Genomic DNA, 57,671 nt, shown 5'->3' on the forward strand with positions numbered 1-57,671 from the left:
CTACCAGGCCCGTTACCGTAGGCATGGACCAAGTTAAAGCGGTAATGGAATCTGGATTTGGAGCACTTTTGGATGTCCCAGGATTAAACTACAGGGTACACCTCTATGAAGAAGCTTATGAAAAGTTCCCCCAAGGATTTATTTTAGGTTCGGAGACTGCTTCCACAGTGAGTTCAAGAGGCATTTACAAGTTCCCAGTAGAAATTGCCAGCATGAAACAATATGATGACTTTCAATCCTCCTCTTACGATCTAGAATATTGCAGTTGGTCTAATTTACCAGACGAGGATTTCATTTTACAGGATGATAAACCTTGGGTTATTGGCGAATTTGTTTGGACTGGATTCGACTATCTTGGCGAACCAACCCCATATGATGAAGTCTGGCCATCACGAAGCTCCTATTTCGGCATCAATGATTTAGCAGGTCTACCTAAAGATCGTTATTACCTATACAGAAGTCGCTGGAACACCCAAGATGAAACTTTACACATTTTACCTCACTGGAACTGGGAAGGGCGTGAAGGCGAGACCACCCCTGTTTTTGTTTACACCAGTTTTGACCAAGCTGAATTGTTTTTGAATGGAAAAAGTTTAGGAATACAAAAGAAAAATGACAAAACACCTCAGAACCGATATCGTCTCATGTGGATGGATGTCAAATATGAACCCGGAACCTTAAAAGTTGTTGCACTGGATCAAAATGGCAAAGCGGTTGCGGAAAAAGAAATCACAACTGCTGGCGAACCCCATCAAATTGTTTTGGAACCGGATTCCAAAACCATAAAAGCCAATGGTGAAGACCTAGCATTTGTTACTGTTTCAGTAGTTGATAAAAATGGAAATCCCTGTCCAACAGCCGCCAACCAATTAGAGTTCGAGGTCACCGGAAATGGTTCCTATAGAGCCGCCTGTAATGGGGATGCCACATCTTTAGAATTGTTTCATGAACCAACTATGAAGCTGTTTAGTGGCAAACTGGTAGTTTTAATGAAGTCAACCAACACAGCAGGAAGCATGGAACTGACGGTAAAAGGAAAAAAATTGAAATCGGCATCCATCATCATAAAAACGGAAAAGTAAATATCTATAAATAGAGAAAAGCAATAGCTTTCGGTTAATAGCATGAGCAGATTATCATTATTTTTGCATGATATTTAACCATGAAAGCATCACAAACGATTTCCACTGAGCTTCGGCTTCTGTTCACCTTTAGGAAAAATTCCAGAAAATGGCATTTGGCTCTTTTGGCTGCTATTTGCGTGGGAACGCCTTTGCTTTTGGGCATCTATTTTAATAATTTGCAACAAGCCCTTTTGGCTAGTTTAAGTGCTTTGGTGATCCTTTACCTTCCAGGTAGCGGCTCTAAAACCCATAGGATTCTTACACTATTGATTTGTTCGTTTGGATTTATGGTATCCTTTTCCTTCGGACTTATTTTTAGTTTTCATCCATTGGTTGCGATTTTCAGCTTTGGCATATTTTCTTTCTTGGCTCACTGGGTAGCTTTATACTACAAGGCCTCCCCACCAAGAAGTTTCTTTTTTATCATGGTAGCCTCCATGGCCATTTGTATGCCTTTTGACCTATCATCCATTCCCATAAAAATAGGAATGGTTAGTCTAGGAACTATATTTTCTTGTATTCTCGGACTCATCTATATTTTCTTGTTTCCGTCAACTCAAACGAATAAATCAGAATCTGAGGCAGCTAATAAGGATTTCAGAAAATATGCCGATTACTGGGAAGCAATTATTACCGGCTGCTTTATGTGTGTGGCTTTGGCTTTAGGTCACCTCATGAAATTAGATAATCCCTATTGGATTCCCATATCCTGTGCCGCCGTTATGCAAGGAGCCTCTTTGTACCATATTTGGCAACGATCCTTCTACAGAATAACGGGAACCTTTATTGGCCTTGGACTGTGTTGGTTTATTCTAGGAATTGTAGAATCTCCTTTTAGCATAGCTATTACCATTATTATCTTGCAATTTATTATAGAAATTCTGGTTGTAAGACACTATGCATGGGCAGTGGTTTTTATCACTCCATTAACCATTTTACTCTCTGAAGCGGCCCATCCCCTATTTCATAAACCCGATGAATTGATTACCCTAAGATTTACTGAAATCTGCATAGGTAGTATTTTGGGAGCCTTTGGCGGCTGGACATTACACAAAGAAAAACTAAGATTTCATAGTATCAAAGGACTCACTTTAATTGGTAATAAGATGAAAAAGACCAGGTCTTAAAAAAGCGATGAAACAAAAAAGCAAAACACTCTTCAATCGGCATCCCTAATCAAGGGTGACACATATCAAAACAGGCTTCTGTCGTCATTCAAATTGTCCCTATTAATTGCCCAACCGAACTCTCCTCTTCCCTTTAAGGTCACCATTGACCAAAATTTAAAGCAATTACTACTTTTTAAAATGCAAAAACATCAGAATCTTATGAAATACTGTAATAATTTGCCTTAAATTTCGCGCAGAAAGTATCAATCTCTTAGAGATTTCTAACTAAAACAACTTAAAGCATGAGGAAAATATTTAGTATTCTAATTTTAACATTAAGTATTACAACAGGTTTCGGTCAAAATGAATTAACAGAAAAAGCCGATAAACTTTATGATGGTTATCAGTATGTGGATGCCATTGAAGCCTATTTGGAACTTGTTAATGACCGAAAGGCCAACGGCTATGTTTATAAACAATTAGGTGATAGTTATTATAATATTTACAATACCAAAGAAGCCTCAAAATGGTACGCCAAAGCTGTAAAAAGTAAACAAGACGCCGAAACCTACTACCGATATGCCCAAATTCTTAAGTCTGAAGGGAATTATGAGGCATCCAAAAAGCAAATGGATAAGTTTTCTGAGTTAAAACCTGATGATCAAAGAGCAAAAGCCTATTTAGCAAATCCAGATTACGTTCCCCAACTGGCAGATAAAGACAAATCATTTACGGTAGAAAAATGCAAAATCAGTGATTCTAAAGAAAGTGATTTTGGTGCCGTTTTATCAAACGACAATATCCTTTATTTTGTAAGTACAAGAAAAGAGACTAGCAAAGAAGACAAGGGAACAAAAACCCCTTATTTAGACATTTTTAGTTCTAAAAGAAATGACAATGGCTCCCAATCTAGACCTCAAGAAGTTAAAGAACTGAATACAGCTTATCACGATGGCCCAATAACCATTAGTTCGGATGGTAAAACAATGTATTTTTCAAGAGATGGTCACAGCGAGAAATCATATAAAAAAATTAAGAAGAATAGTGTCAAATTAGCGCAACAAGGTATCTACAAGGCTACTTTAGTGAATGGTCGATGGGAAAATATCGAGGCACTACCTATCAATAGTACAGAATATACCGTGACTCATCCTAGTATTAGCCACGATGGTAAAACACTATACTTTGCCTCAAATATGCCTGGTGGGATTGGTGATACTGACATTTGGAAAATAAGTGTTAATGGTAACAGTTATGGACAACCAGAAAACATGGGACCTAAAGTTAATTCAGCTGGTAAGGAAGGATTCCCATTTAGCAGCAAGAACAATATTCTTTACTTTTCCTCAAATGGAAAACAAGGTTATGGAGGATTGGACGTTTTCAAGTTGGACCTAAACGCCGATAATGAAGCAGAAAACTTAGGAAATGGTATCAATACAAATCATGATGATTTTTCTTTTAGTATGAATGACACCAAAAAAGTAGGTTATTTCTCTTCCAACCGAGATGGGGCAGATAACCTTTTCATTGCTACTCCTATTTGCAAATTAGACATCACAACCTTAGTTACTGATAGTAAAACCAATAACATTATTCCTGGAGCCGAAGTAATCCTTTCAGATGCTCAAAACAATAAAATAGCTACACAAACATCTGACGTTAAAGGACAAACTGCTTTTCAAGTAGGTTGTGAAGTTGATTATTTCATCACAGTTTCCAAAGAGGGCTATGACAGCAAAAGCATTCCTGTTTCAGCTTCCCAAAAAACCGAGATTAGTATAAGTGCTGCCCTAAGTCCACTTGATGAAATAATTACAGAAACCGAAGTAAAACTGAATAACATTTACTTTGAATTCAACAAAAGCAACATTACCCCACAGGGTGCTTTAGAACTTGATAAACTAGTTTCCATCATGAACACGCATGCCACAATGGAAATCTTGGTAAGATCACATACAGACACACAAGGAAGTCAGGACTATAACCTAAAACTTTCTGAAAGAAGAGCACAAGCCACCATGCAATATCTGATTTCTAAAGGCATTAGCAAAGACAGACTAACTGCAAAAGGCATGGGAAGTTCAGAGCCCAAAATTGATTGTAAATCCAATTGCACCGAGGAAGAAGATGCCAAAAATAGACGTTCAGAATTTTTGATCGTTAAAAAATAGGTTTTCCAATAGAACTCCATATAAAACTTTAGTCCACAAAAAAACCTTCAAGGAACTCTTGGAGGTTTTTTTTGTTCGAACAAAGATATTCTTTCCGGCTACGCTCAGCATAAACTTCTCGTCTCCCATTATTTCCAATAATCTAAAATTCTTTAAATAAAAAAAGCCTCTTGTTTCCAAGAAGCTTTACTTTTCGTGCGGGCGGAGAGACTCGAACTCTCACACCTCGCGGCACTAGATCCTAAGTCTAGCGTGTCTACCAATTCCACCACGCCCGCAATCATTAAACTCCGATAAATATCGGGATGCAAATATACACATTCCTTTTAAATTCCAAGCATTCCAAATAAAAATTTAATCATCCCCTTTTTCGTACCTTTGAAGAAATATAAAAACACCCATGAAAGACATTTCAAATTATATAGAAACCCATCAAAACAGATTTATTTCCGAATTGGTTGATTTGCTTAAAATGCCTTCTATCAGTGCTGATTCAGCCTATAAAAAAGATGTTTTAAACACGGCTGAAGCCGTTAAGAAAAGCTTATTGGATGCTGGTTGTGATCTTGCAGAAATATGTGAAACGCCTGGAAACCCAATTGTCTATGGCGAGAAAATAATTGACAAAAATTTACCGACAGTTTTGGTTTATGGACACTATGATGTGCAACCCGCCGACCCTATTGATTTATGGACGTCGCCCCCATTTGACCCGGTTATCAAAAAAACGGATTTACATCCCGAAGGCGCCATTTTTGCCAGAGGCGCTTGTGATGACAAAGGACAAATGTATATGCATGTAAAAGCTTTGGAATTCATGACCAAAACTGACCAACTACCATGCAATGTGAAATTTATGATTGAAGGTGAAGAAGAAGTTGGATCTGAAAATTTGGCTTGGTTTGTACCCAGAAACTTGGAAAAATTGGCCAATGATGTGATTCTTATTTCTGATACGGGAATGATTGCTAAAGATGTGCCTTCCATCACTACAGGTTTAAGAGGTTTGAGTTATGTGGAAGTGGAAGTTACTGGTCCTAATAGGGATTTACATTCTGGACTGTATGGTGGGGCTGTGGCAAATCCCATCAATGTTTTATCCAAAATGATTGCGTCCCTTCATGACGAAAACAACCACATTACCATCCCAGGATTTTATGATAAGGTCGAAGAATTAAGTACTGAAGAACGTGCCGAAATGGCCAAGGCACCTTTTTCTTTGGAGGCCTACAAAAAATCTATTGATATTGATGCAGTGTATGGTGAAGAAGGTTTCACTACGAATGAGAGAAACTCTATCAGACCCACTTTGGATGTGAATGGTATTTGGGGCGGTTACATCGGTGAAGGTGCCAAAACTGTATTACCAAGTAAGGCGTACGCAAAAATTTCCATGAGATTGGTACCTCATCAAGACTGGCATGAGATTACCGACTTATTCACCAAACATTTCGAGAGCATTGCTCCACAAGGGGTGAGAGTAAAAGTAAAACCCCATCACGGTGGTCAAGGCTATGTGACACCAATAGACAGTATGGGCTATCAGGCAGCGAGCAAAGCATACCATGAGACTTTTGGAAAAACCCCAATTCCGCAACGAAGCGGCGGAAGTATCCCTATTGTTGCTTTGTTTGAAGAACAATTAAAGAGCAAGACCATTTTAATGGGCTTTGGTTTGGACAGTGATGACATACACTCCCCCAATGAACATTTTGGAGTTTGGAACTACTTAAAAGGTATTGAAACCATTCCTTGGTTTTATAAGTATTTTAGGGAGTTGTCTGAATAAAATTTGAATCCGCTTGTTGTAAAGCGGATTTTTTTTTTGAATTGTTAAATGATCCTGTTAACCTACACCAATTATGGTAAGTAGTTAAAGAATGTTATGGTATGTACTGCATATCGAAGCGACCGTTGGTAATATTTATTACATTAGAACATTCGTCTGAGTAGCCTTCAAACTGAAAGTCTCCTGAAATGATAAAGTTCACCTCATCAAAATGAGTGATAGTTAACGTGCCCAAAGAGCCATTAGTGGTATTGTAATCACAGCTCTCAATTTGGTTTTCGAATTTTCCACTATTTGTAGTTGAATTGAATAAATCATATACTCCATTTTCTACAATTACATTATCATTGTTCAAAAAAATAGATATGTTTTCATCTCTATCATCTGCATCGATTTCGCCCGATATAAAAAGAGAGCCTTGTTGAAAAATAGCGACTATATTCGCCGAATTTTCTATTGCAAAAGGCTCACCATTAACTAAACAACCAAACGTATTCTCACCAGTTTGTGTGGCAGGAGGTAATTGGTTTATTGGGTTTTGTGGCGTATTGTCATCATCTTTGTTGCAGTTTGTTAGGGAAATAAACAGGAGGCAGTAGGCTAATAGGGTGAAATGTTTTTTCATAGTAATTTTAAAGACTCTAATATAGGTTGTAAACTTTTAAAATAAAATAGGTAGAACTACGTAATTTTGGTCATATTCCTAAACCATTTTTAATGGTTGTCTCATATCTATGTAGTTCCATTTTAATGGGCTTCGGTCTGGATAGCGATGCCATCCACTCCCCCAATGAACCTTTTGGGGTTTGGAACTGTCTTAAAGGGATTGAGACCATTCCATGGTTCTACCAATATATCACCGAATTATCCTAATAAATCCATAGCCGCTTCTTGAAAGCGGCTTTTTTTTATCAAAATAATTTACTTCTATACTTGTAGAATTAAATATTTATTCTACATTTGTAGAGTTAACTCTAATCTTGTAGAAATGCAGCTATCAAATTCAGAAGAAGAACTTATGAATCATTTATGGAAACTGGAAAAGGCCTTCATGAAAGATTTGTTGGATTCTTATGACGATCCCAAGCCAGCTCCAACCACTTTGGCTACGCTTTTAAAGCGTATTAAGGACAAAGGGTTTATAGATTACAAAGTTTATGGGAAGTCCAGAGAATATTATCCACTTGTAAAAAAGAAAGACTATTTCTCTAAACAAGTCAACGGACTCATTAAAAACTTTTTTAACGACAGCGCCAGTCAGTTTGCCTCCTTTTTCACCAAAGAAACCAATTTGACCAAGGAGGAATTAGAAGATTTAAAAGCGCTTATCGATAACGAGATAAAAAAGAAATAAGATGCTGATCTATTTATTGAAATCATCCGGTTGCTTATTGGTATTGATGCTATTTTACAAGCTGATTTTAGAACGTGAAAGCATCCACCAATTCAAACGTTTTTACCTATTGGGCAGTTTAGTAGCGGCTTTCCTAATTCCGTTAGTTACCTGGACCACTTATGTGGAAATCCCTTTAGAACCAGAAGGTGTTCCATTTGATCCCACACTTCTTCCCATGGAAGACATGCCTACAGACGAACCATTCAATTGGGCTTTTTACTTAGGAGTTATATACGGTGCTGGGGTTTTGTTCTTCGGACTACGTTTTATCAATAATCTTTGGAGTCTGCATTTAAAAATTAAACGGAATCAGAAAATTCCCCGCGAAGCATACATTCAGGTTTTAATACTTGAAAGCATTGTTCCCCATACCTTTTTAAAATATGTTTTTGTTGAAAAAAGCCAATTTGACTCCAAAAACATTCCAGACGAAATACTGCTCCATGAACAGATCCATGTGGAGCAAAAGCATACGTTAGACATCCTACTTATAGAAGTGATGCAAATCCTGCTTTGGTTTCATCCGCTGATTTATTTAATCAAAAAGGACATCAAACTGAATCATGAGTTTTTGGCAGACCAAGCGGTATTGTCACATGGCTTTGAAACCAAAAACTATCAAAACATACTGTTGGACTATTCCATTTCATCATCACACAACCAACTGGTATCATCCATCAATTATTCATTAATCAAAAAACGACTTAAAGTTATGAAAACACACACATCAAAACAGGTCAAATGGCTCAAAAGTTTGGTATTACTGCCATTACTAGCCCTATTGATTTATAGTTTTAGCAGCAGAAAAGAAGTATTCCATTCCAATCTCATTCAAAATCAACTAACAATTGAAAATAAAAAAAGTGATATTGAATTACAAGTTGATGAAACGGGTAAACTGTATTATCAATCTAAAGAAATCACTATTGAAGAACTATCCCAAATCACTAACATTGAAGACCATATACAAATCAAACTTGTGTTCCCTGAAAGCCGCCCAGAGAAAACTATAAAAAAGGTCAATAAACAGATAACGGACTTCATACGCTCTAAGGATGTTAAACATTTCAGTATTTGCTCTTCATTCATGGAGAATGATCAAAAAACTTCAAATACTGTGATAAGGAATTTAGACATTCCTGAACTACAAGTTGAACAAAATCCGACAAGGCTAATCTTAAATGGTAAGTCCACCAATTTTGACAAATTACTGGATGACTTTAAACAAATCACAAACAATCAAAAATCCGATTTATACATCAATACAAAGGGAGAAAATCTACGTTATGATGTTTTAATGCAAATTGCAAATTCGCTACGGAATCAATTTGGAGAAATCACTGTGTCTGATGGAGTCATTAGAGATCCTAATAACTCTTCATTAACAAAGAATCCCAACGGAAGCGTAAGCATTCATTCGCTGCAAGAAGGCGCCTCTAAAGCACAAATAGCCGAGTACAATAAGTTGGCCAAAAAGTATAATTCACAACCCAAAGAAGAGCAAAGGTTTTATAAAAAGGATGTAGAGCGTTTGGGGTACTTATACGGCTTGATGACAAAGGAACAAAAAGCCCATGCAGAGCCCTTTCCTAACATTCCACCGCCACCTCCTACTCCTCCAGTAGAAATGGGAACCATGTCTCCAGAGCTCCAAAAACTCTACAAGCATTACACAAAAGAAGCGGATGCCTATGTGAAAGCGGTAAGTGTTTACAGAAAAACCAAGAAGGGCACACAAGAAGATTTAAAGAATCAGTACAGTGATTTGATGAAACTTTATAAAACTTATTACGAACTGGCTTATAAAGAAAAATTAACCCCCGTACTACCGCCTCCGCCACCTCCTGCTCCAGAAGCACCAGAGGTTATTGAAGTGATTGAAGTGGAAGGATATTCTAAATCCAAAGTCAAGAAAGCCCCTAAAACAGCAGACCTTCAAGAAAAGGAAGTGATAGGTTATCCGAGTCCAGAAAGCCGCAAAAAGAGTGCGGCCATATATGCTAAAGAGAATCCTGAGAAGGTATCAAAACGCAAAACAAATTCAGGCGAGGTTATTGAAATAGTTGAAGTTCCTGTTAACAAGTTAGATACTAACACTCCTAAAACAGCTTACGATTTTGTGAAAAGCCATAAAAATGATGATATCACCTACTATTACAATGACAAGAAAGTAACTTATGACGAGATTTTAAAAATCGTTAAAAAGGAACCAAATATTAACATCAACACGAACATTAACGACCACAAAGGAACCGTCAAGTTCTGGTCAAAAAAATAAATGATAAAAAGCCTCGAACATATCGAGGCTTTTTATTTAAGGGTATTTGTTGTCAAAGCAGCCTCTTATTCAGCAATTTGCTTTAATAGTTTGGCCGTTTCCGGCTCGATATCCCCAATGTATTTTAAATCAGCTGCTTTTTTGTTTGTGAGCAATTGGTAAAAGATACAGGCATTTAAAAAGGCACCGTTCTTATTTGGATGAATATCATCATCATAAAGTTCTAATTCGGGAAATTGAGTGAGAACCTCAAAGTACTTTTCACCGTTGTTTGATTTTAATAAATCATTTTCCTGAGCTACCAACTCGTAGGATTTATCGATGGTTTTTATTTCTTGTTCAAAACTTTCCAGAATTGGGGAACAACATTTTTCTTTTTCAAGTCAAGCCAAGTTAAAGTTAAAAAATTTTGAATTAGGACGTTATGGGTTGTAGGTTAATGCTATTTGAACTTCGTTCCTTATAGTTTTTTCTCATTTAAAAAGCTTAAATATTGAACTAATAATTGAATCAAGTTAGTAAAAGGAGTCCGTGTTTTTTGAGAAATACTACAGAAATAAGAAACGAAACCTTGTGTTACGAAACTTTTTTAATCGTCACACCCTCCTGTAATAATAATGCTCTTGTCAATTTGAGTATAAGCTATTAGCTTTTCTGAACTATGTTCTATATTGTAAACATCTATGTGTTTTTTTTCTATAAAAAGTCCATTAGGTAATTTACTGTTTAACTTCCAATCTTCGTAGGCCGTTGGATGAGTTAACAAAGGCAAATGGAAACTTGTTGTATTGTCTATGATAAATAGACTTGTTACTGCCCCTTTTCGGATTCTTTTTTTCAGATTCAATATACTTTTAAATTCATATGCTTTATGAGATATATCTTTAACTATTGTGTCTTTCAGTAAAAAAAAATCATACCGTTCGACGGCACGTTTATTTTTGTTCTTCTCATACAATATTGACTCACAATTAATATTGATAAATTCTGCAATATTCAATTGTGATTTTGAAACCAATACCTTGGAGTATAGCTTATCATGATGCCTAAAGATCAATTTATAATGCAAACTATCATTTGAAGTGATTTGAGCAAAGTAGCTATTATTCTTCGAATTAGTTAAGTAGAGAACTTTCTTTTTAATAGAATCCTCTTTAAAATATGTCACTTCTGTTTCAATGGCATAATCAAATTTATACGCCTCTTGTGCTAATCCAAAAGTAGTTTTAAGAATAAGTGTCAGTAGAATTAATTTTTTCAATTTTGTTGTAACTATTTGTATTTCGTTTTGTGCATTAAAAATCCATAAGGGTTTCGGGTCATGACTCCAAGTTAATAAAATTGGGCGCATTTCCTTTAAAAATCCGAAGCAATAAAATTCAAAACTTGACTTTTGATTCTTCGAATTTTGCCAATGGTGGTCATTCCGTAAATATCAATCCAATCTTTATGAAGTAACACTCCAGTATCCATCCTAATAGGTTTTTATTCCCAATTTATATTAACACCCTCTCCTAATAGTGAGAAAACTTCGTCATTTGGGAAGTACAGTTCGACATAAATTCCATCAGCATGGTTTAATATTAGTGTGATAAGTGGTTTATTTTTATAACATCATGTAACAATTCCTTATTTTTTGCGTTCTAATACCCTATCAATCAACCACAAAACGAACAGTTATGATAAAACAATTTTTTATTCTCTGCAGTGGCGCAGATACAGACATTCTGGATCAATGCTCTAATGGCGAGCAGAACAAATATGCCGGTATAGGCGGCACGGTCTTTTTTACGGCATTAATGGCCTTTATTGCTTCTGGCTATGCTCTCTACACAGTTTTTGACAATCTCTTGGCAGCCATCTTTTTTGGATTTATTTGGGGACTGCTCATCTTTAATCTCGATAGGTTTATCGTTTCTACCATCAAAAAAAGAAATCAGGTGTTGGATGAAATCATTCAAGCTACCCCACGTATTATTCTGGCAGTTATCATTGCTGTGGTCATCTCAAAACCTTTGGAACTTAAAATCTTTGAAAAGGAAATAGACCAAGTGCTATTGGAACAAAAAAACGAGCTCACCTTGGCCAATCAAAACCAAATAGCCGAACAATACAATCCCGAGATAACAGCTTTAGAAAATGACCTCATCAGTATACAAAAGCAAATAGATGACAAGGAAACCGAGGTAAACACCCTTTACAATACCTACATCACTGAGGCCGAAGGTACCTCTGGCACCATGAAATTGGGAAAAGGCCCCGTGTATCAAGAAAAACGCGACAAACACGATGCTGCCCTTGCCGAACTGCAGCAATTAAAAACAGATAACAAACAAAAAATAGCAGAAACCGAGACACAAATCTCTCAGCTAAAGGCGCAATATGACCAGCAGGTTACCAATACCCAACCCATTATTGATGGTTTTGACGGTTTGATGGCTCGTGTCAATGCCCTGGATTCATTACCATGGCTACCCTCATTCTTTATATTTCTTTTATTTCTGGCCATTGAAACCTCTCCCATTATCGCTAAGTTGCTTTCTCCAAAAGGGGAATATGACTTTAAACTGGAAGATGCCGAAACAGCCGTAAAAACATGGGTAGAACAAAAAGTAAACGAACGCAAGGTGCTACTGGAAACCGACAGAACCCTAAACAACAAGATTTACAACGACATTGCAGACGAGGAGGAATTGTATGCCTACAAAAAGAAAAAGGCCCGAGAGCTTATGCAATTGCAGGCCGATGCCTTTTTTAAACATCAAAAGAAAGCGCTTTAAGCAATTATCATTACATTAGGTTTTATAAACACCACGTTATGAAGCCTATTTTTTTTGCATTAGCACTACTGCTTACCTGCCAACTGGGTTTGGCACAAACCACCACCTATAATTCAGACCAGGAAGCCATATTGGCGGTCATGAAAGAACAGGAAAAGGCTTGGAACCAGCACGATTTGGAAGGGTTTATGGAAGGCTATTGGAAAAGTGACTCCTTAAAATTCTTCGGGAGCCAGGGCATTGCCAGCGGGTGGCAAAAAACATTAGATAATTATAAAAAAGGATATCCCACCTCCAGAGAAAGTGGGACCCTTCATTTTGTCATCAAAAGCATATCACCCATAGAAAACGAAAGTTATTATGTTATGGGTGAGTTTCACCTAAAACGTGGCATAGGAAATGCCGATGGCGTGTTTTTGATCATCTTTAAAAAGATAGACGGCCAATGGCGCATCATAGCAGATCTTTCCTGCTAATTAAGCCACCAGTACATCCTCGGTTTGAAACTCTTCATAGAGTTCCTTACTACCGTAACCTATAATGGAAAATGCTTTTTCTTGCATTAAAGCATGGTTATGCAATCTAGCCAGAGCCATGACACCAAAGCGGTCAATACTTCTAAGGCCTTCAATGTTAACCTTTACTTCGGAATGCTTTTGAAAAATGTCTTGGAATCTCCTCTGAAAACGAGGCAGGTTTTGTCGGGTTAAAAACCCTGAAAGTTCAAAATGATTTTCTTTTTGCTTGATAATGAGGTTCATAATAACATAAATTTTAATTGCTTAATACTTTATGCCATTAATCAGGAAAAGGGACTGCTAAGATAGACTTTTTTTCTTTCGAACCTGAATTAATTCGATTAAAAACCAGCCATTTAGATTAAATTATTTGGATTACCAAATACTCCGACGACCTACTTTTTTATTAGTCTAAAACCTACACCTTTTTGACGTATTCGGTGACAATAACGATTTGTTGCCCGTCTACTTTACCCTCTATATATTGGGCATTTTCATGGTCCAGTCTAATATTTCTTACGGCGGTCCCTTGTTTGGCAACCATAGAAGATCCTTTTACTTTTAAGTCCTTAATCAATACCACAGAGTCACCGGTTTCCAATATTACACCGTTCACATCCCTATGGATTATTTTTTCACTCTCGTCTTTATCTTCACCTGTTGCCTTGGCTAAGGCTAAGGCCTCATCGTCTAAATACATCATATCTAGTAAGTCTTGTGGCCAACCTTCTTTCTTGATGCGATGCAACATGCGCCAAGCCATAATTTGAACAGGTACAAATTCACTCCACATACTATCATTTAAACAACGCCAATGATTGGAATCCATGTCTGAGGTTTCCTCAATCTGCCCCTTACAAGTATTACATACCAACAAACTATTATCTACAGTTTCATTAAGAGAAGGGGGAATCATATAGACTTCCAGCTTTTCTTTTGAACCACATAATTCACACGAATTTTGGCTTCTTTCTTCCAATGTTTGTCGAATACTCATAATCACATTTATTTGATGCAAAAATACCCTGAGATTTCGATTAGTGCAATAAAAAAAGGAGCTAAATTGCCCCCTTTTCGTTTAAATAAGAATTAGGTTTTAGTTAGTAATACCTCCTACGTACTTATAAATATAATCTCCGTGTTCACCCGTAAAATACTTACCGTACTTTTTACCCATGGATTCACGTTCAGACTCTGACCATTTTTCTTTAGCCAAGGCTTCGTTTCTTTCAAACATTTTTTCATAATCGGCCATTGAGCTTATAAAATAAGCCTCTATAAATTCACTTTTATCTGCCCCCCAGGCATGCATGTGCGGATAATAAGCCTTAACAAACTCGTTTTTATTGACAATATTATTGGCATGTAGCATGTGACCTTCCATGAACTCTTTTTCAGTACCATCTAAATAATTGGAAAGCTTATTTTTCCTTACATAGAGTATCATACCATCTGAAGGAGCTCCATCCATTAATTTAGCACCGTCTATAGGAACATAAATTTCGTCAGAATGCTCTAACATATAGTAATTGTTTCTCTTTTTAAAAAACTTCTCGATGGCCGCTTCACTACCCCAAGCGGTTTTTGCCAATTCGGCTTCACGCTCTGCAGATTTTTCAATGGCCTCCCAAGACGGATAGGTTTTTACAAAAAGGATTTCGGTGTTTGAAGGCGTAATGTAGTGGGTGTAGTAGCTCACACCGATAACATACTCGTTGTTCTTGATGACCTTATCGACATATTCCTTTTCTACAGCTTTCCATTCATCCATACTAAAGTCATCTGGATCCATGCCCATGTTCCAATGCATGGTTGTTACTGAAATAAATTTGGGTCTGGTATTTTCTTCTTGGGCTTGAGAAGTATTAGTGGCAAAAAATAGCATAACAGCCATTGCCATTAAAAAACGGTTGATTGTTTTCATAATAATAGAAATTTAGAGTTAGTATATTGGTTTATAATATTAACTACATTCTATTTGGGACAATCCTTGTTACTTTTGGGGAAGTGCGCTATGTAATTAGAATAGGGGGGTGAAAGAATTTCCTTATAAAGATACGAAAAAAAACATTGCTTTAACAATCAGCAACTTACAAGACCAAAAATAATTTCCATTAGGCTATGGAAGAACCAATAAACACTGTAAATTGACTATATTAAATCTTGCTGTTTCTTAGGAAGACTTTTTACAATCAAATCATATGAATGGTTGATTAAAGACTTTAAAAGTGCTATGGAAACCTCACCATTACCTAAATCAACTGAATTCCAATGGGTTTTATTAAGATGAAAAGCGCCTTGAATACCTGAGTACTGAGCTCTTAACTCTAGAGCGTAATCTGGATCACACTTCAGACTAATGGTGGGTTCACCAGCTTCCCACTTTTCTAGCGGAACAAAAGCAAAAATCTTCCCCAGCACCTTAAATACCAAAGTATGCTCATCAAAAGGAAAAGCTTCGGTTACCTGGGATTTACCCAGACAATAGGCTCTTAAATCTTCTATATTCATGATTGCTTATCGATTATGGCTTGGTCCTTCTTGTCAATTTTCAGCGTGGAATAATCCAGCTTCCATCCGATGGTCTGCACCATGGTTTCCATCATTAAAATAGCATCCAATGCTTCCTTTTGGGCAATGGCAAACAAACCACTCTCTGGAACTTTTTCCAGAATATGTTGTTTGGCGTCATTATGTAATCCTGTCAAATCGGAAGCGTCAAATTTATTAAACATACCATCCTTTTTATCATAGTAGTTGAGATTGGTCTCAATACTCAATACTTCAGGCTGGGGAAACTCTTGAAGAATGATTTTCTTATTATCCTCATCAGCCCGTAATTTTACTTTAGAAAAATCAAATCCTACATAAGCCTTAGCGTTAATAACTACTAATGCCTTTTTCCGACTTGAAATTAATTTCAGAAACTTTTCCTTAACGTCTTCATAATGGTAAATCTCAGCAAAGTCTCCTTCAACAGTAATAAACTTACAAACCTTTTGAATTTTATCCAGAAGGATAATGGATTGAGAATGTCTTACTTGTTTAGACTTCACGTGCTTGACCAGGGTCACCAAAGCCATGGTAACCAATATGCCAATTACAAGACCTAAAAACGCTTCCATATTTCTTATATTTCACCTAGGTGAGTAAACTTAAACCCTTGTTCATACTTCAAACCATATCCAAGCAACCTATCAAAAGATGCATGAGCAAATAAAATAATTCCAGCAAACTGTATGGTTTCGTTAGAACTATAAACACCCACCAAATACAACAAAAGGGCTAATCCCTTATGATGAAAAAGGTTGTAAAACCACGCACCTATTTTTTCATTTTTTAAATATCCCAACATTCCAATGTCTGGAGCCATTATAAAGGCCAAAAACCACCACCAACTAAAAGACAATTGACTAAAAAGAAATATTCCCAATAGGAACATGGCTAATTCTTCTAATTTCAAAATGGCTTTCATGATTCCAAAACTTGGTATAATATGGGTCTACTTGGTGACGCATCATTATCTATTGGGGCTACTTGTAAGTTCAAAAAATATTCACCATCCTTTACATCATTAGGCACATAAATCAACTCTGTAATCGTTGCTTCGTATCTAATTCTTCCACTAGTGTTCCAAAAGGCGTTATGAGACTCCAATCGGCCTTCATCTTTTTCCTTATCCACACTAGGCAAATCAATCAAAAGATGCTCTATCCCCTTTTCACGTAAATAAATCACTGCTTCTGCCAACAAATAAGGTGGATTGGAATTAGACCATTGTTGCGTCAATTTTTCTTTAGTATTGGGAATAGTCCTTATAATAATGGCATCCCGTTTTTTATTTCCTAAGGCAAATTGAATTTGTTTCTTGGAAATAACAAAATCGCCATTCATTTTTTCAGGAGCTACGGTAATTAACTCTGCCAAAAAGAAATATTTTTTTAAATGATGATTTACAGAATGTACCTCATCTGTGATATGCCCTACACATTCGGTATGCGTTCCATGAGCATGTGGGTTAAACCAAATATCATTAAAGTTTACTGCCGAACCTTGCTCTACACTACCAACCCACTCCCCCATCTTCACGGGAGAAATCTTGGGTTCCTCAACATACCAAGCATTTACGGTATCTTTTATTGCCTTAATAGGAATAGAGAGATCTACTGGTTTTGATAAATCTATTTGTAATTTTCTTGAATTGTATTGAATAGTTGTAATCATAATCTCAAAGATACTAAATCCAAAAAAGCTCAGATGCCAATCCGTCGGCTAAAAATTTCCCTTTTTCCGTTGTTTTTAAAATGGGAGCGCCTGAATCTGCATCCGTTAGAACCAACACCCCCTGCTTGATGAATTTCTCAGCATGTTTGAGTAAATAATTCTTAAAATCCAATCCAAAATCTTCTTCTACTTGGTTAATGGAAACACCCCAAATGGTGCGAAGTCCAGTCATTACATATTCATTATATTGGTCCTGAATGGTTAAATCCTCTATCTGCGATGGCAATTCCTTTTTCTGAATTCCTTGAATGTATTTGGTATTGTTAGGGATATTCCAACTGCGTTGTTGTCCATTAAAGGAATGTGCCGAAGGTCCAATGCCCAAATAGCGCTTCCCTTGCCAATAGGAGGTATTGTGTTTGGAGAAATACCCCTCCTTACCAAAGTTTGAAATTTCATACTGCACATAGCCTTGTCGACCGGTTTCCTCAATCAAAATATCAAAATGCTCTTTGGATAGATTTTCATCTACTGGCGGATATTTGCCTTGTTTAATAAAACTGGCCAATGCCGTTTTAGGCTCCACAGTAAGGGCATAACTGGAAATATGGGGAATTCCTAGTTCAAATACCGTCTGTAAATTGGCTTTCCATTTATCTATGGACATATTGGGTATACCGTAAATTAAATCGACGGTAATATTATCAAAATGTTTAACCGCCAATTCCAAACACTGTTTGGCCTCACTTGAGTTATGAGCTCGATTCATCGTCCTTAAATCATCTTCAAAAAAGGATTGCACCCCAATACTCAATCGGTTAATGGGTGAACAGGCCAATTGTTCTATTTTGACTGGGGTCAAATCATCTGGATTGGCTTCCAAAGTGATTTCAGGTGTATCAATCACCTCAAAATGCTTGTTGATGGTATTTAGAATATGCTCTAGCTCCTCAAGACTGAGAAGACTTGGAGTTCCGCCGCCAAAGTAAATGGTTTCAATAGCTTGGTTTTTTAATTCGTCCTTTCTTAAAACCAACTCTTCCATTAGAGCTTGTACAAGTTCATCTTTCTTTTTTAAAGAAGTTGAAAAATGAAAGTCACAATAATGACAGGCTTTTTTACAAAAAGGAATATGGATGTAGATTCCAGCCATGTTTCAATGTTCAATTAACAGTGAATAATTAACAATAAACAATCATTTATTTATACGTGTTGTTTTTAGAATTGAAAATAAAATCTTAGCTACTTCGTCTGATTGTTCATATAACGAATCAAATTCTATCTCTGAAATAAAATCAGAATCCTTTAAAAGATTTAACCAGTATTTAGTTTCCAAACATTCTTTATAAGCAATTGAAATTTTAGCTGAAAAATCGGCTTTAGAAATCGCACCATTAGCTTCCGCTACATTGGCGCCAATAGAAGTTCCTGCTCGCAATAATTGTTTTGACAAAACGTACTCCTTATGATTTTTAACTAAACGCTTGTAGGTGGCAACAATTTTTAATGCCAGAAGATAGGACTTATCAGTCAAAGGATTTCCCGTTTTTCCCTCCATGAAAACACCTGTTATTCTTTTTGAATTGATATCTGTTTATTGTTTATTGATCTTTGAAGCGTTTTGCTTGACAAAACTAGCCCATCCAGAATAACTTTTTCCTACCTCTACCCGACCTTCATTGTAAAAATGGCAAACCGCTGCGGCCAAACCATCGGTAGCATCCAAATTCTTAGGCAATTCTTTCAAGCCTAAGGTACTTTGGAGCATTTTGGCTACTTGTTCCTTGCTCGCATTACCGTTACCTGTGATGGCCATCTTAATTTTTTTGGGGGAGTATTCAGTGATAGGTACTTCTCTAGACAACCCAGCAGCCATGGCCACCCCTTGAGCCCGTCCTAATTTAAGCATACTCTGCACATTCTTACCAAAGAAAGGTGCTTCAATTGCAATTTCGTCTGGATGGTAGGTATCTATCAATTCTATGGTTCTTTCAAAAATCTTCTTCAGTTTCAGATAATGATCCGTGTATTTCTTCAGGTCGAGTTCATTAAGTTGTAAAAACTTCATGGATTTCCCTTCCACCTTTATCAAACCAAACCCCATAATCGTTGTTCCGGGATCAATACCCAATATGATTTTTTCTTTAGCCATTAATCACAATAATAACATCCACTTAATGATACAGAAACACCTACCGTAAAAGTCCATAAATTGCCATTGAAAGAGCCATAACCATCTGTAATAGGATCGAAATCTTTTGCAAACCCATAGATGAAGGACGTATCAGCAAATACTGATAGTGATCTGGTAATTCCATAATGCACTTCAATACCTGCCATGGCATTTAAATAAGAATTAGTGTTGTCTCTGTAAATTCCCAATGGTTTAATTATAGAATAACCTGGGCCTGCATGACCCACCAGTCCCATTCTATAAGAGATGGGTCTCATCCAAGAGGAGGCATCATATACGATTTGGGCATTGATTCTGGTATAGTTGGTTTTAAACTCCGGAGTATCATTTAAACTAGAAAACCGATTAAATCCAAAGTCCAATTTAGCTCCTAAGCGTTCTTTAAACATATGTTGAACCCCCAAGTTTACCGTTGGAAAATTGATGTCCTTTGCATAAAAGGGTCTAGGATAACCAGATCCGTCAGGGTGATTGATTCCTAATGACAGTTGCGCCTTCCATTTGGCTGCCTCCATTTGTGAAAAACCTTGAGTGCTCAAAATTAGAATACCAAGGATAAGTAGGGTTTTTGGAAAAGTAAATTTGGTGCTCATGTGTTATTCAATTTAATTTGTATTCGTTGACAGCTTAAAATGTGACTGAATCCAATCCATACAAAACTAAACAATTCTTTTTTGTGCTTGTAAAAATAGGGCTAGTTCTTGCGGCCTTCTATTTTATTTACTACAAGGTTTTCCTCAATTCGGACCTCAAAACCAAAGATCTCAATAGCTTTTTAAGCCAAACAAAACTATATTCTATAAAAAACATGGGGTTCTTAGTCCTTTTGAGTTTTCTCAATTGGTTCTTGGAAGTTTCAAAGTGGAAAACATTGGTCAAACCCCTAAGTAAGATCACCTTCTTGGAAGCCATTGAGCAATCCCTAGCGTCACTTACGGCTTCTATTTTTACACCCAATAAAATAGCAGAATACGGCGTTAAGGCCATGTATTTTGCGCCGAGTGAAAGAAAGAAAATAGTATTATTAAAATTACTGGGGAACCTATCACAATTGGGAGCAACCATTATTTTTGGAATCTTTGGACTTTTGATTTTCGTCAGACAATACAACCCTCAAAACACATTCCTTTTCTCGACCATCTTTATATTGGTTTGCTTGCTAGGGATCACATTTATTATAAAAAAGTTAAGTCAAAAGGATTTATATGTTAAGGGCTATGCCGTTAATAGCTTATTTAGATTCTACAAAGCTATTTCTATCAAGTTTTATGTAAAAATATGGACTCTTTCACTTTTAAGATACTTAGTTTTTTCCTTTCAATTTTTTGTTCTTCTTAATTTGGCAGGTGTCCAACTTTCATATTTTGATAGTATGATAATTGTAAGCAGTATGTATCTTTTAGCTTCTTTGGTACCAACGGTTTTTATTTTGGATTTAGCCATAAAAGGAAGCTTAGGGATTTACCTGTTCAGTTATGCAGGCGTCAACGAACTAACCATTCTTGGTGTCACCACCTCCATGTGGATACTCAATTGGGCCCTTCCGGCCATTTTAGGAAGTTATTTTGTTTTAAAATTTAAATTCCCAGACCCAGTTTCCGCATGATAATATTGGTTTTTTCCATCGTCACCATCGTGTATCTTATTGTCATAGGGCGGCTTATTGCTGGTTTTGAAAAAGTGGAAAAATTCCATTTAGAAGACATCAAAGAAACCACCTCATTTTCCATAATTATTCCCTTTAGGAACGAAGCAGAAAACTTACCCGTTCTTTTGGAATCCCTTTCTCAACTAGATTATCCAAAGCTTATGTTTGAAGTGCTTTTTGTAGACGATAAATCTACAGACACCTCGGTAATGGTTATAGAACATTTTAAGAAAACACATGCTTTTGAATATTCCATTCTAAAAAACAACAGAAAGTCACATTCCCCAAAAAAAGATGCCATCAATACAGCTATCGTCCAAGCCAAACATCCTTGGATCATTACTACCGATGCCGATTGTAAACTCCCTAAATATTGGCTGAGCAGTTTTGATGGGTTTATACAAAAAAACAAATCTGTTTTGGTTGCTGGCCCGGTCACCTACTTTAATAAACCTTCCTTTTTCCACAAATTTCAAACCTTGGACTTTTTAAGTTTAATTGGCACTACCATTGGCAGTTTTGGAATGAAGAAACCCTTTATGTGTAATGGAGCTAATTTGGCTTACAAAAAATCACTCTTTAAAAGTCTAAACGGTTTTGAAAACCATGATCATCTTGCAAGTGGAGATGATGTTTTTTTGCTTCAGCAAGCAGTTGAAAAATATCCAAACGAAGTTCATTTTTTAAAATCAGAACATGCCCTAGTGAAGACGCAACCAACGGCAAACTTTAAAGCCCTCAAAAACCAAAGGATTAGATGGGCTTCCAAAACTGGTCATTACGGAAGTGCACTTGGAAAAGGGCTTGCTCTACTAGTTTTCGCAACAAATATGGTTATGGTTACTGGTATTTTTCTTTCCATATTTGGTTTAATTCCCTTTGTCACTTTTATAAAATTATTCTTCTTAAAATCAGCTATTGACTTTTTATTTCTTTATAAGATGACCAGGTTCACTTCCCAAGAACATCTCTTAAAATCCTTTGTTTTTAGCACTTTGATTTATCCGTTTTATTGCTCAGCAATGGCTATCTTTTCCCTCAGAAAACAATATGTTTGGAAGGGTAGAGCCTTCAAAAATTAGGTCAATAGGAAATCTATCTTTTTTTATTAGATTTACCCTAGAAAAGTTTTCCTCATGAGACACCCTTTAATAGCCGCCCTACTCTTTTTCACCTGCTTTACATTTTTTGCTCAAACCGATTACCAAATTGACAATGAAACCCTTACACTTGAAACGGAAGTAGAAGGAAAATTGGACTTACTCTGGAATGTTTCAGACAAAAAATTCAGATATTTCATCAAGACGGAAAGCGGTGACATAGTAGAGCTTTTAAATACCAGAGGGGAAGACAAACGGTATCAAGAGCAATACAAATCTGTCTTGCAATCGTTGACTTCAGTCCCAATGAAAAAGGTAGATAAAGTTAACCTCACCCTTTTTGATTTGCGAGAATTTTTAAATGATTACAACAAAAGCGTGGATCCCAATTTTAATGCCAAGGAAAGAACTAAACTAGGGACTTCATTAGCCTTATTTGGAGGTATGACCAATCATCCATTTGTTGAAAATCCAACGGATGAAACCACGACATTTTTTGGTGCAGAAATAGAATTGTTCAACAAGAAAAAACTTCCGAGGCATTCAATCTTCTTTAACTTAAGATACGAGCCAGACACCAACGAATTTAAACATCAATTAACCCAACTATCCTTGGGATACAAATTCAAATTCTTGAATTTTAATGGCTTTGATATGTATGCCAATTTAAAAGCGGCCACCTTTAATTTTGCCCGTATCACCCAAATAGATGAAAACGGAATGGAATTTACAGAATCTTCATCTGGGCTTGACGCTCCTTTTATTTTAGGACTGGGGGCAGATATTAGACTATTCAAAAAAATATCATTGATTTTGGACTACCACCACATCTATGCCGTTTTAATAGACAATTACGCCGATTTCCCTATGGATTTTGCCGCTGGATTGAAAATGGAATTTTAATCTACCATAACCACCACAGGAAGTACAAATTCTGTAGTGACCTGTTGTCCGCGTTTTAGTGCCGGATAAACCTCAGGAAGAGAATCCAGGCCTACTCGAAGCAACCCATTTAAATTGGGAATTTCCTTATAAGTTAAAGAATCGGCTTCTACCGAAAGTAGATTGAGAAGGCCATCTTTTGAAATTTGGAATTTCAATAAAATGGTATCCCTTACATCTCTTGTTACCACTACATTTTCAGAAGTAAGTTTTCTGGTAATAAGCTTGGTCAAAGTGGTTTGAAAACACTCCTTACGCTGATTTTGATTTAAGGATTCGTCACATACAGAAAAAGAGGGATAGGCATCGACTTCGTTCCAATTAAATGTTTTTAGTTCTTCATTTAAAATGGCCTCAGAAGATGTCTTCTTTATCTTGAAATCGTCGCAAGAAAATAGCAACAAGCACCCTAAAACAACTGCTATACGTTTCATGAGATGTTATTACCTCGAAAAGTACAACTTTTTTATTATTCAAAGCCATCTTATCAAGAAACAAAAAAATCCGAAGAGAATCTTCGGATTTTAAATTCAACGAAAAGAAAATTTTGAGTCCTTACTGTTTATTGTTATTGACTAACTTGAAATTTAATAGGCAAATAATAGGGCACGGTTACTTTTTTACCTTGATGCTCGCCAGGGATAAAAGTAGGCAGCATTTTAACGACTCTTATAGCCTCTGCTTCAAGCTCAGGTTTCGGCGCTCTAGCCTTGACTTCAGTAATATTTCCATCTACACCTATTTTAAAAAATACAGAAATCTTTTGAACCCCTGTTAATCCAAGTTCACTTGCTAAATTGGTATTGAAGTTCATAGCAACGAAACGGCTTATCTCTTGGCTAAAGGCTTTCTTTTTTTCTTCTTCTGAATCAAAGGGACCACTATTTGGGAAGGCAGGAACTTGATCTAATACAGCAAAAGGAATTTCAATACGATCTTTGATTTCTTCATAGAATGGTCCATCTAAGCCTTCTTCAGAAACTAAGGTTAATAAAGTTTTTAAAGCTAGGTCTTCTTCAACAGTCATATCACCTTTAACCTGAATAGCTTCAAATAAATCAGTAATTCGTTGGTGTAATTCGCTTTTATTTGAGGCATTCATATAGGTCTGAACTTCTCCTATCAACTTTTCATTTGGACTCGTATCTAACGTTAACATTTTAAATAAAAGCTGAATGCCTTTCTCTCCATCCTCAGAAATGTTTCCTTCAATTTCGATTTGTTCCTTTACGGCATTTATTTTATGCAACAAATCAGCTGAAGTAGCTGATTCTCCATTAGGAAAATTCATATACATGGTATAAGCGCCTTCAGAAGAACTAACTTCTGTTTTAGAAAATCCTTCTGGAAGACTTTCATCCTTATGATGCACACTATAAGAAATTTGATCTTCATTGCCACTAATGACACCCCAAGCAACATAATCAGGATGTGATTTTAAAAAAGCTTCATAACGATCGTGAATGACCTTCTTGTCTCCCATAAGACTTTCACCCTTCTTCAAAGTATAAGAATACTGATCTAAATTCATTTCATTGTCAGCTACTGAGTTTGAATCGTCAGCACATGACGAGTAAATTAACATTCCCAAAACTACCGGAATTAAAAGGGCGTATTTAAATAATTGAACTTGACTTGATTTTGATTTTTGTAACATAACTAGTCGTTTTTTGATTAATGATTTTTTAAAAAAAGTGTTGATGAAGGACACGTTTTGAGTCTCAAAAACTTGTGACAACAGATTTTGATAATATTGTTTTTTATTTTGTTTGACCGCTTGTTGATCGGCGATAAATTCGTGCAAATCAGACATACGGCTTTGATACATATATATGAGGGGATTAAACCACAAAGGGATACGTAGTAACTCAAAAAAGATTAAATCCCAAGTATGCCGTTGTACCACATGTACCTTTTCATGATCAACTATTGCTCCTCGTTCGGTTTCATGAATATTGGCGCCTAAAAACACAAAATTGAAAAATGAAAATGCTGTAGTACTGTTAGGAATTTCCACAACATGATACACCGTCCCCTTATCCATTCTATGGGTCTTGATAAGTCGTGAAATCGTATAAATCCGATAAAGAAAATATAGAAGCGATAGAATACCTCCCAAAATCAAGATGGCATACAAATACCAAAGTGGATTAACATTATTGGTTGTTCCTTGCAATATCACTTCATCCAAGATGATAGGTCCTTGAGTATCAATATTCAATTTTGGAAGGGACCAAATATAAGTTTGGGGAACCACCTCTTTAAAGCTTTCGATTTTTATTAATGGGATTACAAATGATAAGGCAGAAGTGACCAATAAATAAACCCGATTCCAATTGAAAAAGGTTTCCTTCTTAAGAAATAAATCATAAACCAAAAGGAAAAGGAGTTGGTAGGCTAACAGTTGTATAAGATAGTGTATCATCATTTCTCTTCTTTATCGATTTCTTTTAAAACTGCTTCCAATTCATTTAAACTGATATCGTTTTTCTTCATAAAAAAAGAAACCATACTTTTAAAGGAACCCTGAAAGTAATTGTCCATTAAGGTCGTCAAGGATTGATTGCTATAATCCTGTTTCTTAATCAAAGGAAAATAGATATGCCCCTTCCCTTGCTTTTCGTAATCTACAAACCCCTTGCTTTCCAAAATTCGCACAATGGTTGACACGGTATTATAAGCCGGTTTTGGCTTGGGGAGTTCCGCTATAACTTGTTTTACATTGGCTTTTCCCAATTGCCAAAGAACTTGCATGATCTCTTCTTCTGCTTTAGTAAGGGGTTTCATTTTGTCACTCATAATCACCGTAAATTTATTCAACTAAGGTTTTAGTTCATTACAAATATAACTAAATTTTTAGTTTAAACTATTTTTTTAGTTATAAATGTAACAATGTTTCAATATCTTAGTCTAACAAATAAAATTTTATGGACATTCTCTTAGTTGTTTTTGGTTTCGTTTTTATGCTAGTTGGTATTTTAGGAAGCTTCCTCCCTGTTTTACCTGGCCCCCCTTTAAGCTGGATTGGTTTACTGCTTTTATATTTAACAAAAGCTGTGACTAATAATTGGTGGGTTTTGGGAGTCACCTTGGTCATTGCCTTAGTAATTGTAGTTTTAGACTACATCATACCGGTTATGGGAACTAAAAAATTTGGTGGAAGTAAAAAAGGTGTCATCGGTACTACGGTTGGCTTGGTGGTTGCTATATTCTTTCCCATTTTTGGAATCTTCGGTATTATCATTTGGCCCTTTTTGGGAGCATTTGTGGGAGAATTAATCAACAGGGCAGATCATCAAACAGCGGCAAAGGCAGCTTTTGGTTCCTTTCTGGGTTTTTTAACGGGAACTTTTATCAAGTTTCTCGTAGCCATGATTTATCTGGGCTTGTTTATAAAAATACTCATTCAGCACGGTTCAGAGATATTTTCGTTCTAATTGGCACATCAGTATTTTTAAAAATACTGAAGAGGAGGCAAAAAAGGTTTCGAAGTTATTGAGCTTTGAAGAAACCTTATGACCTTCTAAAAAAGGTCACAAGGTTAGTGTAAATGCTATTATCAACAAATCTTGTGAGGGATTAATTAAGTTGTTGTTGATATTCAAATATAAGTCTTCCTTTAAACAATGTGTTACGGTTTAACCACAAACTTGTTACGGTAAAAACCGTAAATAAAACAATAAAGAACTAAATAACAGCTATTTAACTAAACAAAACCTTTCTTTTTGGCCTCTTCCAAAAGGGCCTCATCATTTCCATCAACCACATCAAACAACTCTTTGAGATGTTTCTTTCTTTTCTCTATTGCACTCATGGACAGACTTATGTGCTCCACGAGACTTTTAGTCTTTACTCCTTGGGCTAATAAATGAAGTATTTTTCTATTGGTATCATCAATACCCAAGTCATTTGAAATCGACTTTCTTAAAATACTATTAACCGTACCACTATAGAATGGGGGATTGTTAATGATTGCCTGAAAAGCACTTGCCAATTCACTGGACGTTAAGTCACTTTTAATTAAAAATCCTTCAGGGTTTATGGTTTTAATAATGTTATGAACCCGATATGGTTCATTAAACATGGTGAGAATGACTAATTTTGATTGAGGCATGATTTTTCGGGCGTGACGAGCCAAATCCTCTCCTGAAGTGTATTTACCATCTTTTGAGGGTGGCAAACTAATATCCATAAACAAAACATCATAAGGTTTATTGGATTCATAAGCCTCGTTCATATATTTCAATGACTCATCACAACTATTGGCAATATCAATAATTAAAGTTTGATGTTCCTTTTTGGTTGCTTTAAGGGTCATTTGGTAACCTTCTATAATGATGGGATGGTCATCGGTCATTAAAATTCGAATGGTTACTTTTTCTTGCATAATTAAATTTAAATAGGGGTTAAAATGGTTAAGGTAGTGCCTGCTCCTGGCTGTGACTCTACATGAAACTCTCCATCTATTTCTTTAACTCGAGAGGTCATATTTTTAAGTCCAATTCCTTTTCTGGATTTTTCAACATCAAACCCTAAACCATCATCAGAAATTTCAAGACAAATTACATCTTTTTTAGCTTTAAAACTAATTTCAACCTTGGTTGCTTGGGCATGTTTATATATGTTTTGAAGGGATTCTTGCACAATTCTATATATATGTATTTTAGTCTTATTAGATACATCGTCCCAATCAATACTACTATCATTGTAAAGTTCAAACTTAAGACCATAGGCCTCTGTCTGAGTTTCAACTAGCGTTTTTATGATATCAAAATAACCCGAACCTGCCACAAAATCTGTGTTTAATTCATGGGACACTTTCCGGATATCCTCTTCTATTTCTTTTAAAGAATGAATATACTTCCCGCGTGTTTCTATCGCCTCTTCATTAGACATCATATTCAAACTATCTAGAGTCAATCTCGTTCCAAAGAGTCTTCCCAAAACGCCATCATGCAATTCCTGTGATATTCGTTTTTTTTCTAATACCCTGGCCTCATCTATTTTGTCTTGTTGGGAAAGCATCAAATTATAGATCTCTTCATTTGCCTTTTGCTGTTTTTGTACAAACTGGAGCTCCTTGTTTTTATTACGCTGATTGACAATTACATAAATAAGCAAAAATGTTAACATTAAAGCGCCCGAAAAAATAAGCAAATACATACGCTCTCTTGCAATTTGTTTATTACGCTCCTTTAGGTTATCCGTTTCATAAGCTATACGGGCAAACTTATTTCGAGTAGCCCGTTCCCTAACCTGCAAACTGTCACTTAAAGTAATGTAATCCCGAAGATAGGATTTAGCTTTATCTTCATCCTCTAGCTGTGATTTTAAAAGAAGGGATCTTAAAATAACATCATTTGAATTCGTTTCCTTACCTAAATTAAATGCTCGGTTGGCATAAATTAAGGCAGAATCCTTTTTATGTTCTTCCAGATAATATTCAGAAGCATACAAACTGACCCACATTATGGACAACCCTTCATTTAAACTATCAGCTAAATGATAAGCTTGACCAAAAAGAGAGCTGATATTTTCATTTTTATAGTTACCTGAATAATATTTTACAGCTGCAAATTCGCTTAATATTGTTGCATAATTTCCTGGATCTTCCATAAGTTCCTCCTTATTTTGCAACAACCTATCATAGATTTTTAAAGCTTCTTCATAGTTTTTTTGTTCCTTATAGATCAAAGCAATATTGCTGAATGAATGTAAATCATATAACAAATGATCTTCAATTTGAGAACTATAAGTCATCCCTTCTTCATAATATTCTATAGCTTGGTCATAAAGACCCTGTTGATCTGAAATAATTCCTAGCAAATTAAAAATAGACCAAAGGGTATCAAGATTGTTCTCTGTCCTTGGAAGAGACTGAATCAATCTTAAAGACTTGATAGCATTACTTTCAGCACCGAGATAATCCTTTTCATCAAATTGAATGTTAGCCATATTATAAAGAACCTCTCCTTCATTTCTTAAATCATTCAAGGAATTAAATAATTTGGATGCTTTATAATAATAAAAATAGGCGCTGTCGTTTGACATGGTAGCACGATGATAATACCCAAGATAATAACAGGTCATGGCTATGGAACTAGAATCATCCAGCTTCTCAGCCAATTTGAGGTTTGAATGATTCCAGATTCTAAGAGAATCATAGTCCCGTTTCAACAAATATAAATAGGCCAAATTCCTGCTTGTTTTAAGTTGAAGCGAATCAAAGCCTGTTTGGGAAGAAAATTTAACAGCCTTTTTGGATTGTTTTATTCTCTCGTTAAGACTTAGCGTTCTATCTTTTGATAATTCATGATAATACAGGGTACTATCCCTAATGATAGTTTGAGACAATATATTACCGCTGGCAAAAAGAAAAAGTATGAATAAAACTTTTTTAAGCAAAGAATCTAAATTTGATATATCTCAAATTTAAAATAATTAAGGTAAGATTCAATAAATAAAAAAGCCTTTCGTATTGAAAGGCTTTTTTTATAGTATTATTCTGCTCCGGCTGGAATTTTATCTTTTCTTACGTGCCTATTGACTTCAAAGTTATAGGCAAACTGATCTGATTTAGAAACAGTTTCTTGAGTTTCCTTTTTCAATTTTTTGTTGGGGTCTAATTCAGCTTTAGTTAATGCAACACAGAATAAAGCAGCTAGTAAAGTTAATGTTAGGGATTTCATGCTATCTCAATTTTATAATTAAACAATTTTAAAAACAAATACAGGTACGTTTCGTTCTGAAACAGAACCTTAATTGAGGGATACATGGATTAATTATTGCAAAATAAAAATTCTATATTAGGGGGAATTTCTATTTCAATTGAGGGAGCATGACGCAAGGTCATGATTAATGGATTAATTAGTTCCTTAATAAGTTGTATTGATTCTTCAATTTGGGGTCTTAAGAAGGAATAGTAAATATAGATTCAGTCACTATCGATACCAAAAAAATAACGATGAAAAGCATATTTATTCGTTGAAATGCATTTTTATTGCAATTAGGGTTGTCATTATCGTCTTTAATTGGAGCCTCAAAATACTGAATTTAAGTATTTTGCACACCTAATACTGCTTTAATAAGTACTTGATCAAGTCTGTAGTTGTTACTATACCCACCAAATCATCATTACATACTACTGGTAAGGCATGAAATTCTTTGGAAGCTAAAATTTCAGCAACCTCTTTTATGGTACTATCGGGGCTTACACTTATCAAATTTTTGGTCATAACTTGATCAATGGTAAACATATTATAGACAATAGTTTCCACTTCTTCCTCATCTTCTACCTCATCTGCAAAGCTAATTCTTAAGAGATCTGTGAGACTCAACATCCCAACGATTCGCTTTCCTTTAACTACTGGAATATGTCTTATATGATGTTTTTTAAATAAATGTTCAGCCACATCAAGGCCATCATCCTGAGTAATGGCAATAACCTCCTTACTCATTATTTCTGAAACAGGAACCAATCTTTTCATGAGGAAAACTTTAATAAATTATCTTATTAAATTTAAGATTTACAACCCATAAAAATTATGACATCGGTCAGTTAATACCCCTTAAAATGAAAGTTTAACATCTGCTTTACCAAACGATAAATATGTGGAAATTCCCTTTTAAACATCTCTGGAGTTTCGATAAAATTTTCCATTATTACTGCTAAAAGTTCGAAGTCATTTGTAAAACCGTAAGCCCTAAAATAACCAGAACTCTGCATTTCTTCCAACACCTTTGGGTGGTTATTCAAATAAGAAACCAATTCTGCATGTGAATTCAGAAAAATACCCGCACTAGCACTTTTGCCTCTTCGGCTTAAAAAATTAAAATGTATAGCATGCACTATTTCATGAATAGCCAAATTAATGTTGTCGTCATCAATTTGATATCCATCCTTAAAATCTTCCCACGAGAAAACCAACAAGTTCTTTTGTGGATTAAATTCTCCTTTATGGTAAGCGTCATTGAGTCGAGAGTAATAAGCCTCAGGATAGATAAAAATGGTTTGTATGATTTGCAACCTGTAATCCCTTAATCCAAACATCATTTTCACTGCTGTTGCCGCCACAAGAACCTGCATTTCGTCTGTCACCTCAAGCCCCTTACCCACAAATTCCTTTTCTCTTAAAAATCGAGCCACTCGATGCTCAAAAAAGCTTTGTTGTTTTGGGGTTAGGTATTGATAAAACCTGAATTTTCGTTTTAGAATGACTTGTTGGTGCGGTTGAAGCTTTTTTAATCCTACATTTAAATGCGTATAAAACAGCTTTTTGTCAATATATTCCACATAGGCCATTTCCAAAAAACGAAAAAATCGAACACTTAGAAAAGTTGCCATACCTAGGATGTATAACATAAAGAAAACTTGCTTACCTATTCTTTCTATATTCTCTTCTTCTTCAAGGAGTATTTGGAGCATTTATTTGGGGTGCATAAAATATTTAGTAGCCCCACCAGGACTCGAACCTGGATCTAAAGTTTAGGAAACTTTTATTCTATCCCTTGAACTATGAGGCCGAAAACAAAAAAGCATCCCAATTCTCTCTAAGAGAAGAAAAGGAAAGCTTTCCATTGGCGTTGAGCTCATTACAAACTCTCCAACCTTTTACCCCATCTTAGACGGGATAAACAACACAACTTCTTTATATTGGAATATTTTCGTCAACCAATTGAATAACAAATATACTTCTAAATATTAAATAAACCAATTTCAAACTTCCACTATTTACCTCCGGGTAGAAATGATTTTAAAACAAAATCGAGATTTCCTATGACCTTTGAGTATTAAAACTGGTTTAATAAAATCTACATTTGAAATTCCTAACAACTAAAGTGCTAAAATCCTCTATTTTTCAACAATAATGCCTCATGATATTTTATCAATTAATTACAATAACATACATTTACAAATTATAAAACATATGCAACACTTGGGGCAGCTACCCATTTCCACTAGGTTCATTGCATTGGAAAACTTTTTCTAAACCATTTTAATTAATTAAAAACAGATGAACACTACGCACTTTGAATTTTTAGATTACGCAGTATTTATCGCCTACGCCGTACTGATTTTAGGAGTAGGCCTTTGGGTTTCCAGACGCAAAAAAGGAGAATCCAAGAGTACAGAAGATTACTTTTTAGCAGGCCGATCACTGCCTTGGTGGGCTATTGGAGCTTCCCTAATCGCAGCAAACATCTCTGCAGAACAGTTTATTGGGATGTCTGGATCTGGTTTTGCCGTAGGATTAGCGATAGCTTCCTATGAATGGATGGCCGCCTTGACCTTAATAATTGTTGGAAAATACTTTCTTCCTATTTTCATTGAAAAAGGAATTTATACCATTCCTGAATTTGTTGAACAGCGCTATTCTACCAACTTAAAAACCATTTTAGCTATCTTTTGGATAGCCCTTTACGTATTTGTAAACCTAGCTTCTGTATTATATTTAGGAGCTTTGGCGCTTGAGACTATTATGGGAATCCCTATGATGTATGGAGTTATAGGTCTTGGCTTATTTGCTGCAGCCTATTCGCTTTATGGTGGTCTTTCAGCTGTAGCTTGGACTGATGTGATTCAAGTGGTCTTCTTAGTTTTGGGAGGACTAGTTACAACCTATCTAGCGCTTAATACCGTATCTGGAGGGGAAGGTGTTGTTGCAGGATTTGAAACTATTTTTGATCGTGCACCTGAAAGATTTGCCATGATCTTAGATAAAAGCAATCCGTATTACAAAGATCTACCTGGAATTGGGGTCTTGATTGGTGGAATGTGGATTGCCAATTTATATTATTGGGGATTCAACCAATACATCATCCAAAGAACTCTTGCTGCAAAATCATTAAGAGAATCTCAAAAAGGAATCGTATTGGCAGCCTTCCTTAAATTAATCATCCCATTAATTGTTGTGATTCCTGGTATTGCCGCTTATGTAATGGTTAATGACCCAGAAATCATGGCCAAATTGGGAACCATGGCTCAACATAATATTCCTTCATTAGATCAAGCAGACAAAGCATATCCTTGGTTGTTGCAGTTCTTACCTGTAGGACTTAAAGGTGTAGCGTTTGCTGCTTTGGCGGCAGCCATTGTTTCATCTTTGGCATCTATGTTGAATTCTACCTCAACCATTTTCACAATGGATATCTACAAGCCTTATATTAATAAAAATGCCAGTGGAACTTCATTGGTAACCGTTGGTAGAATATCAGCTGCAGTAGCCTTGGTTATTGGAGGTATTATGGCACCATTATTAGGTGGTATAGACCAAGCCTTCCAATTTATCCAAGAATATACGGGAGTTGTGAGTCCTGGTATTTTGGCGGTGTTCATTTTAGGATTATTCTGGAAAAAAACAACCAATCAAGCGGCTATAGTAGGGGCTTTAGTTTCTATTCCTATTGCTATGTATTTTAAAGTGGCTCCTAAAGGTTGGTCTGATAGTTCTATTTTCGTTGACCTTCCGTTTATGGACCAAATGGGAATCACCTTCCTATTAACAGCTATCGTAATCATTGTCATTAGTATGTTGCAGAACAAAGGACAAAATGATCCTAAGGGCATCAAACTTAATAAAGAGTTATTTAAAACATCTCCTTTATTCAATATTAGTGCCTTTGCCGTTATGTTGGTGTTAGTGGCCCTATATGCCTATTTCTGGAAATAAAATTTATTTCTAATTATAATAAACACAAAAGCCCAAGTATTTACACTTGGGCTTTCCATTTAAAAGCACATTTTTAAATTACCCTTAAAAGACCAAATATCTTGATAATTGAATCAATTTATATATTACATGCTGGGATTATGTGGTAGGGAAAAAGTCACTAAACTTCAACTTTGATTTAAGAAACATATTTAATTGCTAGCTACAAAAACATATATTTATGTAATCATATAAATGAAATGAAAAAGTCAATAAACCTCATATATTTCATCCTACTGATAGTCTCCTCTTGCCATACGGCTACCTATATACATGACTTGGAATCCACACCTTACGGAATAGACTACAGAGAGGGTAAATGGCTACTTAATGATCCGAATGTGCCTTACAGCATTCAGAAAAAACAAACTAAATTAGCCTATAAATTTTTTTACAACCAATTAGGAAGTCAGCTCGTTGTTGCCGATAGCCTTCCTTATGCTTTACCACATTTACCAATTAACCCGGATACCCTTCGTCTCGAAAACTTTAAAAAAATAACCCATTTTGACTATGTAATCAATATTGAAAGTAAAAGTATTGAAGATGACATAGGCAGTTTTAAAATTGGAAAACCCTATGGTAAAAGCAAGAATAGAGCCTATACCATACTACAAGTTTACGATTTGAATACTTTGGAAACCATCTACTCGAGGAAAGTCTTAGGACAAGTTACCTTAGATGAAAAGGACAATAATGACTTAACTTTAGTAAAAAGCACTAATGGTTTAATGGTAAGCTCCCTAAAAAAGATCCTCCGGAAAATCAAATAACAAGCTTGTTTTAATGATCTTCTAAGGATTGGATCAAAGACTTAAACCCACCATAAATCATCCTACTCGCATCAAAAATCAATTTCCCAGGTAATACCAATGGCGCAACAAGATCTTCCATTCTGGGGTCCAATGGGACTTTTTCATTGGCTTGGTCACGTATTATTTTGGAGGGAAAAACCGCCCTTTCTGATGGGAAGAACATCTTACTCTTACCTGTACATTACTTCCATTACAAAAAGCATTCTCCAACACCACCTTCATCTAAATAGATACTCTTAACCTGTTGATTGTCATCAAGAATGACTACAAAAGACTCAAAATCAGCAACATTGAGCAATTTATTTTTTAAAAGATATTGATAATAATAAGTATCTTTTAAATCAAATTTCCGTTCCCTTTTCTCAGGTTCAATCAACCTTAAATAATGAAGGAAAAAAAAGTGATCTGTCATATGAGAAAATACATATATCGTTTTAATGCTATCATACTCCTCTAATAAAAGTTTCTTATCTACCCAATTTTTCCTTCTTGCATCCATCAATTTATCATAATCATCATAGGTTAGATCAATTTCTTTTAAAACGGAGTCTTTTATTTTGATACCATAACTTGTAGGATTAGAATTATGACCATCCCTATTATTTGAATAATACCAAAATTCAGGTGGAAACGCATCGTAAAAAACTTCGCTACTGTCTAAATAAATTTTATAATTTGATTTCTCAATTAAAATATCCTTTACTTGATTTAAGTAATCTGTTTTTTTTGAAATATTGGTTTTCTTTTCAAGATTATGACATGAAAATGTCAAACCAAGAAAGAGCAGAAAGAAAAGAATCTTCCTACTCAAAATACCTTGGTGATCTGTATTCATACTTAACTTTAGTTTCATAGCTGGCGCGAGCATCTTGCTCGTACCTTCCTTTTTAATTCACATTGGAAAGTAACAAAAAATCCCTCAATCACCACCAAACTTGGGCAAGTCATTATAGAAACACTGTAAATGGTATCAGGATTTATTCAATAACCTGTATAGCTATTTTAGGACGGGTCATTTTGACTTTTCAACCCTACGGATACGCCATGGATAAAGTATGGATAGTGTATGACAAAGGCATCATGGAAAGAACAAGACAGAACGGAAGCATGTGGCAGAAATGGCAAAAATCAATTCACGGCACTGGGAACCGTTTGCTTTTCACCAATCACCACTTCGTTCACTTGAACGTTCTTGCTTTTTGATATGGTCATTCCGTTTTTCGCAGAACCCACCTCAATAAAATCAAAATAGATGTTTTTAACAGGTTTTTCTGGGTATCCCTCCACAACAATAGCTGTATTAGAGGCTTTGGTAAAACTTAAATTGGAAAAATAAAGATTGGAAATTTCCGAAGGAAACAATCCGCTTCCTTCACCATGGTAATTGGAGGTAATGTAAATAGCATCCTCTACATTTTGAAAATCCAACTGATTGAAATGGATGTTTCTTATATATCCACCACGATCGGAATTGGTTTTGATATAAATGCCTCTTTTTAAATAACCACTTGCTTTACAGTTATAGGCATAAACATCTTCTACGCCAGAAGACATTTCACTACCAATCACCAAGGCATGAAGTCCTTTAAATGTGCAATCTCTTACTATAATTTGCTTAGAGGGCATATTGGCATTCCTACCATCATGATCCCTTCCTGCCTTAATAGCAATATTATCGTCACCATTATCAAAGCTCACCTTTTCTATAAGTACTAATTTGGAGTGCTCTATATCAATACCATCATTATTTTTGTTATGTGCATTGTATTTTAGGTCTCTTAGGGTGATGCTGCTGCATTTCAGTATATGGACACACCAAAAAGGAGCATCCTCAATGGTTATCCCTTCAATCAATATATTTTTGGATGAGACAAATTGAATCAATTGCGGTCTTAAATAAAAACCCTCCCCAAAAACACGTGTCTCAAGCGACTGTTCTTCATGGTTCATCTTTCGGCTCAAAGCCTTTCCATCACCTTCCTTAGACTTCCAAGTACCCCAAACACTGCCTCCATCCCCATCTATTGTTCCCTTTCCAGTAATACTGACATCTGTTAGATCTATTCCATAAATGAAGGGACTGTGATTGTATAACATGGTGCCTTCCCAACTAGTCAAAACATTGGGATAATCTTTTGGGTTGTCTCCAAAAGTAATTTTTGAACCCTCTTCCAAATGAAGATTCACATGACTCACAAAATGAATGGGCCCATTTACTTTGAAGTTTCCCTTCGGAACAAGTAGTGTGCCTCCCCCCTTTTTTGCCAGAGTAACCATAGCCTTATCAAAGGCTTTTTTATTATTAAACTTTCCATCTCCCTTGGCGCCGAAATCCAATACATTAATTTGATAATTTGGAATTTGAGGCAGTTTTATCTGCTTTTCTATTTGGCCAATCACAGAATCCTGCACATTTGTTTGTGAATAGCATAGATTAATCATGCCAATCCAAAAAACAAACACAATTGACTTTAATGCCTTCATAAAGATTTTGTATCCAATAAATGGTTTGCTTTCATCCAGGCTTCACATTGTTTTGGCCAACTGGTATGCGTTCCTTCCCTACCCAATCCAAATCCATGACCTCCATCCTTATAGACATGCATCTCAGCTGAAATGCTATGCCTTCTTAGAGCTAAATAGTAATTGATACTGTTCTCAACCGGCACAGAACCATCATCGGTGGCGTGTACCAAAAAAGTCATGGGGGTGTTGGCAGTTACTTGTCGCTCATTTGAATATTGCTCCACATCCACTGCTGAAGCATTGGCACCTATCAATCTCGATTTAGATCCGACATGGGTAATACCATCCTTCATGGAAATAACCGGATATATTAAGATAGAAAAATCTGGTCTAGCGCTCACATTATCATGCTTATAAATTTCCCTATCATATTGCGTGGACAAAGTAGAAGCCAGATGTCCCCCGGCTGAAAAACCTATTATCCCGATCCTTTTTTCGTCTATACCCAAATCAGCGGCATGCCTTCTCACATACCTTACAGCCTCCTGAGCATCTTGCAAGGGACCAATTCGCCTATCAGTCATAATCGCATCTGAAGGTAATCGGTAATTTAAAATGATAGCGGTGACTCCCAAGTCATTAAGCCAATTGGCTATTTTCACTCCTTCTTTTTCACTAGATAAATACTCATATCCGCCCCCTGGAAAAATGATAATAGAAGTACCATTTGCCTGCGCTGGTTTAAAAATTTGAAGTGTAGGCGTAGATACTTTAAAAGTCTTTGTCTTCACCGTGTCTTCAAAATCATAAGTTTCTTGATAGCTGTTATCTTCTATGGAATTTGGAACTTCCTGAGCCCACAAATTCACCTCTTCATTTTGACCATTCACAAGATTCATAAATATCATAAAAAACAATATGGAAATTCGTCTAAACATCTTACTCCTCTTCTTTTATAAAATTAGTAAACTCTGGAACCTTATTTTTTAATTCCGCCACTGCCAATCTTGCAACCTCTGTTGCTCCTTCAATTGATAAATGGGTATCGTCCTCTTTTCCTTCTGGATAATAAGCTATTTCGTTAGGCGCATAATGTAAATGTAATTTTTTGGATGCCTCAACCCCATAACGTTCCTCCATCTGTTCGGTGGCATATTGTAAATCGATAAAAGGCACCTCAAATTCTTGGGCAACTAATCTTACTTCCATGGGATAATCTCCATGGGTATCGACCAAGGTCCCATTTTCATTAAAATTACGTCTTACTATGGAAGAAAACAATACCGGATGAGCTCCCTTTTCTCTTGCCTCTTGAACAAACTTAATTAAATTATGCCTATACGCCGTATGAGGATTTGTATAACGTAACGAATCATTTTCTTTCTGGTCGTTATGGCCAAATTGGATAAAAACGTAATCACCTCTATTTAATTTGGAATACACCGAATCCCAGCGTTTTTGTTGTATAAAGCTTCGAGTACTCCGCCCATTCACCGCGTGGTTTTTCACAACCGCTTTGTCATTCAAGAAAATAGGCAGTAACTGACACCAACCCCTCTCAGGGTTTTCTTCCGGATTCACTTTATCGGCCATGGTGGAGTCACCTATGGTGTGTATGGATACCGTTTCTTGGATTTCCTCAGTTAAAACTGGTTCAGGAACTTGCTCTTGTTTACATGCTATAAAAAGTATCAACACCAATAATAAGCTCCATTTATAATTATAATATTTCATACCATTCTTTTTTGTCGTTGGGGAGTCCGTTCCCCAAAACATGTTTTAATGTATATTGTTCTGCTTCCTTACTTGTTAATTGATGTGACCATTGCACACGCTTTTTAGGTGCAAATCCTTTTCCTGAGTTTCTATATTCCCCATAAAAAGCTGTTTGCTCCGCTTCTGGTTTGGACCAATTGTGCCAACCTTCTGGTAAAATATGGCTTCCCAATTCGCAATTGATGAATACGGTCTGCGCGTAAATTCGCCAAGGCCTGCCTAAATAAACCTCTGTAACTTCATCATCAGCTGTTAACTCACAGTCTTTAAAAACATATCCAAATTCTGATTCTTGAGGCGTGGAAGCTGCAGTCACATAAGAATTCTTTTTGCTATGAATTTGACAATTTTCAAAATAGGCGGTGGCGCTTCCAAAGATAAAGTCTGTGGTACCTTCTATATAACAATCCTTATAATATTGTTTCCCTTTGCCAGAAGCATATAGGGTATCCTGATTTCCTAAAAGTTTGCAATTGATAACAGCTACCTCATCAGAAAAAACAGATAAAGCCACGGCTTGTCCCACTTCGCCTGAAGAATTTTCAATAGTCAAGTTTTTAAGCACTACATTATTGGCTTCCACCAAAAGCGTATAAGTATAAAAAGTGCTATTTCTACCAAGACCTATTTTGTTAAAATAATCATCATAGATAATGATGGTACCTTCCTTACTTTCTCCAATAATTGATAAGTTGGTGTTCCACTCATGTACCTTAATTTTTTCCTTGTACACCCCATTTTTGATAAAAATAGTTAGTCGATCATAAGGAAATGCCTTGGTATTGTTTATAGCCTCTTGAATGCTTGTATAATCTCCGGTACCATCCTTTGAAACTACTATCTCATGTGAACTTTGAGTTCCTTTAGATTTGGAAAACACATATTTCTTTTTCCAATTTGGGTAAACTTCCAATACCATTGAAGGCGCATCTGTATACCATCGATAACCATTTCTTCTTTCAGCACCAATTTCTGAAAGCTTATATTTTTTAACACCATCCCGATCGCAGAAAAAAGGTGTATTGTCATCCAACTCCATAAAACGTCCCCATAATGGTGGGGCATCCTTATCAGCAATCATGACTTTATCAACTACCCGGCCATTGGCATCATAGGTTCGTTCTTGGCGAAGTCCCAAAACTTTACTGTTTTCAAACCAAGTGACTGCACTGTTTACTGCGTTAATAACTTCTATTGAAGGATTTTCAACTGACATTAATAGCTTTACAATTCCCACAGACTCAGCGCCACTCAAAGAAGGTAATTCATAGGCTCTCGCTTTGGCAGGTTCCAAAGTCACCGCATCATGTTGGGCACACCAACCTGTAAGAATTCCATTTTGCTTGTATTGCGTGTTTAGAATACAATCAATACCCTTCTTAAAGGCTTCATTTACCCTTTCCAATTGTTCTTTTGAAGGTTTAATAGAGTAATAATCAGAGTTATTTCGTAATTCCAATAACAAATTCATGATATGAACCATGGAGTCGTCATTATAGGTAATATGTGAATAATACCCTTTTTTTAAGGGATAAAACTGTGGCCACCCACCATTCTCATACTGCGCTTCCAAAATATAATCCAATCCCTGCAAAAAGCTCTCCTTATAACGCTCATCAGCAGTCTGAGCATACATCTTGGAGAGGAACAACATCTCTTGGGTTGTTGCTCCATTATCCGTTGTGGCTTCCAAACCGGTAGATTTTAAGGCTTCCAATTCCTTCTTTTCTGCTTTGGAAAGCGTTAAATGCATGGGTACATTTTTAGGCCACCCACCTATATCCCTTTGATAAAGCAATACATTTTCAGCTACCTGTTTGGCTTCATTGGTGGCAAACCAAGAAGCTTCCTTTTGGTAAATAACCTGTTTCCATGAGCGATCATGTACTTGAGCCATCAAGCTTGAAACACCCATAAAACCAAATATTAAAAGCCATATATATTTTGTGAATTTCACTTTCATGTTCTGTTTTTAAAGTTAAGCTAATTGCGGCTTTCATTCATTTCCAAACTCCCAATAGGAACCCTGGTAAATTCCACTTCTTCCTTATTGACTGAATAGGACACATAAAGAAATCCTTCATTTACCATAGATTTGGGATAATGATACCCCAAGCGTTTGTATTTTCCTTGATAACGTAGGGGCTGAATATCACCTTCTCCTTTTCGCAATAAAAAAGCATTATCAAAATTCTTTCCATTTTTGCTCAAAGTGATTACTAAAGGCATGCGCACTTTGGAACGAACAGGATTATTCACCAAATAGGCTGTGCCGTCAGGTAAATTACCTGCACTCTGTTTTGAGCGCGAATCAGGCATAGTCGTTAATCCCGGCCGAGACCAGGTTTCACCGGAATCATCACTGAAGGATGCCATAGAATAAAAAGAACTAAACTGATCTCTAAACATCATAACCAAAGTACCATCTTCTTGAACCAAGGCACTAGGCTCAATTTCTCTGGAAACATCATTTTTGACAGCACTATTTGTAAATTCACTGCGCTTCCAACCACGAACACCAGAGGGATCATCTGTATAAATGGGAGAAGCATTTAATCCAGGTTGAAAGTGAGCTGCATTGATAATGCGACCATTTTTTAAAGCTAAAGGATCTTGCTCAAAAATTCCTTGAATAGGTTTTCCATCACTCATCAAAACGGGATTTCCCTCAGACCAATGAATTCCATCCAAACTTGTTTTATAATAGGCATATCCTCCTTCTGGAGTCAACTTAGATGGCCAATAATTATAATAGGCTATCAAGGTATCTCCGTGTTTCCACCAGCCTCCAGATGTACTGTACCCTTCGTCTTGGGATTCTTGAAGGACCATAGGTGCAGTCCATGTTTTTCCATCTAAACTTCTACTATAGGCCACCCACGTATCTTCGGAATCTTCACCCGTTTGGGAACTTTGCCATTGACAGTACAAATACCCTTTGAACGCAGTCATTACAACTCCATTGCTGAAGTGATCTGAGCTATCTGATGGTTTAAACACTGTAAAAGTTTCAATGCCTTTGGGATAACTCAATCCTAAATCAGCCACCTTTAAAGAGTCAAACAAATCCTCCTTCACGGTAAATGTAAGCTCTTTTGGTTTATGCATTTGACAACTTTGAAACAAGAGAAGACAAACTAAACAAATTGTTATGCTATATATAATACGGTGTGACTCCTTCATTATTTTGTAAATCGAATCCAGTCAATATCTAGACTCCCCGAATCATTAATAATGCCCTCACGCAATGCCATGAAGCCTACCTTGGCTCCTATCCATTTACCTTCTCGAGCTGTAAATGTTTCTCCAAGTTTTGTAAACTTTTTATTGTTTAAACTGTAATAAAAATCACATTGACCTCCTTCACTCACTCGCACCTGCAGATATATGGTATTCGTCTTCAATTTTACTTTTTCACCAGTTCTCTCCTTAGTCCCTTTATCAGCGTCCATGCAAGTTACCTGAGACAGAAATAAGTCTCCATTCTCCTGTTTCATTTGAAGATAGCTGTAATCCAACCCCATAACCAGGAAACCAACTTTTTCGCCATCGTGACGTGCATTAAAAGTCACTTTTGAAGTAGCTGTAAAAGTTTCCGCCGGGAATTTTTGTAATAATAAATTGGGCACATCATGGATATTGTCGGCCTCTTCAGAAAGTGGTCTACAATACATGGTAAAATGTCCCATCGATGTTGGAAATCCCCAATACACCTGTTTATTTGCCTGCCACTGCCATTGCAAACCTACTGTTGGTGTGTTAAATTCATCTGAATCTGGCGGTGTAACGATGTCATACGTCTTACCTACATTGGGTTTTTTATAAGTAGTTACAGGCTCCCCAACACCATCCTTGGATTGATTGACTCCCATTACTGGCCAGTCCTTTTCCCAATGCATGGGTTGCATGTGTACAATACGTCCGTAAGCACCTTTATCTTGAAAATGGATAAACCAATCCTCTCCAGTTTGGGTTTCTATCCAAGCTCCTTGATGCGGACCATTAATGTCTGTTGCTCCTTGATGTAGAACTTTCTTCTTCTCATAAGGTCCGAATACGGATTTTGACCTTAAAATGGTTTGCCAACCGGTAGCTACCCCTCCTGCGGGTGCAAAAATGTAGTAATAGCCATTTCGTTTATAAAATTTAGGCCCCTCAATGGTATCTTCTCCATCATGGCCATCAATAATCATCACTTCATCATCATTGGTTTTGGTTCCTTCATCGTTCATAGAAGCGATAACCAAAAGACTTTTAATTCCAGCGCGACTTCCTGCAAAAGCATAAGCCAAATAAACCTGACCATCATCATCCCATAGCGGGGTTGGGTCAATGAGTCCGCGACCTCCTTTAACCAAAACAGGCTCAGACCAAGTCGATTTTGGGTCTTGGGTCTTGATCATGTAAATTCCAAAATCGGGATCTGGATAATAAATATAATACTCCCCATTGTGATATCTAATACATGGTGCCCACACGCCTTTACCATGTTGGGGTTTGTCAAATACATCCAATGGCACTTGTTTAGGAAGTGCATAATTCACCAAATCCCAATTCACCAAATCCTTGGAATGAAGAATGGGTAAACCCGGAGTACAGGTAAACGACGAAGCCGTCATATAATAATCATCTCCCACACGCACCACATCGGGGTCGGAATAATCGGCGTGCAAAATGGGATTGGTATAGGTTCCATCGCCATTATCGGAAACCCAAACCTGTGACACATTCTTTGTTTGGGAATATAAATTCCCTATTATAAATAAACTTGCTAGAACAACTATTTTTTTCATAAATCTATGATGCGTTTTTCTTGATGACTTCTATGAGCGGCCTCAATAATTTTTATAACCAAGGTGGCTTCTTCTGCTGTTACAGGAAGTTTTTCCTGATTTTTTATGGCTTTTGAGATTTGGTCATAATAAGCCATATAGTTGCCTATTTCGGTCGCTTGATGAGTTTTAATGGATTGACCATCCTTCATATAATGCAACCATCCCTGCTCTTTTTCAGGCTCCACACCCCAGTATTCTGTATTTGGTTTGATACCCTTTTGAAGTGCAGCTTCTTGTATATCGGCCTTCGATTTCAAAAAAGAACCCTTGGTTCCATGAACACTATAGGCTGACAAAGGCTCTCTAACAAAATAGCTTGATTTTAAAGTCACGTAATGATGTGGATAATACAATTTGACATCAAAATAATCAACCACTTTCGAGTGCTCCCGAAAACCATCCAAAGTAGCAAACACACTTTTTGGCATCCCGAAAAGTTGAATCGCCTGATCGATAATATGGGAGCCGAGATCGTACAAGCTTCCCACTCCTTCGGTTGGAGTCTCTTTATGCACCTTATAACTCAAGGCTGGCTCAAAACGGTCATAATGAAATTCGGCCTCAACTATATCTCCTAAAACTTCTTGTTCAAGAACTTTCTTTACGGTTAAAAAATCACTATCCCATCGTCTATTATGAAAGACGGAAAGTAATACTTGATGTTCTTTCGCCAATGCCATTAACACTTCAGCTTCTTTAGAGGTGACAGTAAATGGTTTTTCAACAACCACATGCTTCCCCGCCAAAATGGCTTTTTTGGTGAATTCAAAATGGGTGATGTTGGGTGTATTTACAACTACCAAGTCAACCTTCTCATCAACTAGAAGCCCTTCTAATGTTCGAAAGGTTTTGATCGCTGGATAGGTTTCTTCTGCCAAATTTTTTGATCGCTCCAAGACCCCATATAAATTAAAATCGGGATGTTCTTCAATAAATGGTGCGTGAAACACAAGTCCACTCATTCCAAAAGAACATAAAGCAGTATTAATGGAAGCCATGATTTGTTACTATTTACCCAATTCTAAAGCGGCCATGATAAATGGGCCGGTCCCTTTTGGGTCATTAGATCTTATTTTCTCTCCAATATAATATTCAAAAGTTCCATCACGATAAGGGTTACCGCCCAAACCAGCTACTGAACAACATTGATTTAGATTAACCACACCTGAATCTTCAACTGTAATAAAAGTATCCAGAATTCCTTGAAAACCTTTGTCGGCATATGCTTTAAAAGATTCAGGAAGATACCCCTTATTAACTCCTTTTGCCAAAGTATAAGTAAACATAGAAGTTCCCGTAGCTTCCAGGTAGTTTCCTTCTCTATCTGGGAGATTTAGCACTTGATACCATGCCCCACTTTCATCTTGATACTTCACTATGGCTTCTGCGTATTGATTTAGGTATGTAAGCAAACGGTCTCTGCCTTCATAATCTTCTGGTAAAACATCCAAAACGTCTACCATGGCCATTCCATACCACCCCATACCTCGTGACCAGAAATGTTGCGATAAACCGGTTTCTTTATTCGCCCATTTTTGTTCTTTACTTTCATCCCATCCATGATAATACAAACCAGTTTCAGAATCCCGGCTGTGCTTTTCAATTAAATCAAACTGAAGCATTATTTTATCGTAAACCTTTTTGGCTTCCTCAGGACTCATAAAGGTTTTGGCATATTTGGTATGAAATGGTTCTGCCATATAAACACCATCCAACCACATTTGAAATGGATAAACTTTTTTGTGCCAATAACCGCCTTCAGAAGTTGTAGGCTGTCCTTCTAATTGTTTATGAAGGGTATCCATGGCCTGTTTAAATCTAGGTTCTTGTTTGTTTTGATAGAGATAATAAATGGCATCTCCGGACTTAATCATATCCAAGTTGTAGTTTGATATCTTATAGGTTTCAATTGAGCCATCTTCATGAATCATTCTATTTCCATAATCATAGATATAGTCATAGAGTTTTTGATTGTGAGTTTGCTCATAAACTCTAGACATGGCCTGCAGTACCAAGCCATTGGTATAACTCCATCTAGGTTTTTCTCTAAAATCGAGTAAGGTAGGATCTGGAAAACGTTCAATCTCTGAAAGCGCCATTCGTTCTGACCACTTCAAGGTATCAGCCACGATTTGTTCAGATACAGATTCTTCTGTTTCAATCTGCTTTTTTTGGTCCTTACAACTTAAAAAAAGACCAAGGGTTAAAACAATTGCTACCGATAGTTTATTCATCATCTTAATTTTACTTTTTATCATACTTTTTGATAACCAAATATTTCAATTCTGTTTCACCAGCATTACTAATACCATGCATGCTATTTGACGGACAGTATAAACTTGTATTGGGTCCAACGACTTGTTCTTTTCCATTTAGATAGAATTTAGCTGTCCCTTCCAAAACATAAAAGAATTCATCTTCCGCATGTTTGTGAGGTGCATGGGTTGATTTTCCAGGAGCAACCACACTCATTTTTATGGTTCGTCCATCCAAAAAATCCTTGTCGGCAAACCAATATTGATATCCAACTTTGGTAGGAACCGCTTCCTCTTGTGAAAAAGTATTGACACAGTCTTCAATAGTCCATTGTTTTTCTTGGGCACACAAGAACTGGATTCCTAAGGATAGACATCCAACAAGAAAAATTTGGACACTCCTTTTCATTACATCTTATTATTAGAATTCAATTCTGCCAACAACCCATCTAAATAGGCCTCAAACTCTTCTTTGTTTTTGATACCATCGGGTTCCTGTTCCCAAGCACCTAAAAAGTAAAAGGAAATGGGTTCTGTTGTTGGTTTAAATTCTACCAAATAATCAAACTCTCCTTTTTTGACTTCCGCAGTAGTTGCGACCTCATAAAAAACCGCCATCCCTAATTTATCGGGCACCAAAGTTTGTTCGCCATAAGTAGCAATATATCCCCATTTTTTGTTATCACTTAGTTTTTCCAAATAGTCCACTTCGTGATTGATAATTCCTGTTACAATACCATTTACTGCTTTAGAAGGTTTAATGGTGTGCTTAGTATATCTTTTATCTGCCTGAATACTCAAGGTAGATTTCAAATCAATACTTTCATCACCTGTTTTCCATCCAAAGTAATTGACATGAACAGTAGATAAGGCATCAGAATTTTCTACGGAAGCAAAGGTTGAATCGACTTCTTGGAAATGCTGCACTTCATTATTGACTAATCTACCTAGGGAACCTACTCCCAAACCTTTGCCAACCTTAAGTATATCTTGCCCCCAGGGTTCTGGCTCATGATAGGAATCAAATCCATCTTGCCCCACTTGGGCCAAAACCATGGTATCGGTTTTTTTACCAAAAATATCAATAGCATTTCGCCAATCTAAATACAATCTATACCCTACTTTGTTACTCTCCCATCCCGGTCCTTCATACCTAATGTACCACGAGTGATCTGTATGTTGGTCTGGAACTTTAAGATTATCAACATTTTTAAAAGAGGTGCCATTGGCATATTCCTTATGGCCTCTCGGCCCATCCACCCATTCACCTCCTTGTGCAATGGCAATTTCGGCATAGGTTTTAGGGATAGACTTTTCCGCCTGTTCTACTACAACCTCTTCATCAGGAGTTTCTTTCTTTTCATTTTTACAAGCCAAGAACAAAGCTCCAAGACATATTACAGCAATATAATTTCGTTTTTTCATAGGGTTTAATTTTTCTTTAATGTCTTATCTAAAAATACAATAATATGGTTTAATGTCTCCTCAAACCATGGGTGAAACAACCAGAAAGAATGAGGACTCCCTAGCAATGTATAATGATCACTAAAAATATTATAGTTATTTAATTTTTTAATCATATCATCCCTTCCTGCATGGAATCTGGGAAACGAACTACTGACAAACAAAATAGGCGGGGAGTTTTTGGAAACATAGTTAATAGGCGAAGCATTTTCCCAATTTTCTTGAGCCTCTTCATAAACACCTCCTAACCAAAAGGCTGCCATATCTCCTTCTGATGATTCTGGATGCCTAAAAGCCAGCACGCCATCAATATTCACAACGGCTCGAACTAAATCAGCTTCCAAATAACCTACCAAAGTGGCTATTTGAGCCCCAGCCGAAGCTCCTAAAACGACTATATTGTCATTATTAATTTGATATTCTTTAGCATGTTTTCTAATAAAACGAAGTGCTTCTGTAACATCATCTATAGCTGCCGGGTATTTAGCTTCATCTGATAGACGATATTCTACTGCAAAACATTGGTATCCTTTTAAAGCTAAGTGGGCTGCCAAAGGCGCCATCAATTTTTTATCTCCCGATTTCCAACCTCCACCGTGAACCAAAATTATAGCAGGGGCATTGGAAACAGATGTATTCTCATAACGATCTAAATGCAACTTTCGGTCACCTATGGTTCCGTAAACCAAATTTTTCTGAATTTTCAAATTAGGTGCTTCAGGTATTGCCACCTCTTTGATATCTGGATGCTTTTTAACCAATTTCTTGTAGGTAGAGGCTACAGTATAGGACGTATCCTTTTTAATTTGCTGAAAAGCCATTCCGTAGGAAGTCAACAGCATTATCAAACATATGATTGGAAATTTCACTTTCATACCATTTCATCTAAAAAATAAGCCTGACAGCTATCAGGCTTATTTAAAAAACAACATTTCAATTCAAACTAATTTATAGTAAACTCAATTGCTAAAAATTCAACTTCAAGGTTTGGCGGACTCAATTGGAGATTCCATAAGTTCACCATTAATTTTTGTATTTATTAATTTCAGATTTTCCACAGACTCCATAGAAAAAGGTTCTTCGACCTGATCTATAACAACATCTTTAAATGTAATATTGGAAATAGGTGATTCAGCATAACCTTTGGCTAGAATTCCATATTTACCACCATTCTTTACTTTGACATTTTCTAAAAGAATGTTCTTCACCTCTGGTATGAATTCACCTTCCTGTCCAGCATAAATGCCATAAAATAAATTGACTCTCAAAACGGCTTCTTTAACTTGTCCGACATTTAAATTCCTGACATAAACTCCATCAACTACACCACCTCTTCTGGAATTGGTTTTAATTCGAATAGCTCTATCCAAATTTGGACTATCCATTTCACAGTTTTCAACATAAACATTGGATACACCTGCTGACATTTCACTTCCAATTACCACACCACCGTGTCCATCAATCATTTTACAATTCTGAACAATGATGTTTTCGCTTTTCATTCCTACTCGCCTACCTTCATTATCACGACCTGCTTTAATAGCAATACAATCATCACCCGTATTAAATGTGCAATTCTTTATCCACACATTTTTGGAGTATTCTGGATCGCAACCATCATTATTAGGCCCATGACTTTCAACAGTAACACCATCGACAATCACATTTTCAGATTTGATAGGGTGTATAACCCAAAAAGGAGCATTCACGATTTTCACCCCTTCAATCAACACATTTTTACATTCAAAGGGCTCAATAAATGTAGGCCTCAAATAATGCCCATCTCCAAAAACTCTATCTTTAAGAGGTACACCTGCCTGCCCCATCTCCATCAATCTTGGCAAATTCAAACTATCTCTTTGAGAAGGTTCCCCTTCTTTCCAACCATAAACATCCTTTTTACACCATGGCCACCAATTGGTTTCATTCGCTTGCCCATTTAAAACTCCAGAACCTGTTATAGCCACATTTGTTTTTTTGTAAGCATACACCAATGGCGAGTAATTCATCAATTCTATTCCTTCATAAGAGGTATGTACTAATGGCAAATAAGCCTTGGGATCGGTTTTAAATAAAATTTCAGCATCCTTATCAAGATGTAAATTGACATTGTCTTGAAGATGAATAGGGCCTGTGAAAAATTTACCTTCCGGTATCACCACCTTGCCCCCTCCAGTTGAAGAACAAAGGCGAATTACCGAATCAATAATTTTTGTGTTGTCGAAAACACTATCTCCCTTTGCTCCATAGTCCATTATATTATATACTTCATTCTTAAATTCTGGTGCCTTTATAGTTTCCAAGACCGCCTTCATATCACTCCATGGATTAAAAACGACCGACTCCTTTTTATCAGAACATCCCAAAACAGAAACCAGCATTAAAAAAAGTAACCCTAAAAAATTTCTTACCCTCATAAAGAACAATATAAAATGAATTCAAAAACTTATCGAAAAGCAAAAATGCAATCGATTACCAAACCTAAAAAATTTCAAAATACTTTCCAAGTAAATATGCAAAAAGCTCTATCTTTTATTGCGTTATTGAAAAAAAACACCGTATTTTTATTCCATATTAGGATTTTTAAAACTCTATTTTGTTGTAATTTACAATTATCAAAAGGATATTTATTTTATATTGTAATCGATAACAAGATTTCTGAAAAGAAAAAATAATTATATTTGTCGACCCATTTCTTCACTAATATTTTCTAATTCAATGGCGAAAAAGACTACGATTTATGATATAGCCAAAGAGCTAAACATTACGGCTGCCACAGTGTCAAGAGCCTTAAATAACAATCCAAAAATTAGTGAAGCTACAAGAGCCCTCGTCTTGGAAACTGCATCTAAAATGAATTACGAGCAAAACAAATTAGCTTTAGCCTTAAAAAGAGGACGAAGCCATAATGTAGGAGTTGTGGTTCCAAGAGTAGATAGTAATTTTTTCGGCTCAGTCATTAGAGGGATTGAAGAAGAATTGAACCCTCATGGATACCACGTAATCATTTGCCAAACTCACGAGAGCACGGAAAGGGAATCTGCCAATATTGAAACCTTATTAAATGCCCAAGTAGATGGTATTTTAATTTCAACTTCATATACCGAAACCAAACCCTTCAAAAAGGTCTTAGATAAAAATGTTCCCCTTATCTTTTTTGATAGAAAGTTGCAAATGGACGGAGTTAGCTCAGTTACCATCAATGACTTTGAAGGAGGCTACAAAGCAACTAAACACCTCATTGACCTGGGATATAAACGAATAGCCCATGTTGGAGGAGACCGCTCTCTTCTTATTTATAAAGATCGTTTTTCAGGTTACAAACAAGCTCTACTTGATGCAGGCCTAGAAGTCAATGAATCATACATCATTGAAACAAAAAGTAGCCTGCAGAATGGAGCGATGGCCATCCAAAACCTTATCAATCTCGACCCCAAACCTAATGCACTTGTGTCATCAAGTGATTTTGTTGCATTAGGCGCTATCCAAGAATTAAAAAGATTGGGCTACAATGTTCCAAAAGATTTTGCGGTGGTAGGTTTCAGTAATGAACCATTTACAAAATTCATGGAATCTACTATTAGTACGGTCAACCAATTCCCGTTGGAAATGGGCAGAATGACTGCCAAAGTATTTCTAGAGCAAATAAAAAATGCCTCAAAAGTGAAGATTGAAAAAAAGGTTGTTTTGGATCCAGAGCTTATCGTAAGGGACTCCTCCAAGAGTTAATAAAAATTAGAAACAAGAATTATTTTCAATTCTATTTAGGGGGCGCTTCAGTTTTAATTTAGTCAGCCACCATAATTCATATACTTATTGCGGATAATCATTCGCCCTATTAAACCTTTCTTTATCACTTCCCAATAACGCAACTCGTTCTTATTTAACACCTTTATAACAAGCGCGGAATTACTTTTATTAATTCTTCATTTAAAGTTACTAAAATTGCGATATTCAAATTTTTATCAATAATTAATTGCGTAATTCAAAATTAATAATAAATTTGTGTAATCGATTACATGTTTATTACTAATTTTTTTAACTAACTTTTTATGCACAACAATTTAATTGATGACTTGTTTTCCAAGCTCTTACATTGGAAAACATTTGGAATTTTGAAAAGTAATTCACGGTCGGCATTCCTCCTTTTTCTATTTGTTTTGAGCAGCTCTATGATTGAAGCTCAAACCATTCAAGTAACAGGAACGGTAACCGATGGTGAGTTAGGAGGTCCTTTGGTAGGAGCCAATATTTTGGTGAAAGGAAAAGCTAAAGGAACAACTACCGATTTTGACGGAAACTATTCCTTAGACCTCGACGATTCTTCGGCAATTTTAATTTTCTCATACACTGGATTTATCTCTCAAGAAGTTCCAGTAAATGGTAAAACAACGATTGATGTCGTTCTACAACCAGACCAAGAAGCCTTAGATGAGGTTGTAATTATTGGTTATGGTACTTCAAAAAAGTCAGATTTAACAGGTTCAGTTGTAACCATTGACGGAGGGGATTTAACTGCCCAACCTATAGCAAGTGCCGCTGAAGCATTAACGGGACGTTTAGCTGGGGTTCAGGTTACTTCAACCGAGGGATCTCCTGATGCCGAGATAAACATTAGAGTACGTGGTGCCGGATCCTTAACTCAAGATAGCTCTCCACTTATTATTGTGGATGGTTTTCCTGTTCCAAGTTTTAGTGATATTTCACCTTCAGACATCGAAAACATTAGTGTGCTAAAAGATGCTTCCTCAACCGCCATTTACGGTTCTAGAGGTGCTAATGGGGTTGTAATTATCACAACCAAAAGTGGTAAAACTGGAAAGGTTTCCGTGAATTTAAATACATTTTACGGAATGAAAAAAATCGCAAATACCATTGACGTTCTTGAGCCTCAAGACTATGTTAAATGGCAATATGAATATGCCCTGTTGAGAGATAATGTTCAATCTTATGAGGACTATTTTGGATCATACTCTGATTATGACCAGTATATAGGCATGGAGGGCAACAATTGGCAAGAACAAATTTATGGTCGCATTGGAAAAGTACAGAGTAGAGATTTATCAGTTAGAGGTGGATCAGACAAAATCAACTACAACTTTAACTATGCACACTTTGATGAAAAAGCAATTATGGTTGGGTCTGATTTTAAAAGAGACAACTTGACTTTATCTCTAAAAAGCAAAGCCAGTGACAAAGTTGACCTATCTTTTACAGTAAGATATTCAGACACTGAAATTAATGGTGGAGGAGCAAATGAACAAAATGAAGTATCTTCTGCTGATAGACGATTGAGACACAGTGTGGGCTATTCTCCAATACCAATACCAGAATTGAACTCAACTAATACTGATGATGCAATTTTTGGTTATTTGGTATACCCATTTTTAGCAGTGGATGACAACCAAAGAAGACAAACCAGAACCAACTTCAACATGATTGGTAGTTTTTCTTGGGATATCATTGAAAACCTGAATTTTAAAAGTGATTTTGGTTTGAATAATAGAAATGACGTTGATAGTAGATTTTATGGTACATCAACCTATTGGTCTAGTAACAGACCTTTAGTTGAAAACCAAGGAATGCCAGGATTAATTATTCGAGATCGCAAAAGAGAGGACTTTAGAAATGCGAACACCCTTAATTATGATTTTAAAAAATTAATCAAAAATGAAGATCACGTCTTAAAAGTATTGGTTGGAGAAGAAATGATTGTTTCAAAAACCAATTCAAAAACCAGTGAAATTCACGGGTTCCCTACAGATTTTGACTTTGAAACAGCAATGAATTTAACTACTCAAGGTGATCCCTTTTCTTATGATAATTTTAATAGTCCAGATGACAAATTATTATCCTTTTTTGGTCGTTTAAATTACGATTTCAAGAACAGATATTTATTGACTGCCACTTACCGTATGGATGGTTCCAGTAAATTTTTGGGAAGCAACCGTTGGGGATACTTTCCTTCTGCTGCTTTGGCATGGAAAATATCAGAAGAAGCTTTCTTGAATGATCCAGACTGGTTAGATATTTTGAAACTAAGAGTGAGTTATGGAGAAGTGGGTAACAATAATATTCCTACTGGACAAACTATACAGACATTTGAATCAAACAATACTTCTTATATTAATGAGGTAAGCAATTATTGGGCACCTTCCAATGTTCAGGCTAACCCGAATTTAAAATGGGAAACGACTATTGCCCAAAACCTAGGTTTGGATTTTGGTCTATTTAACAATAGGGTTAGTGGATCGGTTGAAGTATACAAAAATATTACCCAAGACCTATTAATTCGATTCCCTACTCCAGGATCCCCGTATGCAGCGCAGTTTAGAAATATGGGAGAACTTGAGAACAAGGGTCTTGAAGCCTCTTTAAACATTGTGGCCATAGAAAAGGAAAAATTCAATTTGAACCTAAACTTTAATGTGGCCATGAATAGAAACAAAGTTACTTCCTTAGGAATCATGGATGATTATGCCGTTTCAACCGGATGGGCATCTTCACAAATAGGAAATGATTATGCGGTTTATGTAGGTCAACCTATCGGAACAATGATTGGATATCAAACCGATGGTCGTTATGAAGTATCTGATTTTAGTTATGATGCTGCAACAGGTGAATATACCCTTTTGGATGGTGTTGCTGATAGCGGAGATGCTTTAGGCACCGCACCTGTTCCTGGTTCTATGAAACTCAAGGACATTAATGGCGATGGCGTAGTTGATACGGATGATATAGATATTATAGGAGATGCCAATCCAGACTTAACAGGTGGTTTTGTGTTAAACGCAAATGCCTATGGGTTTGACTTATCGGCTGCCTTCAATTTTAGTGTTGGAAATGACATCTACAATGCCAATAAAATTGAATTTACTACTTCCAATGAAAACAGTCAATATAGAAATTTAAGTTCAGAAATGGCCGATGGTGTTAGATGGACCAATTTAGATCCAAATACAGGGCAATTGGTATCCGACCCTCAGCAATTGCAAGCTTTGAACGCTAATACTAGTATGTGGTCACCATACATGCAGAGATACATGTTCACAGATTGGGCGGTTGAAGACGCTTCATTTTTAAGATTAAATACCTTAACTTTAGGGTACACCATACCTAACACTTTATTGAAAGATACAGGTATCAGTTTGCTGCGTTTTTATGCTACGGCCAATAATGTGTTTGTTCTAACTAATTATTCTGGGCCAGACCCTGAAGTATCAACTTATAGAAAAACGCCACTTACTCCAGGAGTTGATCATTCAGCATACCCAAGGAGCAGACAAATAGTATTTGGTTTAAACCTCAACTTTTAATAAAATGATTATGAAAATGAAACACATATATAAAATAACTGGAATTTTACTCATCGGGCTATTTTTTGGGTGTCAGGAATTTGAAGAAGACTTTTTAGATGCTCCAGCCCAATCTACTTTGGACGAGTCTATTATTTTTTCTACGCCTGCATTAGCTAAAGGAGCTATTGATGGTATCTTGGAACCCATGGGCCAGACCAACTCCTACAGAGGTCGTTTTATTCCTTTTTATGGCTTTAATACCGACTGTGAATACCATTTCAGCTCAGATGAATCTGGAAGTTCACAAAGACCTTTAATGGACTATAGTGTTACCCCAACGAATACCCAAATGAACACTGAGAATAATGCTTGGGCCATGATGTATAGAGGTATTGAACGCGCAAATATTTGTATCAGAGGTCTAAGAACTCATGGAGATCCACAACCTGGAACTGTATTGGGGCAATATTTGGGAGAAGCTTTGACTTATAGAGCTATCTATTACGCCGACTTAATGAAAACTTGGGGAGATGTTCCTGCTCGTTTTGAGCCAATTACGAATGAAGACATCTATATTCCTAAAACAAATAGGGATGTTATATACAAACAAATTATCACTGATTTAGAAGAAGCCTCCACTTTGGTAGCCTGGCCCAATGAAACATCCTATACTACTTCCGTAGAGCGAATTAATAAAGCGTTTGTTAAAAGTTTTAGAGCTCGTTTGGCAATGGTAGCAAGCGGGTACCAACAGTACCCTGACGGTATCAGAAGAAGTAATGACCCAGATCTTTCTGTTGCTAATATGTATGCATTAGCCTTAGATGAAGCCACCGATGTCATAGAAAGTGGCATGGCTCATTTAGAGCCTTCTTTTGAAACGTTTTGGAGAAATTACAACCAAGAAGTTTTAACAGCGGGGAACGAATCGCTTTGGGAAATACCCTTTGCTGCTGGTCGTGGTAGAGTATTATTCTCCTTTGCTGTTCGCCATAGAGGGGTTGATCAATACACAGGCCAACCTCGTGGTGGTAGTGCAGGACCTCTTCCTCATATTTTTTATGATTTCGATGAGGACGATACTAGAAGGGATATCACTTGTGTGCCTTATGAGTGGGGCAATCCCGTTGATGGTTTTTCGCAACAACAATTAGTTAACCTAGACACTTGGCATTTTGGAAAATACCGTTACGAGTGGATGAACCGTTATGTGACATCAACTAACGATGATGGTATTAACAAAATTTATATGCGTTATGCTGAGGTTTTATTAATAGCTGCAGAAGCTGCCAATGAACTTCAAGGACCAGGGGCAGCAGCACCATATTTGAAGGAAATTAGAATGCGAGCTTTCCCTTCTGAATTACACCCTGAGAAAGTAGACAATTATGTGAATGCCATTTCTAGTTCAGATGCTATGTTAGAGGCCATTCAAAAAGAGTATCTATATGAATTTACAGGGGAGATGAGTCGTAAACAAGCGTTAATTCGTTGGAACATGTTAGCATCTAGCCTAGATGAAGCCAAAGTAAAAATGTTTAATTTAAGGGATAGAACTGGCGAATACTCAAATGTTCCTAGTACTCTATACTACAAATATGAAGATGACGGCGAAACTTTAGACATTTACGGTTTAAATCGTGACGAAAATACAGACCCAGGACCAGAATATTCAGCATTTGACTGGACGATTTTGGCGGATGAGACCATTAATTCCATTTACGATGAAGGTACCAATCCAGACAACAGACAATTTTGGCCAATTTGGCAAATATTCATTGATGGTAGTAACGGACAATTAGTAAATGATTATGGATATTAAAATAAACCGAAAGAACACCTTTGTTATGAAAACAACCAAAATAATCAAACCTTTTTTAGCCGTTTTGGCATTACTTCTCGCTTTCAATAGTTGTGAAAAGCCAGATGAATTGATCGAGGAACTTGAAATTAGCAGGGAGTTTGCACCTATAAACCTCACTGCATTTATAAGAAATCAAGTAAATGTTGAGCTTAATTGGACAGTTGATGAAAATGTAGAGACCTATTTAGCGGAGTTTAGTTTAGATGAAAATTTTAGCAACATTGTAGAATCTGTAACAGTAAGCTCTGATGAATTACCAGTTTTGGTTCCTTTGGAAGGTGAAACTCTATATTACATTAGAGTTCAAGCATTGAGCAGCAGAGGGTTGGAAGACTCCAATTACACCTATATTTCAGCTGAAACGCTCACCGAACAATTGTTTTTACCAATTGAGCCAGGAGACATTCTAGCCACCGAGGCCACCTTACGTTGGTTGCCAAACAGTGCGGTAACCCATATTACTATTGAACCAGGAGGAATTGTTCATAATATCACTCCTGAAGAGCAAGCTAGTGGTGTTGCAATCATTTCTGGACTTACAGGAGAAACAGATTACACCGCTCAAATTTTTAATAATGCTACTTTAAGAGGTGTCCAATACTTTACAACAGGAATTGACATTGGAGACGGGCAATTAGTGACTCCTGATGATGATCTTTTCCAGATGATTGCTGACGCTGAACCAGGTGCCACTTTAGTTTTGGATGCTGGAGATTATACAGCTCAATCTGGTTCTGTAACATTAGATAAACCAATTACTATCCAAGGCTTATACAGCTTTGACAAACCTTTATTAAAAATTGGATTTGTATTAGCAACAGGAGCTACCGAAGTTAATCTGGTAGATTTAGACTTAACTGGAGACCTAGCCAATAGCGTAGTAGAAGTTTTAAAATTTGATGGAACAGGAAGT

Annotated in this window: 53 protein-coding genes, 2 tRNA genes and 1 pseudogene (2 of these 56 cut by a window edge); 19 read left to right on the plus strand and 37 right to left on the minus strand. The window is 36.4% G+C overall.

Going from position 1 to position 57,671, the window contains the following annotated elements; all coding sequences use genetic code 11:
• From GZ212_RS04980 to GZ212_RS04990, 3 genes are all read left to right on the plus strand, one after another.
• Positions 1-1,082: the final stretch of a DUF4982 domain-containing protein gene (locus GZ212_RS04980; RefSeq protein ID WP_166957816.1), read on the plus strand. The gene continues 1,354 nt to the left of window position 1, outside the view; only the last 1,082 of its 2,436 coding nucleotides appear in the window; its start codon lies off the left edge, out of view; its stop codon occupies positions 1,080-1,082.
• A gap of 80 nt (positions 1,083-1,162) precedes the next feature.
• Positions 1,163-2,251, plus strand: coding sequence for an FUSC family protein (locus GZ212_RS04985; RefSeq protein WP_166957818.1), 1,089 nt, complete (start codon positions 1,163-1,165; stop codon positions 2,249-2,251).
• Between the two features lie 284 nt (positions 2,252-2,535).
• Positions 2,536-4,407 (plus strand): OmpA family protein, encoded by a 1,872-nt coding sequence (locus GZ212_RS04990; protein ID WP_166957820.1) that lies wholly within the window; start codon positions 2,536-2,538, stop codon positions 4,405-4,407.
• Positions 4,408-4,603: 196 nt separating this feature from the next.
• On the opposite strand, the gene GZ212_RS04995 is transcribed toward GZ212_RS04990, so the two are convergent.
• Positions 4,604-4,685 (minus strand) — tRNA-Leu (locus GZ212_RS04995).
• Between the two features lie 122 nt (positions 4,686-4,807).
• Here GZ212_RS04995 and GZ212_RS05000 point away from each other — a divergent pair.
• Complete coding sequence (locus GZ212_RS05000; protein WP_166957822.1) at positions 4,808-6,196, plus strand: dipeptidase; 1,389 nt, start codon at positions 4,808-4,810, stop codon at positions 6,194-6,196.
• A gap of 94 nt (positions 6,197-6,290) precedes the next feature.
• On the opposite strand, the gene GZ212_RS05005 is transcribed toward GZ212_RS05000, so the two are convergent.
• Complete coding sequence (locus GZ212_RS05005; protein ID WP_166957824.1) at positions 6,291-6,821, minus strand: DUF6252 family protein; 531 nt, start codon at positions 6,819-6,821, stop codon at positions 6,291-6,293.
• 59 nt (positions 6,822-6,880) lie between these two features.
• Here GZ212_RS05005 and GZ212_RS05010 point away from each other — a divergent pair.
• The 3 genes and pseudogenes from GZ212_RS05010 to GZ212_RS05020 all read left to right on the plus strand — a co-directional run.
• Positions 6,881-7,069, plus strand: a pseudogene (locus GZ212_RS05010) (peptidase dimerization domain protein); the annotation flags it as partial.
• Positions 7,070-7,184: 115 nt separating this feature from the next.
• Positions 7,185-7,550 (plus strand): BlaI/MecI/CopY family transcriptional regulator, encoded by a 366-nt coding sequence (locus GZ212_RS05015; protein ID WP_053971221.1) that lies wholly within the window; start codon positions 7,185-7,187, stop codon positions 7,548-7,550.
• A gap of 1 nt (position 7,551) precedes the next feature.
• Positions 7,552-9,870, plus strand: coding sequence for a M56 family metallopeptidase (locus tag GZ212_RS05020; RefSeq protein ID WP_166957826.1), 2,319 nt, complete (start codon positions 7,552-7,554; stop codon positions 9,868-9,870).
• Positions 9,871-9,935: 65 nt separating this feature from the next.
• Here GZ212_RS05020 and GZ212_RS05025 read toward each other — a convergent pair whose 3' ends face one another.
• Together GZ212_RS05025 and GZ212_RS05030 are read right to left on the minus strand one after the other, a co-directional pair.
• Entirely contained in the window at positions 9,936-10,175 is a 240-nt protein-coding gene (locus GZ212_RS05025) for a hypothetical protein (protein WP_166957828.1), read from the minus strand.
• Between the two features lie 284 nt (positions 10,176-10,459).
• The gene (locus GZ212_RS05030; RefSeq protein WP_166957830.1) at positions 10,460-11,221 is read right to left on the minus strand and encodes a hypothetical protein; all 762 of its coding nucleotides are present in this window, start codon (positions 11,219-11,221) and stop codon (positions 10,460-10,462) included.
• Between the two features lie 328 nt (positions 11,222-11,549).
• Here GZ212_RS05030 and GZ212_RS05035 point away from each other — a divergent pair, with 328 nt between their 5' ends.
• Both GZ212_RS05035 and GZ212_RS05040 read left to right on the plus strand, forming a co-directional pair.
• A complete protein-coding gene (locus tag GZ212_RS05035) occupies positions 11,550-12,650 on the plus strand; it encodes a DUF4407 domain-containing protein (protein WP_166957832.1) in 1,101 nt (366 codons plus the stop codon).
• Between the two features lie 38 nt (positions 12,651-12,688).
• The gene (locus GZ212_RS05040; protein ID WP_166957834.1) at positions 12,689-13,126 is read left to right on the plus strand and encodes a DUF4440 domain-containing protein; all 438 of its coding nucleotides are present in this window, start codon (positions 12,689-12,691) and stop codon (positions 13,124-13,126) included.
• On the opposite strand, the gene GZ212_RS05045 is transcribed toward GZ212_RS05040, so the two are convergent.
• From GZ212_RS05045 to GZ212_RS05095, 11 genes are all read right to left on the minus strand, one after another.
• Positions 13,127-13,411, minus strand: a complete 285-nt coding sequence (locus GZ212_RS05045) for an STAS domain-containing protein (protein ID WP_082316546.1) — start codon at positions 13,409-13,411, stop codon at positions 13,127-13,129. It lies immediately after the preceding gene.
• 175 nt (positions 13,412-13,586) lie between these two features.
• Entirely contained in the window at positions 13,587-14,165 is a 579-nt protein-coding gene (locus GZ212_RS05050; RefSeq protein ID WP_166957836.1) for an alkylphosphonate utilization protein, read from the minus strand.
• Positions 14,166-14,264: 99 nt separating this feature from the next.
• Positions 14,265-15,092: a hypothetical protein gene (locus GZ212_RS05055; RefSeq protein WP_166957838.1), complete on the minus strand. Its 828-nt coding sequence runs from the start codon at positions 15,090-15,092 to the stop codon at positions 14,265-14,267.
• A gap of 227 nt (positions 15,093-15,319) precedes the next feature.
• On the minus strand, positions 15,320-15,679 hold the full coding sequence (locus GZ212_RS05060; protein WP_053971213.1) for an MmcQ/YjbR family DNA-binding protein: 360 nt from the start codon (positions 15,677-15,679) through the stop codon (positions 15,320-15,322).
• Positions 15,676-16,293 (minus strand): DUF4230 domain-containing protein, encoded by a 618-nt coding sequence (locus tag GZ212_RS05065; RefSeq protein WP_166957840.1) that lies wholly within the window; start codon positions 16,291-16,293, stop codon positions 15,676-15,678. The genes GZ212_RS05060 and GZ212_RS05065 overlap by 4 nt, the downstream gene beginning before the upstream one ends.
• Before the next feature lie 5 nt (positions 16,294-16,298).
• Positions 16,299-16,643, minus strand: a complete 345-nt coding sequence (locus GZ212_RS05070) for a DUF4260 domain-containing protein (protein WP_166957842.1) — start codon at positions 16,641-16,643, stop codon at positions 16,299-16,301.
• The gene (locus GZ212_RS05075; RefSeq protein ID WP_053971210.1) at positions 16,640-17,392 is read right to left on the minus strand and encodes a cyclase family protein; all 753 of its coding nucleotides are present in this window, start codon (positions 17,390-17,392) and stop codon (positions 16,640-16,642) included. Before GZ212_RS05075 ends, GZ212_RS05070 begins: the two co-directional genes overlap by 4 nt.
• Positions 17,393-17,405: 13 nt before the next feature.
• Positions 17,406-18,545 (minus strand): radical SAM family heme chaperone HemW, encoded by a 1,140-nt coding sequence (gene hemW / locus GZ212_RS05080; RefSeq protein ID WP_166957844.1) that lies wholly within the window; start codon positions 18,543-18,545, stop codon positions 17,406-17,408.
• A 42-nt stretch (positions 18,546-18,587) separates the two neighbouring features.
• Positions 18,588-18,950, minus strand: coding sequence for a four helix bundle protein (locus tag GZ212_RS05085; RefSeq protein ID WP_166957846.1), 363 nt, complete (start codon positions 18,948-18,950; stop codon positions 18,588-18,590).
• Positions 18,951-18,986: 36 nt separating this feature from the next.
• The gene (gene ruvC / locus GZ212_RS05090) at positions 18,987-19,544 is read right to left on the minus strand and encodes a crossover junction endodeoxyribonuclease RuvC (RefSeq protein WP_166957848.1); all 558 of its coding nucleotides are present in this window, start codon (positions 19,542-19,544) and stop codon (positions 18,987-18,989) included.
• Positions 19,544-20,179 (minus strand): outer membrane beta-barrel protein, encoded by a 636-nt coding sequence (locus tag GZ212_RS05095; RefSeq protein ID WP_053971207.1) that lies wholly within the window; start codon positions 20,177-20,179, stop codon positions 19,544-19,546. Before GZ212_RS05095 ends, ruvC begins: the two co-directional genes overlap by 1 nt.
• A 215-nt stretch (positions 20,180-20,394) precedes the next feature.
• Between GZ212_RS05095 and GZ212_RS05100 the strand changes: the two genes are divergently transcribed.
• Genes GZ212_RS05100 through GZ212_RS05110 form a run of 3 tightly spaced genes read left to right on the plus strand, consistent with a single transcriptional unit; the run spans position 20,395 to position 23,237 of the window.
• Entirely contained in the window at positions 20,395-21,192 is a 798-nt protein-coding gene (locus GZ212_RS05100; RefSeq protein ID WP_240923754.1) for a hypothetical protein, read from the plus strand.
• Positions 21,189-22,316 (plus strand): glycosyltransferase, encoded by a 1,128-nt coding sequence (locus GZ212_RS05105; protein ID WP_166957850.1) that lies wholly within the window; start codon positions 21,189-21,191, stop codon positions 22,314-22,316. Before GZ212_RS05100 ends, GZ212_RS05105 begins: the two co-directional genes overlap by 4 nt.
• Before the next feature lie 54 nt (positions 22,317-22,370).
• Entirely contained in the window at positions 22,371-23,237 is an 867-nt protein-coding gene (locus GZ212_RS05110; protein ID WP_166957852.1) for a hypothetical protein, read from the plus strand.
• Here the strand turns inward: GZ212_RS05110 and GZ212_RS05115 are convergent.
• The 3 genes from GZ212_RS05115 to GZ212_RS05125 form a co-directional block, all read right to left on the minus strand.
• Positions 23,234-23,710 carry a hypothetical protein gene (locus tag GZ212_RS05115; RefSeq protein ID WP_166957854.1) on the minus strand — a complete coding sequence of 159 codons (477 nt, stop codon included), beginning with the start codon at positions 23,708-23,710 and terminating at the stop codon, positions 23,234-23,236. The two genes, GZ212_RS05110 and GZ212_RS05115, sit on opposite strands and share 4 nt — an antisense overlap.
• 134 nt (positions 23,711-23,844) lie before the next feature.
• Complete coding sequence (locus tag GZ212_RS05120) at positions 23,845-25,704, minus strand: M56 family metallopeptidase (protein WP_166957856.1); 1,860 nt, start codon at positions 25,702-25,704, stop codon at positions 23,845-23,847.
• A complete protein-coding gene (locus GZ212_RS05125) occupies positions 25,701-26,063 on the minus strand; it encodes a BlaI/MecI/CopY family transcriptional regulator (protein ID WP_053972093.1) in 363 nt (120 codons plus the stop codon). The genes GZ212_RS05120 and GZ212_RS05125 overlap by 4 nt, the downstream gene beginning before the upstream one ends.
• Before the next feature lie 140 nt (positions 26,064-26,203).
• On the opposite strand from GZ212_RS05125, the gene GZ212_RS05130 reads away from it, so the two are divergent.
• Complete coding sequence (locus GZ212_RS05130) at positions 26,204-26,713, plus strand: DUF456 domain-containing protein (protein ID WP_166957858.1); 510 nt, start codon at positions 26,204-26,206, stop codon at positions 26,711-26,713.
• Positions 26,714-26,982: 269 nt separating this feature from the next.
• Here GZ212_RS05130 and GZ212_RS05135 read toward each other — a convergent pair whose 3' ends face one another.
• The 6 genes from GZ212_RS05135 to GZ212_RS05160 all read right to left on the minus strand — a co-directional run bounded on the left by GZ212_RS05135 (position 26,983) and on the right by GZ212_RS05160 (position 31,799).
• Positions 26,983-27,663, minus strand: a complete 681-nt coding sequence (locus GZ212_RS05135) for a response regulator transcription factor (protein ID WP_053971201.1) — start codon at positions 27,661-27,663, stop codon at positions 26,983-26,985.
• A gap of 8 nt (positions 27,664-27,671) precedes the next feature.
• The gene (locus tag GZ212_RS05140) at positions 27,672-29,681 is read right to left on the minus strand and encodes an ATP-binding protein (protein WP_240923755.1); all 2,010 of its coding nucleotides are present in this window, start codon (positions 29,679-29,681) and stop codon (positions 27,672-27,674) included.
• 95 nt (positions 29,682-29,776) lie between these two features.
• The gene (locus GZ212_RS05145) at positions 29,777-29,965 is read right to left on the minus strand and encodes a hypothetical protein (protein WP_053971200.1); all 189 of its coding nucleotides are present in this window, start codon (positions 29,963-29,965) and stop codon (positions 29,777-29,779) included.
• Between the two features lie 381 nt (positions 29,966-30,346).
• On the minus strand, positions 30,347-30,763 hold the full coding sequence (locus GZ212_RS05150) for a CBS domain-containing protein (RefSeq protein WP_166957860.1): 417 nt from the start codon (positions 30,761-30,763) through the stop codon (positions 30,347-30,349).
• A gap of 71 nt (positions 30,764-30,834) precedes the next feature.
• Positions 30,835-31,701 (minus strand): zinc-dependent peptidase, encoded by an 867-nt coding sequence (locus tag GZ212_RS05155; RefSeq protein WP_166957862.1) that lies wholly within the window; start codon positions 31,699-31,701, stop codon positions 30,835-30,837.
• Between the two features lie 26 nt (positions 31,702-31,727).
• A tRNA-Arg gene (locus GZ212_RS05160) sits at positions 31,728-31,799 on the minus strand.
• A 491-nt stretch (positions 31,800-32,290) separates the two neighbouring features.
• Here GZ212_RS05160 and GZ212_RS05165 point away from each other — a divergent pair.
• Together GZ212_RS05165 and GZ212_RS05170 are read left to right on the plus strand one after the other, a co-directional pair.
• Positions 32,291-33,946 (plus strand): sodium/sugar symporter, encoded by a 1,656-nt coding sequence (locus tag GZ212_RS05165; RefSeq protein WP_166957864.1) that lies wholly within the window; start codon positions 32,291-32,293, stop codon positions 33,944-33,946.
• A gap of 239 nt (positions 33,947-34,185) precedes the next feature.
• A complete protein-coding gene (locus GZ212_RS05170) occupies positions 34,186-34,758 on the plus strand; it encodes a hypothetical protein (RefSeq protein WP_166957866.1) in 573 nt (190 codons plus the stop codon).
• Positions 34,759-34,990: 232 nt separating this feature from the next.
• Here GZ212_RS05170 and GZ212_RS05175 read toward each other — a convergent pair whose 3' ends face one another.
• From GZ212_RS05175 to GZ212_RS05235, 13 genes are all read right to left on the minus strand, one after another.
• Positions 34,991-35,635, minus strand: a complete 645-nt coding sequence (locus GZ212_RS05175) for a hypothetical protein (RefSeq protein WP_166957868.1) — start codon at positions 35,633-35,635, stop codon at positions 34,991-34,993.
• 293 nt (positions 35,636-35,928) lie between these two features.
• The gene (locus GZ212_RS05180) at positions 35,929-37,284 is read right to left on the minus strand and encodes a glycoside hydrolase family 28 protein (protein WP_166957870.1); all 1,356 of its coding nucleotides are present in this window, start codon (positions 37,282-37,284) and stop codon (positions 35,929-35,931) included.
• Positions 37,281-38,204, minus strand: coding sequence for an alpha/beta hydrolase (locus tag GZ212_RS05185; protein ID WP_166957872.1), 924 nt, complete (start codon positions 38,202-38,204; stop codon positions 37,281-37,283). The genes GZ212_RS05180 and GZ212_RS05185 overlap by 4 nt, the downstream gene beginning before the upstream one ends.
• Before the next feature lies 1 nt (position 38,205).
• Positions 38,206-39,000 (minus strand): rhamnogalacturonan acetylesterase, encoded by a 795-nt coding sequence (locus GZ212_RS05190; RefSeq protein ID WP_166957874.1) that lies wholly within the window; start codon positions 38,998-39,000, stop codon positions 38,206-38,208.
• On the minus strand, positions 38,987-41,005 hold the full coding sequence (gene pelA, locus GZ212_RS05195; RefSeq protein WP_166957876.1) for a pectate lyase: 2,019 nt from the start codon (positions 41,003-41,005) through the stop codon (positions 38,987-38,989). Before pelA ends, GZ212_RS05190 begins: the two co-directional genes overlap by 14 nt.
• 20 nt (positions 41,006-41,025) lie before the next feature.
• Positions 41,026-42,150 (minus strand): sialidase family protein, encoded by a 1,125-nt coding sequence (locus GZ212_RS05200; RefSeq protein ID WP_166957878.1) that lies wholly within the window; start codon positions 42,148-42,150, stop codon positions 41,026-41,028.
• Between the two features lie 74 nt (positions 42,151-42,224).
• Positions 42,225-43,835, minus strand: coding sequence for a glycoside hydrolase 43 family protein (locus GZ212_RS05205; RefSeq protein ID WP_166957880.1), 1,611 nt, complete (start codon positions 43,833-43,835; stop codon positions 42,225-42,227).
• Entirely contained in the window at positions 43,832-44,875 is a 1,044-nt protein-coding gene (locus GZ212_RS05210; protein WP_166957882.1) for a Gfo/Idh/MocA family oxidoreductase, read from the minus strand. Before GZ212_RS05210 ends, GZ212_RS05205 begins: the two co-directional genes overlap by 4 nt.
• A gap of 9 nt (positions 44,876-44,884) precedes the next feature.
• Positions 44,885-46,114 (minus strand): glycoside hydrolase family 105 protein, encoded by a 1,230-nt coding sequence (locus tag GZ212_RS05215; protein WP_240923757.1) that lies wholly within the window; start codon positions 46,112-46,114, stop codon positions 44,885-44,887.
• A gap of 7 nt (positions 46,115-46,121) precedes the next feature.
• On the minus strand, positions 46,122-46,541 hold the full coding sequence (locus GZ212_RS05220; protein WP_166957884.1) for a cupin domain-containing protein: 420 nt from the start codon (positions 46,539-46,541) through the stop codon (positions 46,122-46,124).
• Entirely contained in the window at positions 46,541-47,557 is a 1,017-nt protein-coding gene (locus tag GZ212_RS05225; RefSeq protein ID WP_166957886.1) for a DUF4861 family protein, read from the minus strand. Before GZ212_RS05225 ends, GZ212_RS05220 begins: the two co-directional genes overlap by 1 nt.
• 5 nt (positions 47,558-47,562) lie before the next feature.
• On the minus strand, positions 47,563-48,471 hold the full coding sequence (locus GZ212_RS05230) for an alpha/beta hydrolase (protein ID WP_166957888.1): 909 nt from the start codon (positions 48,469-48,471) through the stop codon (positions 47,563-47,565).
• Positions 48,472-48,576: 105 nt separating this feature from the next.
• The gene (locus tag GZ212_RS05235) at positions 48,577-50,013 is read right to left on the minus strand and encodes a glycoside hydrolase family 28 protein (RefSeq protein ID WP_166957890.1); all 1,437 of its coding nucleotides are present in this window, start codon (positions 50,011-50,013) and stop codon (positions 48,577-48,579) included.
• A 301-nt stretch (positions 50,014-50,314) separates the two neighbouring features.
• Here GZ212_RS05235 and GZ212_RS05240 point away from each other — a divergent pair, with 301 nt between their 5' ends.
• The 4 genes from GZ212_RS05240 to GZ212_RS05255 form a co-directional block, all read left to right on the plus strand.
• Positions 50,315-51,325: a LacI family DNA-binding transcriptional regulator gene (locus GZ212_RS05240; protein ID WP_166957892.1), complete on the plus strand. Its 1,011-nt coding sequence runs from the start codon at positions 50,315-50,317 to the stop codon at positions 51,323-51,325.
• Between the two features lie 323 nt (positions 51,326-51,648).
• Positions 51,649-54,912, plus strand: coding sequence for a TonB-dependent receptor (locus tag GZ212_RS05245; RefSeq protein ID WP_166957894.1), 3,264 nt, complete (start codon positions 51,649-51,651; stop codon positions 54,910-54,912).
• Between the two features lie 16 nt (positions 54,913-54,928).
• Positions 54,929-56,716, plus strand: coding sequence for a RagB/SusD family nutrient uptake outer membrane protein (locus GZ212_RS05250; protein ID WP_166957896.1), 1,788 nt, complete (start codon positions 54,929-54,931; stop codon positions 56,714-56,716).
• A gap of 25 nt (positions 56,717-56,741) precedes the next feature.
• Positions 56,742-57,671, plus strand: the 5' portion of a protein-coding gene (locus GZ212_RS05255) for a DUF5123 domain-containing protein (protein ID WP_240923760.1). The gene runs 624 nt beyond the window's last position; only the first 930 of its 1,554 coding nucleotides appear in the window; the start codon lies at positions 56,742-56,744; its stop codon lies beyond the right edge, outside the window.

It is taken from the genome of Mangrovimonas sp. CR14, assembly GCF_011764015.1.
Lineage (GTDB): Bacteria > Bacteroidota > Bacteroidia > Flavobacteriales > Flavobacteriaceae > Mangrovimonas > Mangrovimonas futianensis.

What these genes read in the sequence shown, in the direction of transcription:
- GZ212_RS04985 (WP_166957818.1), top strand. Translation starts at nt 1,163, where the DNA reads ATGAAAGCATCACAAACGATTTCCACTGAGCTTCGGCTTCTGTTCACC.
- GZ212_RS04990 (WP_166957820.1), top strand. Translation starts at nt 2,536, where the DNA reads ATGAGGAAAATATTTAGTATTCTAATTTTAACATTAAGTATTACAACA.
- GZ212_RS05000 (WP_166957822.1), top strand. Translation starts at nt 4,808, where the DNA reads ATGAAAGACATTTCAAATTATATAGAAACCCATCAAAACAGATTTATT.
- GZ212_RS05005 (WP_166957824.1), bottom strand. Translation starts at nt 6,821, where the DNA reads ATGAAAAAACATTTCACCCTATTAGCCTACTGCCTCCTGTTTATTTCC.
- GZ212_RS05015 (WP_053971221.1), top strand. Translation starts at nt 7,185, where the DNA reads ATGCAGCTATCAAATTCAGAAGAAGAACTTATGAATCATTTATGGAAA.
- GZ212_RS05020 (WP_166957826.1), top strand. Translation starts at nt 7,552, where the DNA reads ATGCTGATCTATTTATTGAAATCATCCGGTTGCTTATTGGTATTGATG.
- GZ212_RS05030 (WP_166957830.1), bottom strand. Translation starts at nt 11,221, where the DNA reads ATGCGCCCAATTTTATTAACTTGGAGTCATGACCCGAAACCCTTATGG.
- GZ212_RS05035 (WP_166957832.1), top strand. Translation starts at nt 11,550, where the DNA reads ATGATAAAACAATTTTTTATTCTCTGCAGTGGCGCAGATACAGACATT.
- GZ212_RS05040 (WP_166957834.1), top strand. Translation starts at nt 12,689, where the DNA reads ATGAAGCCTATTTTTTTTGCATTAGCACTACTGCTTACCTGCCAACTG.
- GZ212_RS05045 (WP_082316546.1), bottom strand. Translation starts at nt 13,411, where the DNA reads ATGAACCTCATTATCAAGCAAAAAGAAAATCATTTTGAACTTTCAGGG.
- GZ212_RS05050 (WP_166957836.1), bottom strand. Translation starts at nt 14,165, where the DNA reads ATGAGTATTCGACAAACATTGGAAGAAAGAAGCCAAAATTCGTGTGAA.
- GZ212_RS05055 (WP_166957838.1), bottom strand. Translation starts at nt 15,092, where the DNA reads ATGAAAACAATCAACCGTTTTTTAATGGCAATGGCTGTTATGCTATTT.
- GZ212_RS05060 (WP_053971213.1), bottom strand. Translation starts at nt 15,679, where the DNA reads ATGAATATAGAAGATTTAAGAGCCTATTGTCTGGGTAAATCCCAGGTA.
- GZ212_RS05065 (WP_166957840.1), bottom strand. Translation starts at nt 16,293, where the DNA reads ATGGAAGCGTTTTTAGGTCTTGTAATTGGCATATTGGTTACCATGGCT.
- GZ212_RS05070 (WP_166957842.1), bottom strand. Translation starts at nt 16,643, where the DNA reads ATGAAAGCCATTTTGAAATTAGAAGAATTAGCCATGTTCCTATTGGGA.
- GZ212_RS05075 (WP_053971210.1), bottom strand. Translation starts at nt 17,392, where the DNA reads ATGATTACAACTATTCAATACAATTCAAGAAAATTACAAATAGATTTA.
- hemW (WP_166957844.1), bottom strand. Translation starts at nt 18,545, where the DNA reads ATGGCTGGAATCTACATCCATATTCCTTTTTGTAAAAAAGCCTGTCAT.
- GZ212_RS05085 (WP_166957846.1), bottom strand. Translation starts at nt 18,950, where the DNA reads ATGGAGGGAAAAACGGGAAATCCTTTGACTGATAAGTCCTATCTTCTG.
- ruvC (WP_166957848.1), bottom strand. Translation starts at nt 19,544, where the DNA reads ATGGCTAAAGAAAAAATCATATTGGGTATTGATCCCGGAACAACGATT.
- GZ212_RS05095 (WP_053971207.1), bottom strand. Translation starts at nt 20,179, where the DNA reads ATGAGCACCAAATTTACTTTTCCAAAAACCCTACTTATCCTTGGTATT.
- GZ212_RS05100 (WP_240923754.1), top strand. Translation starts at nt 20,395, where the DNA reads ATGGGGTTCTTAGTCCTTTTGAGTTTTCTCAATTGGTTCTTGGAAGTT.
- GZ212_RS05105 (WP_166957850.1), top strand. Translation starts at nt 21,189, where the DNA reads ATGATAATATTGGTTTTTTCCATCGTCACCATCGTGTATCTTATTGTC.
- GZ212_RS05110 (WP_166957852.1), top strand. Translation starts at nt 22,371, where the DNA reads ATGAGACACCCTTTAATAGCCGCCCTACTCTTTTTCACCTGCTTTACA.
- GZ212_RS05115 (WP_166957854.1), bottom strand. Translation starts at nt 23,710, where the DNA reads ATGAAACGTATAGCAGTTGTTTTAGGGTGCTTGTTGCTATTTTCTTGC.
- GZ212_RS05120 (WP_166957856.1), bottom strand. Translation starts at nt 25,704, where the DNA reads ATGATGATACACTATCTTATACAACTGTTAGCCTACCAACTCCTTTTC.
- GZ212_RS05125 (WP_053972093.1), bottom strand. Translation starts at nt 26,063, where the DNA reads ATGAAACCCCTTACTAAAGCAGAAGAAGAGATCATGCAAGTTCTTTGG.
- GZ212_RS05130 (WP_166957858.1), top strand. Translation starts at nt 26,204, where the DNA reads ATGGACATTCTCTTAGTTGTTTTTGGTTTCGTTTTTATGCTAGTTGGT.
- GZ212_RS05135 (WP_053971201.1), bottom strand. Translation starts at nt 27,663, where the DNA reads ATGCAAGAAAAAGTAACCATTCGAATTTTAATGACCGATGACCATCCC.
- GZ212_RS05145 (WP_053971200.1), bottom strand. Translation starts at nt 29,965, where the DNA reads ATGAAATCCCTAACATTAACTTTACTAGCTGCTTTATTCTGTGTTGCA.
- GZ212_RS05150 (WP_166957860.1), bottom strand. Translation starts at nt 30,763, where the DNA reads ATGAAAAGATTGGTTCCTGTTTCAGAAATAATGAGTAAGGAGGTTATT.
- GZ212_RS05155 (WP_166957862.1), bottom strand. Translation starts at nt 31,701, where the DNA reads ATGCTCCAAATACTCCTTGAAGAAGAAGAGAATATAGAAAGAATAGGT.
- GZ212_RS05165 (WP_166957864.1), top strand. Translation starts at nt 32,291, where the DNA reads ATGAACACTACGCACTTTGAATTTTTAGATTACGCAGTATTTATCGCC.
- GZ212_RS05170 (WP_166957866.1), top strand. Translation starts at nt 34,186, where the DNA reads ATGAAAAAGTCAATAAACCTCATATATTTCATCCTACTGATAGTCTCC.
- GZ212_RS05175 (WP_166957868.1), bottom strand. Translation starts at nt 35,635, where the DNA reads ATGAATACAGATCACCAAGGTATTTTGAGTAGGAAGATTCTTTTCTTT.
- GZ212_RS05180 (WP_166957870.1), bottom strand. Translation starts at nt 37,284, where the DNA reads ATGAAGGCATTAAAGTCAATTGTGTTTGTTTTTTGGATTGGCATGATT.
- GZ212_RS05185 (WP_166957872.1), bottom strand. Translation starts at nt 38,204, where the DNA reads ATGTTTAGACGAATTTCCATATTGTTTTTTATGATATTTATGAATCTT.
- GZ212_RS05190 (WP_166957874.1), bottom strand. Translation starts at nt 39,000, where the DNA reads ATGAAATATTATAATTATAAATGGAGCTTATTATTGGTGTTGATACTT.
- pelA (WP_166957876.1), bottom strand. Translation starts at nt 41,005, where the DNA reads ATGAAAGTGAAATTCACAAAATATATATGGCTTTTAATATTTGGTTTT.
- GZ212_RS05200 (WP_166957878.1), bottom strand. Translation starts at nt 42,150, where the DNA reads ATGCATAAACCAAAAGAGCTTACATTTACCGTGAAGGAGGATTTGTTT.
- GZ212_RS05205 (WP_166957880.1), bottom strand. Translation starts at nt 43,835, where the DNA reads ATGAAAAAAATAGTTGTTCTAGCAAGTTTATTTATAATAGGGAATTTA.
- GZ212_RS05210 (WP_166957882.1), bottom strand. Translation starts at nt 44,875, where the DNA reads ATGGCTTCCATTAATACTGCTTTATGTTCTTTTGGAATGAGTGGACTT.
- GZ212_RS05215 (WP_240923757.1), bottom strand. Translation starts at nt 46,114, where the DNA reads ATGATGAATAAACTATCGGTAGCAATTGTTTTAACCCTTGGTCTTTTT.
- GZ212_RS05220 (WP_166957884.1), bottom strand. Translation starts at nt 46,541, where the DNA reads ATGAAAAGGAGTGTCCAAATTTTTCTTGTTGGATGTCTATCCTTAGGA.
- GZ212_RS05225 (WP_166957886.1), bottom strand. Translation starts at nt 47,557, where the DNA reads ATGAAAAAACGAAATTATATTGCTGTAATATGTCTTGGAGCTTTGTTC.
- GZ212_RS05230 (WP_166957888.1), bottom strand. Translation starts at nt 48,471, where the DNA reads ATGAAAGTGAAATTTCCAATCATATGTTTGATAATGCTGTTGACTTCC.
- GZ212_RS05235 (WP_166957890.1), bottom strand. Translation starts at nt 50,013, where the DNA reads ATGAGGGTAAGAAATTTTTTAGGGTTACTTTTTTTAATGCTGGTTTCT.
- GZ212_RS05240 (WP_166957892.1), top strand. Translation starts at nt 50,315, where the DNA reads ATGGCGAAAAAGACTACGATTTATGATATAGCCAAAGAGCTAAACATT.
- GZ212_RS05245 (WP_166957894.1), top strand. Translation starts at nt 51,649, where the DNA reads ATGCACAACAATTTAATTGATGACTTGTTTTCCAAGCTCTTACATTGG.
- GZ212_RS05250 (WP_166957896.1), top strand. Translation starts at nt 54,929, where the DNA reads ATGAAACACATATATAAAATAACTGGAATTTTACTCATCGGGCTATTT.